Here is a 57,671-nt window from a genome sequence, read left to right on the forward strand (position 1 = left end):
CCGATGTTGATCCGGCCGGACTGCATCGCGCCCCGGAAGTAGTGGTACGCCCAGTCGGTGTTGAGGTATCCGATGTTCTGGTACGCCCCGTACACGCCGCCGGCGGCGAGTTCGGCGTCCTGCCCGTCGTCGTAGAGGGCGGCGTTCGGGCCGACGAAGTGGTTCCAGGCCCCGTGCAGGTCGTAGCTCATGATGTTGACGTAGTCCAGGTACTGCAACGTCTGGAACGACTCCATGCCGCGCAGCAGCCAGCCGGAGGCGGGCGCGGCGACGGTGACCATGTAGTACTTGCCGTCGGCCGCTGCGGCGGCGTCGAGCTTCTCGCGCAGGGTCCGCATGAGCACCTGGTAGGAGGCGTTCAGGCCGGCCCGTTTGGCGTCGGCCTGGGCGAAGTCCAGCGGGTGGCCGGCCTTGTTGTTCGACGTCGGGTACTCGTAGTCGATGTCCACGCCGTCGAGGCCGTACGTGCGCAGGAAGGTGACCACCGAGTCGGCGAACGTGTTGATGCCGGCGGTGTTGACGGTGTTGCTGCCGGTCGTGGTCATCCGGTAGAAGCCCCCGGAGTCGATCCGGGTGCCGTTGGCCTCGATGTAGCCGCCGGTCTCGGCCCAGCCGCCCACGCTGACCAGCGTCTTCACCTGCGGGTGCTGCTTCTTGAACTTGTTGAGCAGGTTGAAGTGGCCGGTGTAGGAGTACGCCGGATCCATCTCCGCGCCGGACACACCGGGCCAGGTCATGTTGGTGGCCGGGTTGTTGGGCGCGGTGGGCGAACCGATGGAGATCTTGTTCGCCGGGTCAACGTGGGCGAACGCGTAGTTGATGTGAGTGACCTTGTCCCACGGGATCTGGTTCGCCAGGTACGCCGGTGCGCCGTTCTTGCCAGTGCGCCAGCTGGTGAAGTAGCCGATGATCCGTCGCTTGTGGTCGGCACCCATGACCTCGCGGCCATCCGTGTCGTAGACGTCGCAGTAGGGCGTGGTGACGCCGGGCGTCTGGTAGAGCCCGTCCGGTCGGCACTGCGCGTGGTCCACCGCGGCGGAACTCGCCTGACCTGCCAGTGCCACGACCGCCGGCACCATCAGCAGGCTGGCGGCGGCCGTGGTGATGAGATGCGTTAGTCGCCTCCGTCGCATGGGGATGCCCCTCCAATATTCAGTAAAGAAAGTTAACAATAATGCAGCAGAATATATGCCGACATCGATGTCGGCGCAAGGGGTGGGTCTGTCGCGTTGGCCGAAAGCATGATCGAATTCAGATTGCCTGGTGTGGTCTGCTTGGCCGGTGTGGTCGTCGTCCCGTGCCCGGTCCTGGTCCCCGCCGACGTCGTCGGGCTCTACCGCGATCCGCCCGAACGGGCCGTAGTGCTCTGTGTGGACGAGAGGAGCCAGATCCAGGCGAATTTCCGGCGCAGGATACTAGCGCAGCGTGACGTAGAGGTCGCCGCGCCCGGGGTCGGTCGGCCTGATGTGCGGCACGCCCTGGCCCGGCACCCGGATCTTGGTGCCGGGGTGCGCGCGGGGGGGCACCAGAACCCGGAACGTCGCGCCGTCGAGCCCGACGATTGGCAGGATGCCGCCCGTTGCGAGGTCGACGGACGAGCCGTCTAGGGTGCAGTGCAGGTCGTCGCCGATACGAGTGAACCGATCGTGTGGCAGTTCGTGGATTTCGATGTACAGGTCGCCGCGGGTTCCCCCGTATCGTCCCACCTCGGCCTGTTGTACCAGCCGGATCCGCATCCCGTCCGCGACGCCAGGCGGGATCTTGACGGTCATCTTCCGGAGGGTCCTCAGCAGCCCGCTGCCGCCGCAGCCGCGGCAGTCGAGCAGCGCCGGGAGCTCTCCCTCGCAGGTGCTGCACGTGACAGTGGTGTCCATCGTGATCGGCGCTTCGACGCCGAACACGATTTCCTCAAGGTTGAGGTCGAACCGGAGGATCGCGTCCGCCCCGCGGCTCTGCTGCAGCGCGGTGGTGGCGCCCTGCTCCGCGGCAGTCCGCCGGTCCGGCGGCATCTGCTCACGCGTGGCGCGTTGTACCAGCGCATGCACGCGGACCTCGCTGGCGTCGTCCGTGAGCGACACCAGGCTTAGCCGCTGCAGGCAGTGCAGCGCGTCGCGGGCGTCGGCTGCACCGACCTGCGGTCGCACGTGCCGGGACCGTCGCAACGATGCCAGGAACCCGGTGGAGCGCGGGGGCGATCCCTGGCCTTCGTCCAGGTACCGCAGCGCCGCCAGAGTGATGAAAATGTTGGTCGGCACACCGTTGGCGTCCAGGTGGCTGGCCAGCTCCAGCAGCGGCCGGGCCAGTCCGGCCGGGGTCATCGCGTTGGCCAGTTCGATCGACAGCGACCAGGTCGCGGCGACCGTCGTGTGGTGCCCGTCGGGCAGTGCCTGCGGCTCCGGCATGAGTTCGGCCAGCCGCCGTCGCCGGTCGGCGAACCGCTTGCGGTACTCACCGCAGGTCAGTCCCCGGTCCATGAGATACGCGGAGGCCTGGGCGAGGGCCAGCGGCAGGTAGCCCAGGTCGGCGGCGAGCCCTTCCACGTCTTCGGCAAGGTCAGCCCGGCCGGCCAGCTTGCCACGCAGGTATTTCTCGGCCTCGGCCGGCGTGAAGATGCCCACCTCGACCGGGATGCGGCCGGAGCCCAGCAGCGCTGCGTCCCGACGGCGGGTGGTGACGACGGTCCGGCCGTTCGGCGTCGACGGCGGCCATAGCCCGGTGAGGTCGCCCGGTTCGGTGAGGTCGTCCAGGACCACCAGCCAGCGTCGCCCGGTGTTGGCGAGCCAGGCCAGGAACTCCTCGGCGGCCCGTAGCGGGTCCTGATGGTCGGTCCCGCCGAGGTGGTTGCCCACAAGGGCGTAGGACGACAGGATGCCCGCCCGCGACGTGGCGGTCGTCCAGACGAGCAGGTCCACCGCACCGTCGGCCAACTCCCGCCGGGCGAAGTGGGCGGCGAGTTGAGTCTTGCCGACGCCACCGAGGCCCGACAGCACCTGGCACACGACAGCGGTGCTGCCCGGCGCGGTCGCCGCGTCCAGTGCGGTCGCCGCGTCCCGCGGCTGGAAGTGGTCGGCGACCGGCGGAATCGACCCTGACTGGTATGGCCAGTCGACCTGGTAGCGGCCGCCGACCGTGACCGGGCCGTAGAAGGTCCCGACCGCGCCGTACACGTCGCGTAGACGTAGGCCAGGCGGATCAGTGGTGCCGGCAGCCGTCGCCTCTACCCGGCTGCCGGCGGTGCTGGGGGGAGCTGTGTCCTTTGGTCGAAACTAACCGGTGCATGGAAAGAGCCGACCGCACCGTTAACCGTGTCCACGGTGATGTTCAACTGTGCGGCGCGGGCGGGGTCGGCCAAGGCGAGTAGTTCCCGAGCGGCCGTCAGGATCTGCTGGTCGGCGACCGCGCCACTGTCGTGTAGGTCTTGGCCGATGCGGGCCTGCCAAACCCCAGGCTCGGTCTCGTCGGCCGCCAGTTGCTCCAGGGCAGTGGCCCGGCCGGTGAACCGGCGCTGCAGTGACGCCTTCAACAACTGGTAACTGTCCTTGACAGCCTCGGTGGCGGTGCCGGACAGCCCGGCGCTCGCGCCGGCCGCGAGCGCCCCCACGATCACGTTGATCTCGTCCACCGGCGGGACACCTCCATCAGATTGGTGGCTGAACGGGGTCGCGGTCAGGCTACGGAGGTGAGGTGCTGGTGGACGGTGCCGCAGCTGACTCCAGGGATGCGGACGACGCTGGCGTAGCCGATGGCAACCATGGGGCCACTCTACGGTTCTTGCCCTTTCCTACACCACCAGCGCGGACCTGACCGCAGGGGACTCGGCGATGCGGGGAGCTCGGTGGCCCTGGTGGTGGCGTTGGCCGGTGGCGCGGGTGGCGAGCTCGGCCGGCAGCTGTGGGCAGCTCTCGGTGCTCTGGTAAGGCGATCCTTCGGGGCTGCTACACCGTCGAGCGACGTGCCCGAGTTCGCCGAAATGATCGAGCCGGCCCGGGCCGCGTAACACCCGCTCGCCGCTCGACCGGCAACCGGTCATGACGTTGCGGGTGCCCTTACTCGCCGTCGAGATCAGCCGCGCTGGAACGTCACCCGCTCGGCGGTCTCGGTGAGCTGCAGGGCCAGCTCGCCCGCGTCGAGATCCGCCGCGTCGACGCCGAGCGCCTCGGCGACTGCCGAGGCCAACGCCGCCACCGGTACGGTGCGCAGCGTTCCCAAGGGCAGCGGGCCGACCGGCGGCGGCGTGGGCTTGGCGCCGCCGGGGGTGCGCAGCGTCTTGCCGATCACACCGTCGGCCGGCTCTTCGACGGCCAGGTGCTGCCCCTCCGGCGGCTGGTGCAGGTCCAGCCGGGCCAGGTCACCGGTGAAGAGGCAGAGCAGGATGTCGGGCGCCAGCCGGGCGGTCCGCCACGGCGCCAGCGCCCGGGTGCCGCCAATGTCGGCGTAGGCGTCGATCAGCAGGCCCGGGTAACCGGGGACGATCGCTGAGCGGATCAGGGCCCCGGTGACCGTCGGATAGTCCAGGGGCAGCGGATCCGCCGCGTCCCGGTCGGCGTCGGCTGGGCCGAGCCGCCCGATGCTGGTCGCGCCGTCGACCAGGTGCCGTACCCAGCGCTGGTCCAGGCCGACGAAGCGGATGCTCTCCACCGGCAGCAGCCGCTCGTCGGGTAGCAGGTAGCCGAAGGGCACGCCCTCCAACCGGGCCAGGTTCCGCAACCAGGTGAGCAGGTTATCCGGCATGGTGGTGTCGGTGGCCGGCACGGCGAGCGGGTAGCTCGCCGGCACGGTCTGCTTGGCGTCCAGGTCACGCCGCCGACGCCAGGTGTAGAGGCTGGTGCTGACGTCGGTGCTGCGCAGCGCGAGCAGGCGGCCCAGCTGCCAGGCCGCGGCGTGGCTGACGTCGAACATGCCGACCTCGGGGTGCAGCCGCAGCAGCGCGTCGGCGGTCCGCTCCGGGGCGACCGGGCCGCCGTCCGTCGCACCGGTGGTCAGCGGCCCCCGGTACCAGCCGATGCTCCGGCCGCCCTGGCGCAGCCGGTGCCGCAGCGGCACCAACCCCCGACTCAGGAAGCGGTCGCTGACCGGCTCGCCGACCTCGGGTAGCCGGAGCTCATCGTCGTCCGCCGCCAAGTCGCGGACCAGCGCGGGGAACGAGTGGTCCGCGCTGACGCAGGCGAACCGCCAGTTGGCCAGGCTGATCACCGGCACGGTCGGCACGCCGGTCGGGCCCCGCCCCGGATGCGGCAGGTCGAGTGCGGCGCCGGAGCCGTCGGCGCGGAACCGCTGCTCCAGCGAGACCAGGTGAACGGTGCTGCTCGCGCCGGCTGCCGGCAGTCGGTTGCCGACGACCACCGCCGCGTCGGCGTCCGCCGAGGCTCCGGTGCCGCCGCGTACGTGCGCGAGCAGGCGTAGTTCGGTGTACGACGGCAGCAGCTCGGTCAGCAGGGCGACTGGTACGTCGATGACGGTGACCGGGTCACCGGCCGAGTCGTGCCGCTCCCGGGCGGTCGCCGCTGCGGGCAGTGCGCCCTCGTCGGCGAGCGCGCCCAGCGTGGTGGTACGCGGCACCGGCTTCTCCGCCTCGTCGAAGAGGAGTAGGGCGAGCCACGGCGGTCGGTCCGCGCCACCACCGCCCGGATCGCGTTCCCAGGGCAGGGTCGGCCGGTCCAGCACGACGTGCGGCAGCACGTTGCCGTGGTCGCCGAGACTGCCGTCGGGCGGGAAGACCGCGCGGATCGCGGTCGGTGGCAGCGTGAACCGGTCACCGCCGACGCTGAACCGTCTGCTGCTGCGGAACGACTCGGTCGCCGCCCCGACGGTGACCTCCTGGGCCAGGGTGATCTGGTAGTCACCGGCCTCCAGCAGCGGTCGACGGTGCGCGGTGAACGTGACGGTCGAGTCAGACATGAGCGGCCACCCTGGGGATCTCGTGGTACTGGCTGGTGTCGAAGCCGGTCAGGTCGACCGTCGCGTCGGGCAGCAGGGCCGCCAGGACGCCCGCCCGGGCAGCGGCCACGGCCGGCGTACCCAGGCTGCCGGTGATCAGCTTCGCGCGTTCGGCGTCGGTGCCGGTCTCGTCGGGTACGTCTGCCGGTGGGGCGAGCCGGATCGCGTCGGTGATCTCGAACAGCGCGGTGTCGGCCTGGAGCGCGGCCCGGTCCAGCCAGGCCGGTGCGGGGCCGGCCGCCAGTCGCGGCGTGATGGTGTAACCGGTGAGCAGCCCCGGCAGCAGCGCCGGGTCGGTGGCCGACGGGGTGAGCCGCCCGCCCCAGAGCGCGGACGGCAGGCTCTTGACCACGGGTGCGTAGTCGAAACGGTCCTCCACGCCGCCGTTCTGGCCGTCCCGGGTGATGGTGATCCGGTGGATCGCGGCGGCCCCGCCGGTGGCCACGCCCATCGGCCCGACCCCGAACCGAGTGCTGGCCGGGCCGGTCTCCAGGGCACGCTCGGCCGACCCGCTGCCGCAGACCGACCGGCTGGCCGGCACGGTGCTGTCGGTGGTCAACACGAGCGTCGAGGCGTCGACCAGACCCAGGTCGTCGGCGGGCGCGTCCGGCGCGGCCCGGTGGCTGTCCGCCCGCAGCGCGACGCTCACCACCTCGTCCGCCGTGGGCAGCAGGGTGGCGCTGAAACTGCTCCAGGTCAACGGCTTCGGGCCGCCGCCCCGGCCGGCGCCGAACGAGACGCGGATCGACGTGACGTGCAGGTCGATCTTCGCGGTGCCGCCGAAGTCCGGGCCCCACAGCTCGACGTCGGTGCCGACGTGTACGTCGATGGTGTGCGTGCCGAAGAAGTGGTACGTGTACGACGCGCCGATGCCGACGTGCAGCGAGGCCTCGTAGTGGTAGGGCTGCCAGGAGATCAGGAAGTCCATCGAGGCGTCGAACCAGGCCCGCAGCGACCCGTCCTGCCAGACGGCGCTGAGCCCGCCGCCGGCCATCAGGGCGCCCGGGGTGAGCGCGTAGTACGCCGCCCCGGACATGCTGAACTGCGGCGACACCTGCCAGTTGAAGCCGATTCTCGGCACGCTCGGATAGTGCGCCGGAACCGGGAAGTGCGGATGGTAGCCGCCTGCGGTCAGCACGAAGTCGCCGTCGTGCTCGCCGGCGAACCAGGTCGAGAAGGCGATCCCGCCGGTCAGCTGGCAGTCCCGGGAGAGCAGGTACGAGTTCCGGGTCAACTGGGCGAGCACGGTCAGGTAGCCGTCGGAGGGTACGAGGCTGGCCCGCAGCGCCAACTGCACCTCGGCGATCGGGGTGACCGCCCCGGCGGTGACGTCGCGCGCCGGCAGGGTCAGCGTCGAGAGCCCGAGCACGTCGAGTTCGAAGCGGTGCCCGAACGTCGCCGCGACCAGCACAAACGAGTCGACCATCTCGAACGAGGTGAAGTGCACCCCGGCGGTGAGCAGGATGTCGCCGACCGACGGCGGCAGCCACTGGGCGAGCGCGCGCAACTCGTCGCCGAGCGTCGTGCCCGGCGTACGGGCCCCGGTGGCCTCGGCGACCAGCGGGAACGAGGCGACGTCGTCGACCGGGGGCAGGACCAGCCGCCGGTTGTAGCCGAATCCGGCGGCTATGCCGCGTACGTGGAAGAACGGCGGCCCGCCGATCGGGTAGTCCAGCCACGCGTAGACGAAGACCGACGGTCCCGCCGGCAGCTGCGCGTACGACCCGATCGCGGCGAGCGACAACGGACCGTTGCGCAGCTGGGCCATACCGCCGTACGCCGGATAGGTGACGCCCTCGTACACGATCTCGTTCTTGAGGAACGCGCCGGTGATGCTCACCGGCCCCTCGCTGTAGGAGAGGCCCATCCCGGCCAGGCCGAACGACGGCACCGCGACCGGGTCGGTCAGCGACACCCCAACCTCGAGGCCCTGCAGGGAGAGGGTGAGCCCGCCGACGCCGACCGACGCGTCGAGCAACAGGGCGAGGCGCGGATCCTCGCTGCCGTCGGAGCGGAACGCGAGCCCGACCCGGGCCAGTTGGACCGGGCCGAACGCGCGCTGCACCGGGAGCCAGGCGGTGTCGTCGCCGGTCGTGGTCTGGTTGGCCGGGGTGGGCACCGGCCCGGCCGGTGGCTTGGCCGTCCCGGGCGCGCCGGTGACCGGCAGCGCCACCGGCTGGGCGAGCGGCCCCAGGCGCAGGGTGCCGTCGACGGTGAACCCAGTCGGCAGCCCGGCGGCGGGCAGCGCGGGCACGGCCGCCGGCAGCAGCGCGTTCAACGCGGCGGTGTCGGTCGAGCCCAACGCCGCCGTCGCGGCGAGGATCCGCAGCAGGTCCAGACCGATCGTGGTGTCGCCGGAGAGGTGCTCGCCGACCACCGGCAGGTTGGCCAGATCGACCGTGAGCGTGAGATCCACCCCGAAGAGGTACGCCGTGCCGGTGCCGCCGACCGGTCGGATCAGCGCGAAGAGCAGGTGCCGGGGGTCGACGACGATCCCCTCCGGCAGGTACCCGGCCGCTGTCGGCGAGACGGCGCCGACCATGGCCCGCAGGTCCGGCACCGGATCGGTGTCGGCGTGCGCGTACGACGCGGCCAGCCGCTGGGCACTCGGATCGCTGGCGAGGTGCAGGTCGAGCTGCGGGTGGAATGTGCCACCGTCGACCGGTACGGCAAGCTCGATCAGCCCGTCGAAGGAGCGCTGCGCGGTGTCGACGGTGACGGTGATCGCCACGTCGGTGGTGTCGACCGGGAAGCGGGCCTGACCGGTGACGAAGAGCCGTCCGGCGCCGGTGGTGATGTCGACGCCGAGGTTCTGCACGGTCAGCCCGGCCAGCGGCGCCGGCAGGGCGAGGCCGCCGTACCGGCGGGCCAGCTCGTCGACCAGCCCGCCGATCGGGATGAGCTGCCCCGGGCCGGTCTGGCCGGAAAAACCCCACTGCCGCTGCGATGCGGAGTCGTACGTCGCCCGCACGGCGAGCGTGACCGTGTGGATGACGAGGGTGGCCTGGGCCTGGAAGGTCGTCTCGTCGGCCGTCCGCCGGACGGCGAAGAGGACGTCCACCAGGTCGATCCCGTCGGCGACCGGCCAGTCGCCGCCGAGCACGACCTCGCCGTCGAACGTCGTGCCCTGGCTGTCGGTCGGCAGCTCCGCGAAGGTGTGGAACTTGACCACGCTCAGATCCGGCAGGTGGGCTGGATCCGAGTGGGTGAAGTGCTGGTACACCTCGCGGATGCTCAGCGGCGGGTCGCCGTCGCGCAGCGAGCCGCCCAGCGTCCGGGTCGCCGGGTTGGCCACGAGTTCCAGCACACCGTGCTCGCCGATCCCGACCAGGCCGCTCAGCGTGACCGCCATCCGGGGGTCCGAGACAGGCGTGTCGACCCGCAGGTCCAGGTCGATCTGTTCCAGGGTGAGCAGGTCGTCGACGATGGTCCAGTCGGCCTCGGTCCAGACCGTCATGGTGATGTAGTCGATCTTTGCCGTACCGCCCGGGGTGAGGTGCAGGGTGACCGGGCCGAGGGTGATGTCCGGCCCGGCGTCGACGCCGAACGGCACCGGCACGTCCGACACCCCGGCGAGCCGGGCGATGTCGGCCAGTTCCAGCGGGCCGAGCGGGCTGAAGTCGGCGGTGAGACTGAGCGGGGCGCCCCACTGGCCGACCCGGGCCTCCACCAGCACCTGCCTGGTCCGGGCGGCGCCGTCCGGCCCGGTGGTGACCGGCAGCGCGCCGGTGACCAGCAGGTACGCCTCGACCTCGTGGTCGACCGTGTAGGTGTTCAGCCGGGGCTCGCCGATCACCTCGTACCGCAGGTCGGTCATGGTGACCAGGCCGAGGTCGAGGGTGTGCCCCTCGGCCCCGTACAGCAGGACCAGCGGCACCGTCGGCGTCTTCACATCGAGCGTGTCCGGCGCGAGTCGGACCATGGTGATCTCGCCGGTGACCGGGTGGCTCTGACCGGGGAAGAGGAGCGCGATCGCGGCCATCCCGGTGGTGACCCGCAGCGTTCCCTGGAACGTCATCGGCAGGTCCGCCGGCTCCGGTGCCGGGTCGGTCCCGACGGGGTCCAGACCAGCGGAGTCGAGCACCAGGCTGGGCGCGTCGAAGCGCAGGCCGCCGAGGAGTCCGTCGCGCAGCACCGGAAAGGCGTCGGCGAGGGACCAGGTCGGCCCGGCGGTCGCGGTGACGCTCACCCCGGTCACCGACTGCCCGGCCAGGGTGAAGCGCACGGTCACCGTCATCGTGCCGAACGGTGCTCCGTCTCCGGTGCCGGTGACGACGACCGCGCCGTCCCGGTCGGCCCGGGACGCTCCGGTGAGGGTCAGCCGACCGGTCGGCAGGAACCGACCGAGGTACGCCGCGACCCGTGGCGCGAGTTGGTCGACCGGTAGGTCGAGGCGACCGGCCGCGACGTCGGCGAGCAGCGTCTCCAATTCGTCCCTGGTCATGGCTTCTTCCAGACGATGTCGAGCTTCGACTCGTGCCACGGGTCGGAGGCCAGCGAGCCGGTGGTGTAGACCGGGGCGGTCAGCTTCTGCTTGGTCTGGGTGATCTCGTCCGCGCCGACGACCCAGTACCAGACCTCGTGTTCGGCGGCCGTGCCCGCGCCGAACTGGTCGGCGTACCCGTTCACGACCCGGCTGTCCGGCAGGTGGTGTTCCTTCACCCCGGTCTTCCCGGCGCTGATCACCGCCTGGCTGCGCGGCTTCACGAGGTCCATGAAGGCCTCGGACGACGAGGTGAGGTGGCTGCCGTGGTGGGCCACGTGCAGGACGTCGACGTTCGCCAGGTGCACCCTGTTCTTCGCGGCGTTGACGCTCTTGTCCATCAGGTACGTCTCGGTGGACTTGGTGGCGTCCCCGCAGAGCAGCAGCTTCTTGCCGAAGACCTCGACGAGGAGCACCACGCTGGCCCGGTTGGCCAGCTTCTCCGCGTCGTTGTCCTTGGTGTACTCCTTCTTCACCCCGCTCGCCAGGATGCTGATCTTGCAGCCGCTCTTCTCGTGGTGGATGACGAGCCGGCCCTCGCTGTCGAGATAGTTGAAGAGGTCCGCCGTCGCCACCTCGGTGGCCTCGGTGGCCGCGTCCTTCGTCGGCACCGGCACGTCGACGTACTTGGTCTCGTACTTGTTCCGCCTGGCCAGCGCGATGGCCCCGTCGATGACCGTGGCTCCGCCGGTCACCACCGTGTCCTTGTTGTAGGTCACCAGGTACTCGTAGCCGGTGTCGAGCTGCCACTTCTGCACCCAGGTCTGGGTGGATCGCCGGTACATGCCCAGGTCGGCGCTGTTGTAGATCCGGTCGACGTACGGCGACACCTTCTCCCGGGTCAGCACGTCGGCGAGCTTGTTGTTGTGGTCGTCGTCCGGATGGGTCAGCACGAGGATGTCGAGCTGCCGTTTCTTTCCGCCCGGAGCCGTCCCACCCAGGAACCGCTTGCCGAAGAGGCTGTACTGGGCGAACCTCTTCAACGTCGCGTCGGAGAGGCCGTCCGAGGCCAGTGACCCGCAGTCGACGAGGAGGGTCTTTCCGCCCGGCGTGGCCAGCGCGATGCAATCACCCTGGCCCATCTTCACCCAACGTGCATAGAAGTTGCCGTCACCGGGCTGCCCGGAGAGGTCGATCCCACCAGTCGCCGCCGTGGTGTACCGGGTGGTCAGCATGTCGATGTCCTCGACGACCGCGGTAGCGGCCGCGTCCAGCACGATCCTGGCTCTCTTCTTGGTCGAGCTGCGGTCCCCGGGAGCGGGCCCGGACGAGCTCCTGTCGCGTTTCGGCATCGAAATTCTTCTCCAGGCACGGGTGGGCGGGGTCGCGGACGGGCGACGGACGGGTCAGAAGGGGAAGCGCCGCGCGAGTTCGAGCAGTCGACGCAGCTCGGTCTCGCCGATGGCGGTCCCGCCGAGCCGCAGCGACGACAGCGAGGCGGTCCGGGCGAAGATGTCCCGGAGTTCATCGTTGCCGGTGTGCCCGTCCTTGAACATGAAGCCCTCGGGTCGGCCCTCGATCCGGTGCCAGAACTTGTTCGCGTGGTGAAACCGCAGGCTCGGGAAGGTCACCTGTCCCGCCGGCGTGTCCTGCTGGAACAGCTCCAGGTACACCTGCTTGCCGGTGGCCTGGTCCGGCCGCTCCAACCGGAGGTGCCCCTCCGCCCCGCTGGCCGCGACCCTGTCCACCTTCAGGGAGGTGAACGTCCCGAGCCGGGCGAAGATGTCGCTCAGGTCGTCGCGGTCCATCGGGCCCCACTTGAACATGAAGCCCTCGGGCCGGCCCTCGATCCGGTGCCAGAACTTGCTGGCGTGGTGGAACCGGATGCTCGGGTACGTGATCACGTTCTCCGCCGTCGGCGCCTGGTACAGCTCCAGGAAGACCTGCTTGCCGCCGGTGGAGTCCTCCCGGCGCAACTGCAGGTGCTCGGTGCTGGACTTCACCGTCAGCCGGAACGGTGCGGTCGTGGCACCGATCGCGACGTTGTTGCCGAGCGGGTTGATCGCCAGCGGAGACCCGCTGTGCGACTGGATCCACGAGTACGTCGAGTGGTAGCCGAGCCGCAGATTCGGCACGTTGGTCGGGCCGATGACCAGACTGCCACCGTTCGCGTCGGTGTACCGGTCGACGATCTGCAGCCGGGCCTCCGGCGTGCCGGTGCCGACGCCGACCCGGTTGCCGGTGAAGAGCAGCGGGGTGCGCTCCACGTCGACGCTGACGAAGCCGTCCTGGAAGCCCGGGATGTTGCGGTACGACAGCACCACCGGCGCGTGTCCGGGTGAGGCCAGCGCGTAGATCGGCCCGATGGCCAGCTCCAGCCAGCCCTCGGCGACGATCGAGGTGTCCGCCTTCGGGGTCAGCGTCCACATCGCCCGCTGGTCGTCGATGCTGCGTTCGACGTCCCAGCCGACGCCGGTCGCGCCGCTCAGCGTCACCTGGATCGAGTTGATCTGACCGGCGGTGGTCAGTGCCCAGTCCCGGGTCTCGTTCGCCAACTGCATGTCGAAGGAAAGGACCAGTGCCGACGCGCGCTCCTTGCCGATCGCGGCGGAGCCGGCAAGTGCGATCGGGACGGTACGGGAGACGTTGGCCACCCGCAGCCGCAGCGAACTCGTCCCGGCCCCGTCGCTGAGCACCCGGTCGCCGCCGACGAAGCCGATGTCGAGCGGGATGTCCGGCCGCCCCCGGTGGTTGACCACCTCCAGCGACTGCTGTCGGCTGCCGACGATCTCGCTGGTCTCGCCGGTATAGCCGAGCCGCTGGTAGGCCAGCTCGACCCGGGTGACCCGGGTGCCGTCGGCACCGTCGGCGCGCAGACCGGTCAGCGGCAGGTCGATCGAACTGCCGGCCGGGACGACCGCGTTCGCGGGGCCGAGCAGGTGCAGGACGGTACGGTCGCCGTTCGCGGCCAGCGTCCAACCCGCCGCGGCGACCGCGACCGGGCTGACCGTGGCGAGGGTACCGGCCCGCCAGGTCAGGGTCAGGTGCCGGTTGGTCACCGACACCGGGCCGTCGACCGGCCAGAGCGTGATGTCGTGGCGGGAGGAGTTGCTGATCCGCAGGGTGAGGGTCTGACTGGTGGCGGCGTCGTTGATGTAGAGCACCGGCTGCTCGTCGATGTTCGCCAGCTCGAAGTCGAGCGGGTGGCTGCGCACGAACGCGTTGACGGTCGACGCGTCGACGGCCATCAGGTCCCGTACGTCGGTGGGACTCAACGCGACGTCGTAGAGCCGGGCGGCGGCGATCGACATCGGCTGGTACTGGCTGGCGTTGTTCGGCACCCGGCCGATGACGAAGGTTCCGTCCGTCTGCTCCGGTGGCGGGACCGAGGCGTTCTCGTAGACGACCACGCCGTCCAGGTGGATCCGGAGCGTCGCGGTGTCCCGGGTCACCGCGAGGTGGTGCCAGGTGTCGAAGGTGAACACACCCTCGCTGGTGTTGTACCGCCGGCCGGTGCCGCCAGGCGTGTCGGTGATGATGTGGCCGAGGTAGTTCACGTGCAGCGCGCTGCCGCCGCGTCCCATGATGGTCGGCATTCCGGAGGCGGGCTTCGGCACGCGTACCCAGAGCGCCATCGTGTAGGTGGTGCAGCGGGGCAGCGTACCGGTGGAGACTGCCGCGTCGCCGACCCCGTCGAGGGCCACGACCGCCCCGAACTGGTCGTTCGGCGCGACCGTCGGGTTTCCCTCCACCCGGCCGTCGAACTGGTTGGGCGAGTAGTCGACGACGACCCCGCCTGGTGCGATGTCGTCGAGCTGCCAGAGGAGCAGCGGCTCCGGGCTCATGCCGACCGCGCCACGGAGAGCTCGGTGCGCTCGGCCCCGGCCGGGGCGGCCGGCGCCTGTACCTGCGGGCTGGCCTGCCGGCCGATCGTCTCGATCAGCTCGTAGACCCGGGCGTACGGCAACTGGCCGAGCGCCTCCAGGACGGTGTTGGTCTGGTTCAGGGAGAGGGTGAGGGTGATCTGGGGCATCGGATCGCTTTCTCGATGAGGGTGCGGCGAGGGTTGGTGCGGCTCGGGTCAGGCGGGCGACTGCTGGCGCAGGGTGAGCCAGCCCTCGCGGGCGGTCAGGCCGGTGGGGAAGGTGTCGGCGAGTTCGGGCGGCTCGGTGGTCTCCACCCAGCCGGCACCGTCTCGCTCCCGCCAGGACCAGACCCGGTCCGGGTCGGCGGCCGGGGTGACCAGGCCGAGCGTGTCGGCGCCGGTCAGCACCGGTGCGGCCAGGAAGCCGGTTTCGAGCCGGGCCAGGGCCTCGTGGTGGTGCGCGGGGTCCAGCCGGGAGGAGACGGTCGGCAGGACCCCGGTGGTGGCGTGGATCGCGCCGGCCGGCTCCAGCAACACGGTGAGGGTGCGGGCCGGCAGGTCGATGCCGACCGTGAGCGGCGGGTCGCCGTCGGCCTCGGCGAGGGTGACAACGTCGTGGTAACGGTCGCCGAGGGCGCCCCGGCCGTCCTCCAGCCAGTAGCCGAGCGTGCCATCGCCCAGCCGGCCCCGTTCGCCGAGCCGGACCGGGAAGCGGACGGACGGGTACTCGTTGGTCTCCCGGCCGGTGCGTCCCAGGTCCTGCCGGAAGACGTTCCAGTCCTGGTGGATCGCGGGCAGGCCGGAAGCGGTCAGGTCGAGGGCGAGTCGTACCACGGCCACCGGCCGGCCGATCAGCATCGCCCGCCCCTGGTGCTGCCCCGGGTCAGCCGGCTCCACCGCCTCCAACGCGTCGTCGAGTCCGGTCAGGAAGTCGGCCAGCCCCGAGGCGCCCAGCCCGCGCAGCCGTTCGACGACGGTACGCAGCCGCAGGTTGCCGATCAGCCCGACGTCGGTGACCGGCCCGTCCGGGGCGGCCTCCCACCGGGCCCGACCCGGCTGGGCCGGATCGGCCGCCAGGTAGAGCGTGCCCAGCCAGTCCCCGCCCGTCGCGTAGACCCGCAGCCCGTCGTCGAGCGGGTCAGGCAGCAGCCAGCCGCAGACCGGTGAGGAGTCCGGCAGCCCGCTGACCGGACGGTCGACGGCGTCGGCATCGGCGTCGAGCAGGTCCAGCCGTACCCGCGCCGGCACCGCGAGCCGGGGCGGCATCGCCACCCAGGTCGGACGGTTCGGCATGGTCAACCAACTGGTGGTGCGCGGCTGGTCGACATCGACGTCGTACCCGACGCCGAAGCTGTCCACGATCCGCAGCCGACGCAGCCGCAGCGCGCCCGCGCGGATCGGGTTGAAGTCGCTCAACGGGACCGGCGCGTGCCGTCCCTGGCCGGCGACCGCCTGGTCCACCAGGGCGGCCAGCGCCCGTCCGCTGGCAAAGCCCGTCGGGTCGATGATCGGCAGCTGGCGGACCAGGTGGCGCATGACCAGGGCGTCGTTGAAGCCGCCGAGGCTCTGCGCCAGGTTGCTCTCCTCGTGCTCGGCAAGGTGCCGGTACGCGGCGGCGAGCGTGCCCAGCCGGGGGTCACCGGTCTGCGCGGCGCACCAGCCCAGCAGCGGCGCCGGGTCGGCGTCGAGCTGGTCGGCGGTGATCGGCGGCAGGCCGGCGGCCTGCCGTTCGTCGTTCGCCCTGGCCAGTGGCGTGCCATGCAGGTAGCGCAGGATCCGGGTGGAGAGCACCGGCCGGGCGGCGGCGGAGAGCACGGTGCTGCCGGCGTAGACGTTCGCGCCGGTGTCCAGCACGTCGTTCTCCGGCCGGGGCCGCAGCTCCCGGTCGCCGTAGGGCAGGGTGTAGTTGGTGGTGACGAAGTCCGGGTCGAAGTCGCGCCCGGCCGGGTCGAGGTTGTTGCCGGCGCGGGCCGGAAAGAACTCCACCTCCCAGTGCAGGAGCACCGGATGCCAGGGCTGGTCGGTCCAGGAGCGAAGGCCCGGGTGATCGGGTTCCGCGGCGGCCAGCTTCGTGGCCAGTGCCCCGGTGAAGTCGGCGAGGCGGCCCACCCCGGCCGGGCCGCCCAGGTCGGCGCCGGCCAGCCCGGGTACGTCCAGCACCGCGCAGGGCAGCAGCCCGTCCGGCTGGTCGGCGCCGTCCTGCCCGTACCGGTCCGACGGGGTGGCCGCCGCGCCGGTGAGCAGCACCACCGGTTCGTTCGCAAGCTGGTACGGCGTGCCGGGCACCTGCTGCAACGCGAAGCGGCTGCGGGCGGTGCTCGCCGCGACGACGTTCACCGTATCGAGCGCCTGTTCGGCCGCCTGCCGTGCGGCCAGCAACCGGTGAACCAGGCCGGTACCGGTGCCGACCGGCGGCCAACTGCCGAGCGCGGCGAGCCGGCCGGCCAGGGCGCTCACCTCCCGGCGCAGGTACATGGCGACCAGATCCGGGTCCGGATAGTCGGACCGGCCCTGCTGCGGGTACGCACAGACCAGGTACCGGTGCCAGTCGGCGAAGATGCGCTGGCGCGCCCCTGTGACCTCGGCCGCTGCGGCGTCGTACCCGGACTGCGCCTCGTTCAACGCGACCAGCAGGTCACCGAAGCCGGCCGGAAGCGTCAACCGCTCGCGGGCCTGCCGCTGCTCCACGCTCACCGGTCCGAGCCCGGTCCCGTTGTCACCACCGGATCCGTCGCCGTTGCCGTCGAGTGGGTCGTCCCGGCGTCGGACCGTCCAGACGGTGCCGGCGGCGACCGTGCCGAACGACGACTCGTGCCGGGCCTGCGCGAGGCGGACCGGCAGGTCCAGCGTGCTGCTCTCCAGCTCGTCCGCGAAGGTCAGTGCTTCGAGCAACTCCTCCGTGTCGGTCTCGGTGACACCGGGCAGCACCGCGCCGAGGTGGGCCGCGAGCGCCTCGGAGGCGGTGTTCGCCACCCAGACCCCGCTCTCCTGCGCCGCGCCGGGACCGGTGGCCGGTGCCCGCTTCGCGCTGTTGGCGAACGTCAGCCGACCGAAGCAGACCATCCGCGCGGGCGGGGTACCGCCGTTCTCCGGCACCGACCAGCCCAGCTCGTCGGCGAGGGTGTCCGACCAGCTCCGGTCGCCGGCCGTGGACAGGGCGGCGAGCAGTTCGTCGTCGGCGGTCTCGACGTACCAGCCGACCACGTCGTAACGCAGCCCGTCCGGTGGCGCGACCGCGCCGTATTCCTCGTCGTGGTGGCCGAACACGCTCGACGAGTTCGGATAGAAGGCGGCGAAGGTGGGCTCGCCGTAGTCGAGTGCGGTGAGTGCGGCGAGCCGGTCGGTGGGGGTGCCCGGCCAGGCCGACAGGGGCAGGCGCCGGCCGAGGTAACGCCAGGGCCGGCCGGTCGAACCCCGGGGGTCGGCGTCGATTAGCGGGTGGACGACGCTGCCCCGGTCAATGTCGGTGAGCGCGTCGCTCTCCACCACCCACCGGTCCTGGACGCCGTCCGGCCTCGTCCGGGTGACGAGCCACCGGTTCGGGACCCGGGGCAGGTCGACGGCCGGTCGGGTGCCGCCGGTGGTGGCGACGTGGGTCAGTCGGGTGAGCGCGTCCGGCAGTGACCAGTGCAGGTGGATCCCGGCCGGCAGCAGCAGATCCTGCTGGAACGGCGCGGGCAGGATCGCGTCGCTGAGAAAGCGCTCGTCGGTGTTGGCGTCCCGGCCGGTGACCGCGTCGAGGTACGGAAGACGGGTGAAGTCGGCGGTGGGTCCGGTGACGGTGCGGTCGGTGGCGAGCCACAGGGCATCCACCCTGACGGGCACGGCGAGTAGACGCATATCAGTGCGATTCCCTAAATGGTCGCGGCGGCTCGGCTGCCGGGTCGCAGGGGGCCGGTTCACCGTAGGGCATTTCCGCCGGCATGCCGTTCGCAAAGTTGACAGCGTCGTCGCTGGTGCGTCAAACGGGCACGTGCTAATCCCGCCGACATTCGATTGATTTCCATGACCGGCGTGGTGGGCTCTCACCGGGTCCGGCGGGTTTCGGCCGGTGACCACGTTGACCTGGGCATCCGCGCCGGCAAATCGTCGAAGACGCCGGCCGGACGGCCGGTCGACAGTGGCTCGCCGCCACATTCTGCTCTCACCCGAACACGATCGTCGTTCCGGCTTATTGGTACCTGCGGTCCGACTGCGGCGACCGTTTGGTCACTCGTACGTCGGAGAACTGACACGGACGTATCAGGGTGCAATCGGTCGGCGCACGACGGACGGGCCGCCGGGTCGTAGTTGTCGCGCCCCGCCCCCGGGCGGCTGCTACGACAACCTGTGCGTCAGGGCACGGACCTTGTTCTTAAAGAACCGGCAGGCAATCAACGCACCCCGCCATTGGACGAAGAGGGCCTGGTAGATCGCCCCGTGGAAGATGCGCATCGAGGTATTCGTACGCCCTTCATCGGAGATCCGCTCTTCGCGCTGGCTCCGCTCGGTGCGCGCCCGACGGCTCCCCTCGCCGCCCGGCCGCGTCAGTGGCCCCGCGGACCGCCTCGACTGACAGCCACTACACACGAGCCCTTCTGCCTACGCTGGGAACTGCTTGCCGATCGCCGGTGGCGTCGTGGGCGGCCATGGTCTCCTGCCGGCGAGGTTCCTCGCGCAGGACGGCGCAGTGCAACCACGTGTCCGGGATGGCGAAGCCGTCCACGAGCGTCCGCATGTGTGGGCGCAGCTCCTTGAGTAAGCCGTTCACCACGCCGGTGATCGCCTTGGCGCGGGCCGGTGTGAGCCGGCCGTGCTCCAGGAACCAGCCCTTGTTGGCCTCGATGACGCTGAGCGCGTACAGGTCACAGACCCGGGAGAGCAGCGCCTGGACCGCCGGGTCCTTGGTGTCCTCGATGCCGGCGACGAACGCCTCCAGGGTGACTCGGTCGATGTGCGCGACGGCGACGGCGAGGACGTGGTCCTGGACGTCGTTGAAGATGTCGAAGGGACGGTCCTTCTTCGTGGCCGCGCCGTTGCGGAGGCGGCGGACCGCGCCGTCGAGCAGGTGTCTCTCGCGGTCCTCGAAAACCTTGAGCTGCCAGCCGCGGTCGGTAACGGCGACCTCCTCGTCGCGGCCGGGCACGGCACCGATCAGCCGCTCGATGAGTGACCGCGCGGCGGTACGCTCGAGCACCATCTCGCGCACCTGCTCGGCGACGAAGGAAGCGCGCCCCCAGCCGTCCAACGAGCCGAACTCGTCGCGGTAGCCGGTGAGCAGCCCCTTGGCGACCAGCTGCAGCAGCACCGTGTTGTCGCCCTCGAACGTGGTGAAGACGTCGGTGTCGGCCTTGAGACTGGGTAGCCGGTTCTCGGCGAGGTAGCCGGCGCCGCCGCACGCCTCGCGGCACATCTGGATGGTGCGGGTCGCGTGCCAGGTCTGCGCGGCCTTGAGACCGGCGGCCCGGGACTCCAACTCCCGTTGCCGGTGCTCGTCGACCGGCCCGTCGCCGCCCTGCACCTCACTCAGCGCGGTGACCAGCTCGGTCTGGGCGAAGTGCAGCGCGTACGTGGTGGCCAGCGCGGGCAGCAGCTTGCGCTGGTGGGCCAGGTAGTCGTTGAGCAGCACCTCCCGGTCCGCGTCGGGCGTGTCGAACTGGCGGCGGATGTCGCCGTAACGCACCGCGATGGTCAGCGCCGACTTGGTGGCCGCCGACGCGGCGCCGCCCACGCTCACCCGGCCGCGGACCAGGGTGCCGAGCATGGTGAAGAAACGCCGGGAGTCGTTCTCGATCGGGCTGGCGTACGTCCCGTCCTCCGCGACCTGACCGTACCGGTCCAGCAGCATGTCCCGCGGCACTTGCACGTGGTCGAAGCTGAGCCGCCCGTTGTCGACGCCGAGCAGGCCGGCCTTGGGTCCGGCGTCGCCGATGGTCACGCCGGGCAGCGGGTTGCCCTGCGCGTCGCGGATCGGAACCAGCCACGCGTGTACGCCGTGCCGCCGCCCGTTGGTGATCAGCTGCGCGAAGACCACCGCCATTCGCCCGTCCCGGGCCGCGTTGCCGATGTAGTCCTTGCGGGCCGCCTCGTACGGGGTGTGCAGGTCGAAGGTCTGCGTCTGTGGGTCGTACGTGCAGGTGGTGCGTAGCTGCTGGACGTCGGAGCCGTGGCCGGTCTCGGTCATCGCGAAGCAGCCGAAGATCTTGCCCGAGATGATGTCCCGTAGATAGGCGTCGTGGTGCCGCTGGGTGCCGAGGGCCCCGACTGCGCCGCCGAACAGGCCCCACTGCACGCCCGCCTTGACCATCAGCGACAGGTCGACCTGCGCCAGCATCTCGCTGGCGACGATCGAGCCGCCGACGTCTGATCTGCCGCCGTACTCGGTGGGGAAGGCCGAGGCGATACCCAGCTCGACGGGGAGTTCAGTGAGCAGCCGGCTGATCCGCTCACGTGCCTGGTCACCGGTCTCGCCGTACACCGGGAGGAAGCGTTCGTCGAGCTGGTTCCGGTGCGCGTTGCGAACCTCGGCCCACGGTCCGTCGAGCACTTCCTGCAGGCGTGCGAGGTCGATGCGGCCGGACGCGTGATCGGGCATGGTCACCCCTCGGGATGGCGGACATATGGGTACAGTCTGGTCCCGATCGAGAATACCGGCCCGCTCCAGTGGCAGCGGCACCGCGCTACCACCGACGGCGGCGCGAGGGCGGACGGGCTCGACCGGCGGCCCTGGCCCCGCCCGCACCGCAGCCCGCACGGCGATGTTCAACTGGATCGGGGGCTGGAATAACATCCGACGCCGGCACTCCACGCTCGGCTACCTCGCCCCGCCGCCTATGAATCCACCGCGTACACCGAGACACCAATCAGCAAGGTGGCGCAATCGACTTATCGACCCTGTCCGTCGAATCGGGTCAAGCCCAGTCGTTGTCACATGACGTGTCTGAAGGTCGCCCGGGCGTGCTGATCACCAGGCGCAGGGCGCGTAGTCCTTCAGGAAGCAGCCGTACAGGTCTTCGCCCTGTTCACCGCGGACGATCGGGTCGTAGACCCGCGCCGCGCCGTCGACCAGGTCCAGCGGGGCGTGGAAGCCTTCGTCGGCCAGCCGCATCTTCGTCGGGTGGGGCCGCTCGTCGGTGATCCAGCCGGTGTCGACGCTGGTCATGAGGATGCCGTCGGTCAGCATTTCCTGGGCACTGGTCCGGGTCAGCATGTTCAGCGCGGCCTTGGCCATGTTGGTGTGCGGGTGCCCCGGCCCCTTGTAGCCGCGGCCGAACTGCCCCTCCATCGCCGACACGTTCACCACGTACTTGCGGCGGGCCTTCGCTGCGGCCATCGCCGGTCGTAGCCGGCTGACCAGCACGAACGGCGCGGTCACGTTGCACAGCTGCACTTCGAGCAGCTCCACCGGGTCCACCTCGTGCACCCGCTGCACCCAGCTGTTGACCGGGTCGAGGTCCGGCACCAGACCGCCGGCGTCGATGGCGGTGGCTGCGGCGATCCGTTCCGGCGTGGCCGAGCCGGCGGTCAGCGCCAGCGCGGTGAGCGCCTGCGGGGTGATCGCGGCCGACTGCGGCGCGGCGGTCAGGCTGCCCGCCGGACCGCCTCGGCCGGCCGGTTTGGCGAAGGTGATGATCTCCGGCAGCGGGCCGTCCGGCAGGGCCGCCGCCTCCGCGGCGGCGAGTTGGGCGTACGCCCCGGCCGTGCGGCGGACCGTCTGCGCCGCGTTGTTGATCAGGATGTCGAGTGGTCCCTGGGCGCTGACCGAGTCGGCGAGCGCGATCACCTGGGCCGGGTCGCGCAGGTCGATCCCGACGATCCGCAGGCGGTGCAGCCAGTCCCCGCTGTCGGGCATCGCGGCGAACCGGCGGACGGCGTCGTGCGGAAACCGCGTGGTCACCGTGGTATGCGCCCCGTCGCGCAGCAGCCGCAGCGCGATGTACATGCCGATCTTCGCCCGGCCGCCGGTGAGCAGCGCGCGGCGGCCGGTCAGGTCGGTACGCGCGTCCCGGCGCTCCCGGTTGAGTGCGGCGCAGGACGGGCAGAGCTGGTGGTAGAACGCGTCCACCTCGCGGTAGCGCTGCTTGCAGACGTAGCAGCCGCGCGGATTCTGCAGGAGACCGGCCGTGGCGCCCATGGTGGGGGAGGCGAGTGGGATGCCCTGGGTCTCGTCGTCGATCCGGCCCGGGGCGCCGGTGGCGGTGGCCGCCGTCACCAAGCGGTCGGCCGCCGCGATGGCGTCCCGCCGCTCCTCACGCCGCCGCTGCTTGATCACCTTGTAGAGCCTCGCGGTGGCCCGCTGCACCCGCACCACATCGGGATGATCGGAAGGCAGATCCTCCAACGCCTCAAAGACGCTGAGACAGGTCTCCAGCTGGCTGCGGTCGATGCCGTTTTGACCGGTTTCCGTCATGTTGTACGCCGTCATGCCGTCGCTGTCTCATCCCGTTTCCTGCGCCGGATCTACCCGGCCCAACCCCAAGTCCGACCCGAAACTGTACGCACCGCACGGTCACCGACGCATCCCGCGTCAGTTCATCAGCCCAAAGACCTAGCCCCGACTCGGCCAACGGCGTCGGCCTGGCCAACGCCATGATCGATCTGCCTGAGCGAGAGGACGTCCTCTTACGGCCCCGCCGGTGCCCGGCGGCGTGGTCGCATCATCAGCCCGCCGAGCCACCAGCCCAGCGCCGCGCCGGTGACGCCGATTCCGATCGCAGCCACGACGTCGACCGGCCAGTGCACGTGCGCGAGCACCCGGGCCACGCCGATCATCGCGGCGGCCGCCATCAGCGCTGCTGCGACGGCCCGGCGGTACGGCCACAGCAGCGCTGCCATCATCGTGGTCGCGGTGGTGTGGTCGGACGGGAAACCGCTGTCGGGGTCGTGCGGGAACCATGGCTGCAGCTGGCCGTCGGCGAACGGCCGGGGATGGTGGTAGGCGAGCGCGGCGAGTCCGACCAGGGCGACGGTGGCAGCCGTGGCCACCAGCAACTGGACGGCGATGACGCGCCGGGAGGGCTTGGGCAGGCGCCAGCAGGACACGGCGAATGCGACGGTGACCAGATAGATGGCGTACTCGGCCACCGCCACCACGGCGGTACGCACCCGGTCACTCCGCGCCGGCGAGATTGAGGGTCGCCACGCCGGCGATGATCAGCGCGATACCGGCGATCTTCGCCGGCGTCAGCGCTTCGCCGAAGGCGATCCGGGCGACGATCGCTATCGCTGCGGTGCCGACTCCGGACCAGATCGCGTAGGCGACGCTCACCTGTAGGTGCCGGACCGCCAAGGCGAGCAGCGTGAAGGACAGCAGATACGCCACGCCGACAACGATCGTGGGCACGAGCTTGGTGAAGCCGGCGCTGTGTTTGAGCGCCGACGTGCCGGTCACTTCGAACGCGATGGCGCCGAGCAACAGGATCCAGGCCATGTCCGTCCTCCTCAGAAGTGCCGCCAGGGCCGGACGCCCTCCGCCTTGAGCCGTCGGCGTAGCAGCACGATGTAGATGATGTCGGCGATGAAGACCAGCAGATAGAGATAGTTGACCAGGGGCGTCAGCGGATAGTCCTGGTGCGTCACGCTGTCGGTGACGAAGGAGGCCGGGCTGTCCGGCCACTGCTGGGTGACGCTGGTCGTCACGGTGAGCGCGGTGGCGATCCAGGCGAACAGCGTGCCGAGGAACTTGGCGACCGCGATGTAGAGCGACTGGCCGCGGCTGCTGCCCCGGCGCACCAGCATCGTGATGAACAGGATCGACATCATCACGTTGATGCCGAAGCCGGTGTACTCGCCGTCCGGGTCGTTGAATTCGAAGAAGGCCAGATGCATCGCCGGGTACGCGGCCGCGATGGCGAGGAGCGCCACCGGCCGTGTGTAGCGGCGTACCGGCTCGTCGAACTCGGTGGGCCCGTACCGGTACACCTGCCAGAGGATCACCAGGTCGAAGAGGAACCAGACGATGCTCAGCGTGTGGATGTGGTCGGCGAAGGGGTTGATGAAGAATCCGTACGCGGCCTCCCAGCACAGGTTGGTGGCCAGCGCCGCGATCGGCATCCCGTAGGTGTGTTCTTTGAAGCCGCGGTAGATGATCCCCACGTAGGCGATCAGCCAGAAGATCACACAGATGACGCCGGTGACGACGACGGTGTCCGAGGTCATGGAGCCCTTTCGAGGATCGGCTGAGGAATCTGGGCGGTGCGCTGCCGGTAGCGGCGGGTGCCGAGCCCGGCCAGGCGGCCGCGCCGGGCTGCCGGGAAGCTGTCGAGACGTTCGTGGAAGAGCGCCTCGTACCGGTCGAGTTGGGCGCGCAGCCGCGCGGGCGCGGCGTCGCCGTGGAGGCGTACGAACGCGTCGTAGGTGTTGAACTGCCCGCTCGACACGTCCTGTGCGTAGTGCTCGAGGTCGTTGCCGATGTCGGCGAGCACCTCCACCGGCCACAGCAGGTCGAGGAGGTCCTGGTCGATCGGCCGGCGGAGGATTCCGAACGTCATGGCGTGCAGCAGCCGTACGTCGGAGGAGCGCAGCTCGGCGAGCCGGAGCACCTGCTGCTGGTCGGCGACGCCGTGCGTGGTCACCTTGTTCTCCAGGCGCACGTACTGCTCGCCGAGATCGAGCTGGCGGGCCACCGCGTCGTTGTGGGCGCGGGCCCGGCGAAGAAGTGCCTCGAACTTGTCCTTGTAGCGGACCAGCTTGTCGTAGTGCTGGTTGTCCGTCACGTCGAGGTCGAGGTCGCGGCTGTCCTCGGCGACGGCGTCGACCCGGTAGACCAGGTATTCCACGAGGAACGTCAGCGGAGTGCACCGGGCCCGCTGCCATCGGGTCAGCTCCTGCGCCGGGTAGTACAGCTCGGTCACGTACTCCCGGAAGATGCCGCGCGACTTGGACAACACCGCGTGCTCGGTGCGGAGCCGCTCCCGTACGCGTGCGGTCGTCGCCCGGTTCCCCATCAGGATGCCTCCCGGACCAGCCGCATCCGGAGGTTCTTCGGGTAGAGCGTTGTCGAGGCGGCCGGGGTGACGCGGGCCCCGGGGACGGGTTCGAGGGTCCAGCGGCGGGTGATCGTCGCCAGCGCGAGCGTGGCCTCGACGTAGCTGAACTGGTCACCGATGCACTTGCGGGCACCGCCGCCGAAGCTGACGAACGCGCTGCGCGGCGGCGCCGGGCAGCGCGTCGTGTCCCACCGGTCGGGCCGGAACCGGTCGGGCTCTTCGTACAGATCGGCCCGGCGCTGGAGCAGGTACGGGCTCCAGGCGACGAACGTGCCGGCCGGGATCGGGTGCCCGCCGAGTTCGGTGTCGGCGGTGACGGCCCGCGTGACGATCCAGGCCGGCGGGTAGAGCCGCAGCGACTCGGTGACGATCCGCGTGGTGAGCTCCAGTTTGGAGATGTCCTCGAACGTCGCCACATCGCCGGTGAGGACCTGCTCGACCTCGGCGCGCTGCCGGGCCCGCACGTCGGCGTCCTGCGAGAGCAGGTACAGCGACCAGGCGAGGGTGTTGGCGATCGTCTCGGATCCGGCGGCGAAGAACGTCATGACCTCGTCGACCGCCTCGTTCTCGGTCAGCGAGGACGGCGTGTCGCTCTGGTCGTCGCGGGCGGCGAGCAGGCTGGCCAGCAGGTCGTCGTGGTCGCCTGGGTGGGTTCGGCGCTCGGTGACGATGGCGCCGATCGTCTGCCGCAGGCGGGTGACGGCCCTCCGGTAGCGCTGGTTGACCGGCAGCGGCAGCCGGGTCAGCACGGGCGGCAGCAACATGGTGCGGTGGATGCCGCTGACGAGCGTCTGCAGGTCGTCGACCGCCTGCCGGAGGCGGTCGGCCGGCATCGACGACGAGAACATCGTCGCGACGGCGATCGACATCGACAGCGACGCCATCTCGGCCCGGACGTCCAGGACCTGGCCCGGCCGCCAGCCGGCGGTCGCCGTGTCGATGTGGCCCGTCATCAGCCGGGCGTATCCGGGGTAGCGGCTGTGGTGGAACGAGGGTTGCGCGAGGCGCCGCCGGCGACGGTGCCGGCTGTGCGGGCAGGAGGCGAGGCCGTCGCCGAACTCCTCGAGCCCGGAGTCGAAGGAGGGACCACCCTTGTCGTAGGTGCGGTCGTCGACGAGGACCCTGCGGGTGAGTTCCGGGTCGCAGACGACCACGAGCCGCACCGGTCCGAGCGTGAGGCGTAGCACGTCGCCGTGCGCCGGCAGGGTGGAGAGGTAGCCGAGCGGGTCGGTCAGCAGCGCCGCGGCATGCCCGATCACGGGGATCCGCCGCGGGGCGTCAGGTATCGCCATTCACTTCTCCACCGTCGGTGGCGCCCACGCGGGCGCGATGAATGCAAACGGACCTGTTCATCGTTGTCAAAGCAAATTAACATCAATGCGAAATCGCAGCCGCCCCTGGCGGTGTCCGTTCGGCGCTGGGCGGCGGCATGCCAAGATCGACACGGAAATGGCGGCGCCGCAGCACCGCCAAAGAGCCGACGCGGCAGCGTCGACTGCCGCAAATCCTTGCTGTTTTACCAGCTCAGCCCATTTGTTCTCGATGTCGAAGCCGAGCGATGGCGGCCGTTTTGATCATAACTTCACCCCCGTGGTTCAGCTCCGGCGCTACATTAACACCGTCGGCCGGCGCTGGGCAAAGTCAATGTATTGCAGATGAACATTGACTCTCTGCTACGGGAAGAGTACGGTTGCACCGGCTTTGCATCCATGGGGGAACGTCAATGTTGAAACAGATTGACTTGCCGTCACGCCTGCGCTCGCAGCGTGAGCTCATCAACCGGGAACTTGAGCGGGCCATCCAGATCGGCGGGCCCGACGAGCTGTACCGAACGATCAGATATTCGCTGCTGGCGGGCGGTAAACGGGTCCGGCCGATCCTGTGTCTCACCGCCTGTGCGGCCAGCGGCGGCAGCACCGAGGTGGCGATGCCGACCGCGGTTGCCCTGGAGATGCTGCACACCGCGACGCTGATCCACGACGATCTGCCGTCGATGGACAACGACGACTTCCGGCGCGGCCGCCCCACCAACCACAAGGTGTTCGGCGAAGGCATGGCTCTGCTCGCCGGCGACGCGCTGCTGTCGTACTCGCTGGAGCACGTGCTCCTGCACACCGACGCGCCGACGAGCCGAGTCCTGCGGGTGATCCACACCCTGCTGCACACCATCGGCATCCACGGCGCGATCGGCGGCCAGGTCATCGACGTCCAGATGGCCGACCGTGAGGACGTCGACCTGGCGACGCTGGAGAGCATGCACACCCGCAAGACCGGCGCGCTGCTCAGCGCCGCCGTGGTGACGGGCGCGGTTCTGGGCGGCGCGGACGAGGAGTTGGTCCGCCGCGCTGAGTCGTACGGGATGAAGATCGGTCTGGCCTTCCAGATCATCGACGACATCCTGGACGTCACGTCGAGCTTGGACGAGCTCGGCAAGACGCCACACAAGGACGAGAAGCAGCGCAAGGCGACGTTCCCCCGGCTGCTCGGCCTCGACCAGTCGCGCCGTCGCGCCACCGAGCTCGTCGCATCGGCGAAGCAGGACATCGAGTTGTTCGGCGCGGGTGCTCAGCCGCTGTGCGCCATCGCGGACTTCATCCTCACCCGCACCCACTGAACGGGATCGCGCAGATGACCAGAAGGCATACCGACCGGCTGGCCCTGCCCGCGCCGGCCGCCGATCCCGTTCCCGCGGACCTGGCGGCCAGCTGGTACGCGGGACTCTCCACCGCCCGCCTGCGCGATCGCCCGGTGGCCCTGCAGCTGTTCGGCCGTGATCTGGTGGCATGGCGGGAACGCTCGGGCCGGGCCGTCGTGGCTCCCCGCTACTGCCCCCACCAGGGCGTCAGTCTGGCGCTGGGCAAGGTGGACGACGTCGGCCTGCGTTGCCCGTTCCACGGCTGGAGATTCGACGGGTCCGGTGCCTGCGTGCGGATTCCCGGATCCGCACGCATCCCGGCCACCGCGAAGCTGACGCCCTATCCGACCGTGGAACGCTACGGCTACGTCTGGGTCTGGTACGGCACCGCCGAGCCCCTGTTCAGCCTGCCGGACTTTCCCGCGCTCGCGGGGAACCGGGATCGCTACGTCGGCTTCCGCTACACCGACCGCAGCACCGGCACGGCCCGGCAGCTGCTGGAGAACGCGTTCGACTACTACCACTTCCAGACGTTGCACGGCTTGTCACTGGACCACACCGAGTTCCGGATGCTGCGTGATCAGTCGGAAGCCGCCGACAACGGCTCGCCGATCGATTCCTTCGCCTGGCTCGGCGCCTGGTTCGAGGGCATCGCCACCCCCGGGCACCCGGTACGCGATCCCGCCCGCTGGGGGATGGCCAAAGCGGCGACGTTCGCGGCCGGTGACGCCTTTCAACTGTTGGTCGACGGTTGGCCCGGCGGCCAGCGCTTCACCGGCTACGTCGACGGCAAGGAGTTCTTCAAGGTGCTGCTGGCGATCACGCCGGTGTCCGAACGGGTCACCACCCAGGTCGGCTGGGCGGGCACGCCGCGCACCGGCCGGCTGCGGACGCTCTTCAACCTCGTCATGCTCTACGGGCAGAGCCGCGCCGGAACCCGGCAGGACATCCCGATCTACGACACAACCGAGGCAACCGCCGGAACACTGCGGACCCCGTACGACAACGGCGTTGCGCACTTCCGCCGGTACTACCAGTCGTGGGTCGGCAAGGTCGAGACGACGACCGCACCGGTCAGGAGCCGGCCGTGACCGCCACGAGCCCGACCTCGCACCAACCGCGCCGGGCGGCCCCGTCGCAGCCGGGCACCGACATGCGGCTCGCCGCGGGCTGGTACCTCGCCATGGCCTCTGCCGAGCTGCGCCGCGGGCCGCGCAAGCTCGATCTGTTCGGCCGCGAGCTGGTCGCCTGGCGCGACGGGACCGGCCGGGCGTCGATCATGCCGCGGCACTGTCCGCACTTTGGCGCCAGCCTCGCGGTCGGCAAGGTGGTCGACGGCAGCCTGCGTTGCGCGTTCCACCACTGGCGCTTCGACGCCACCGGGGCGTGCGCGTCGGTGCCCGGCATGCCGCGGCTCTCGCAGTCGATGAGACAGCCGCGGGCCTATCCCCTCGTCGAGCGGTACGGCTACGTCTGGATCTGGTACGGCGGCGGCGTTCCGGCCTACCCGCTGCCGGAGGTCCCGGCACTGACCGGGCACCGGAACGAATACCTCAGCTACCGCTTCTCGCACACGACCGCCGCGACGCCGCGCCGGGTCCTCGAGAACGCCTTCGACCATTACCACTTCATGGCCCTGCACGGCGTCGCGTGCGATCGTGCGCCGGAACTGGTCATGCTGCCGGAACCGGCCGCGGCCGCCGAGAACGGGCCGCCGATCCCCGAGGACGCCTGGACCGGAGCCCGGCTGGAGTTCCACGGCCTTCAGGTACCCGCCGCGATCCGCGCGCTCGGGCTGCGCAGCGAGAAGTTCGAACTCCTCGTCGACGGCTGGCCCGCGGGGCAGCGCCTCACCTTCCTGCTGGACGGTGAGGTGGTGGTGAAGGAGCTGCTCGGCGTCACGCCGGTCGGTCCGGGGCGTACCCACCTGCGCGGCTGGTCGCTGGTCCGCCGTACCGGCAACCCGGCCCGGGACCGGCTCGTGTACCTCGCCTACCGCGCCCACCACTGGTGGGGCACCCGCGAAGACCTCGCCATCTACCGCAACGCCGACGACACCGCGGCGCCCACCCCGACCCGGTACGACCACGCCCTCCTGCGTTTCCGCAAGCAGTATGCGACCTGGGTCGACCGCGCCGAAGAAGGAGCACTGTGAGCGACTCCTACCGCCCTGACCGCGAGAGCGTCGGGGAGATGTACGACAAGATCACCGTGCTGTCCGAGGACATGCTCGGCGACAGCCATCACTTCGGGTACTTCCCGGACGGCGTGCACGAGGACGTCGGCATGCGGGAAGCGGCCGACAACCTGACCGATCTGCTGATCGAACGGCTGGCGCTGCGACCCGGCCAGCGAGTGCTCGACCTCGGCTGCGGCACCGGCCGCCCCGCCGTCCGGCTCGCCGAGACCGTCCCGGTCGAGGTCGTCGGCATCACCATCAGCCACGCACAGGTCGACATCGCCACCGAGCGGGCGGCGGCCGCGGGGGTCGCCGATCGCGTACGGTTCGAGCTGGTCGACGCCACGTCCATGCCGTACGACAAGAACTCGTTCGACGCGGTCCTCGCCATCGAGTCGCTTGAGCACCTACCCGACCAGGCCGGCGTGCTCAACGCGATCGCCGGGATCCTGCGGCCGGGCGGCCGGCTGGTGGTCGCGCAACCGGTGCTCCAACGAGTGGACGATCAGGAGCGTGACGACTTCGTCAGGCAGCTCTACCAGAACTACCACCTCGCCCAGCCGCCGTACCTGGACGAGTATCCCCAACTCTTCGCTCGCGCCGGGCTGCGTACCCGGTACCTGGAGGACATCTACGAGCAGGTGATCCCGCCGACCCTCGCCGTGGTGGACGCATGGGTCCGGGCGAACTCCGAGCGGATCTCGGCGCTGGGCGACTACGAGCAGGAGGTGCTGGGGCTCATCGACGGCATGCGCACCTTCGCGGAGCTGCCCGGAGTGGGGTTCGCCGTCCTCGTCGCCGGCAAGGAGTGACGGCCGTGCTCCGCTGCCACACCGGGTATGACGCCGACGAGCGATTCCTGTTCCGTCACCCCGGTTCGGGGAATCTGTCACCTAGGCTTTCTCTCGGACCGGTCCCGAGGCCGAGCAGTGGAGAGGGTGTTCCGAATGACCGAAGCCGGCTGGCAGCCGAACGCAGCGGGTGTCATGCGACTGCCGTCCGGACGGCTGGTGCGCGGCCGCGGCCTGCGGCACCCGTTGCCGGACGGACCCGAGCCGCAGTTCGGGGTCTACCTGGTGGGCTCCCCGCCGAAGCCGGTGACGTGGGAGAGCCGCTGGGTCCGCTGGCGGGACTTCTGGCTGCCGGCCGACCGCCCGGAGTTCGTCGGCGTCCTGCGCGAGGTGCTGGACCGGGCCGGGACGCAACGGGTCGAGCTGGCCTGCGGAGGCGGCTTCGGGCGTACCGGGACGGCGCTGTCGTGTCTGGCGGTCCTCGACGGCGTGCCCCCCGCGGAGGCCGTTGCCTACGTCCGCGAGCACTACTTGCACCGGGCCGTCGAGACACCGTGGCAACGGCGATTCGTCGCTCGCTTCGACCAGACGGCGCACCACCGGCGCTGACCGGTTCGCGCCCCGTTCCCGCCGGATCGGTCGGCGGTGCGGGGCGATGACCGTGCAGAACCAGCCGGCCGGCACGCGTACGGACCGTGGCTTCAACCTCGCGGCGAGCTGGTACGTCGCGCTGCCGTCCAACCGGCTGAGGCGTACGCCGAAAGCGATCACGCTGTTCGGCCGACGCCTGGTGGCCTGGCGGGACGGCAGCGGTCGCCCCACGGTGATGGCGCGCGCCTGCCCGCATCTGGGCGCCAGCCTCGCCGACGGCAGGGTCGTCGACGGGACGCTGCGGTGCGCGTTCCACCACTGGCGGTTCACCGGTGACGGCGCCTGTGTCGCTGTTCCGGGCACCGACCGCATCCCGCGCGGCGCACGGGTCAGGGCGTACCCGACAGCGGAGCGTCACGGCTATGTCTGGGTGTGGTACGGCAGCGCCGAACCGATGTTCGCCCTGCCGGAGTTCCCCGCGCTGGACGGCGGGGCGGGGTTCGCCCGCGGGTTCCGGCTGGCCGATCTCACCGGAGCGACCGTCCGGCGGATCCTGGAGAACACGTACGACCCGGACCACCTCGTCGAGTTGCACGGCCTCGACGTCACTGACCAGCCGAGCCTGCGGATCCTCGACGGGCCGGACGAGCTGACCGGACACGGGCCGCCCATCCTCGGTGGCGCGTGGATGGGCGCGGAGCTGACCTGGCCGGCCTACACCGGCAGGCTCGGCGCCCTCGCCAACCTGCTGGGGATCAATGCCGAGCACTTCGTGCTGCGCGTCGACGGCTGGCCGGCCGGGCAGCGCATCACCTACTGGGCCGACGACGTGATCCAGTACCGGCTGCTGCTCGCCACCACGCCGGTCACCCCCAACCGGACGGTGCAGCACATCGCCGTCGCCCTCGAACCGAGCGGCCGGCGGCTACGCGACCTGCGGAACTACCTGGTGCACCGGCCGGAGATCACCGTCACGTCGAACCAGGATCTGCCGATCTTCAACACCCTCGAGACCGGCGACCGGCACGGCATCTACGTAGAAGGGGACAGCGGTATCCGCGCCTTCCGCAAGCACTACCAGCACTGGGTGCAACGGGTGGCCGACGATGCCTGACGTCATCGCGCTGTCGGCGGTCGGCCGGGACGACACGCCGACCGTGGGTGCCAAGGCCGCCAACCTGGGCGAGCTCATCGGCGTCGGCGTACCGGTGCCGCCGGGGTTCTGCCTACCCACCTCGGTCTACGAACGGTTCGCGCAGCCGGCCGTGGCGCCGCACCTGGCCCTGCTCGCCCGCGAGGACGAACAGGCCGCCGGAACGCTGCGCGCGGCGGTCGAGGCGATCGAGCTGCCGGCGACCCTGCTCACCGACCTGCAGGAGGCGTTCCGGACGGTGTGCCCGGCCGGCGGAGCCGTCGCGGTCCGGTCCTCCGGCACCTCGGAGGACACGGCGGACACCAGCTTCGCCGGCCAGTACCACACCGAGCTGGGGGTCCGGACGTTCGACCGGCTGGTGACCGCGCTGCTGCGCTGCTGGGCCTCGCTCTGGGACGTCCACGCCATCCACTACCGGGACCGGGTAGGACTGCCGCACGCCGAGGCACGCATGGCCGTCGTCGTGCAGGCCCTGGTGCCCGCCGACGCCGCCGGTGTCATGTTCGTGACCGCGCCGACCGTCGCGGTCACCGAACCAGTGGTCATCGAGTCTAGCTGGGGGCTCGGCGAGGCGGTGGTCAGCGGCGTCGTCACACCCGACCGCCACGTGGTGGACCGCGACAGCCATCGGCTGCTCAGCACGGAACACTCCCACAAACCCCTCATGGTCACGCCCACCGAGGACGGCGCCACCTTCGTCGACGTCCCACCCGAACTGCGCGACGCACCCTCGCTGACCGGGGGACAGGCCGTGGCGCTCGCCCGGCTGGGCATCGCGGTCCAGGAGCACTTCGGCGCCTCCCAGGACATCGAGTGGGCCATCAAGGACGGCCGGTTCGCGATCCTGCAGGCACGCCCGCTCACCCGGGACGTGGTGCTGCCCGAGGACGTCCGCTGGCGCAGCCCCATCGAGGGCGCCGAGTGGGCGCGGATCAGCATCTGCGACTCGTGGCTGCCGGAGCCCCTGTCCCCGCTCTTCGCGACGACGCTCTTCCCCCGCCTGGTGCGCAAGTGGAAGCAGAACTGGTCCGGTCGGGACCCGCGCATCGACCGCCTGCTGCCGGAGCCGATGTCGGGCACCATCAACGGGTACGCCTACATCCGGCTCGACACCCGACTCAAGCGGCACCCGGTCCAGACCGGCAAGCTCGTGGTCGCCTTCTTCCGCTTCCATCTCGCCCGGCTCGACCGCCAGTGGCGTACGACCCTGCTGCCGCACCACATCGAGCGGATCGAGGCGCTGCGCAGGATCACCCCCGCCAGGCTGACCACCCGCGACGTGCTCGCCGTCATCGACGAGGCCGAGGAACTCAGCGCGGTGTACTGGGCGCTGCTCGGCGGGCTCGCCTGGTACTGGAACGGCGGCGAGTGGCTGCTCGACCGCCTGTACCGCACTCTGGCCCCGCCGGAGGCGGCCGAGGACGGGTTCGCGGCGCTGTTGCAGGGATACCCGACCAAGACCTCCGAGATGGACGTCGCTCTCTTCGAGCTCGCCTCGGCCGACGGGCCCGGGGACGGGCCACCGGACGGCTTCGACCAGTTCCTGGAGCGGTACGCACATCAGGCGTACCAGCTGGACTTCGCCGAGCCGACGCCGGTCGAGGATCCGGCGGCGATCCTGACCACCCTCGAGGCGTACCGGGAGGGTCGTCTCCGCTCGCCGCACGACCGCCTGCGCGACCTGGCCCACCAGCGGGAAGAGTCCCGCACGACGTTGTTGCGCGGCTTGCGCCGCAAGCCGGTCCGACGCGCCGTGCTCCGGGCTCTGCTGCGCTGGACCCGCTACTACGCCCACGTCCGGGACGAGGCGCTGCACTACTTCACGATGGGCTGGCCGACCATCCGGCGTGGGTATCTCGACCTGGGACGGCGGCTGGCCGATGCGGGCGGACTGAGCGCCGCCGCCGACGTCTTCTTCCTCAGCGGCGACGAGCTGATCGAGCAGCTGCGCGTCCTGGGAGCCGGGGCCCGGCCGGCCGATCTCGCCGAAACCGTGCGACTGCGGCGGGAACTGCGGGAACAGCAGCGCCAGGTGTCACCGCCCGCCCAGGTGCCCCGAGGACTGCGGGTGGAGGTGGCGGGCGTGGACTTCCTACCGATCGCCTTCCTCGGCCGCAGCGAGGACCTCGACGAGTCGTCGGCCGATCTCAGGGGGTTCGCGGTCAGCCCCGGTCGGGTCACCGCGACCGCTCGGCACGTCAGTTCGGTACGGGACTTCAACGAGGTGAGAGCCGGTGACGTGTTGGTCGCCTCGTACGTCACGCCTGCCTGGTCCCCGCTGCTGGGCATCGCCGGCGGAATCATCACCGACAGTGGGGGAGCGCTGTCCCACGGTTCCATCGTCGCCCGCGAGTACGGCATCCCAGCCGTGATGGGCACCGGCAACGCCACCAAGGTCATTCAGAACGGCCAGATCGTCACCGTCGACGGCACCCGCGGACTCGTCTACCTGACAGAGGGGAGCACCTCGTGACAACTCCGCCAGCACTGTCGGACTGGGTGCCCGGTCTCGACGACTCCGCGACGCTCGCGGAGGCGCACGCCGGGATGCCCGGCGACGACCCCTCCGTCGTCCCGTGGTACGTCCGGCTCCTGGAGAATCCGGCGAGCCCGGTCGCCCTGCCCGGCAACGTCGATCTCTTCGGCCACGACAGCATCCACATCATCCTCGGCCGCGGCACCCTGCCGTCCGATGAGGCCTTCGTGCTCGGGGCCACGATGGGCTCCAGCGGACGACTCAGTCGGTGGCAGCAGAAGCTGTTCACCCTCGCGACCAGCAAGCTGTACCGCGGGCCGTGGCGGCTGGGCCGCGACGACCTGCTGCTGTTCGAGATGGCCGTACGCTTCGCGGCTCACCAGAGCATCCAGCCGCTCGGCGATGTGCCGTGGCGCGACCTGCTCTCCTGGCCGCTGGGCGAGATTCGGGCGAAGCTGGGCATCCACCCCCCTGACCTGCTCCGCTTCTACGCCACCGAGCGCGCGTTGTGGCCGCACAGTGCCGCTGCCCGGCGGCTGCCGACCTCCGTGGCCGCCGACCACGTCTGCCCTGATGAGTGAGACCCGGGCGGCGCCGAAGAAACGGTGGGATCTCGTCGTCCGGGTGGTGCTCATCGCGACAACCGTCATCTCGCTGTGGTGGTTCCTGCGCGGGCTCGACGCGCGCGCGTTCAGCGACACGCTGACCCGCGTGGATGTGCCGCTGCTGGTGGTCGCGGTGCTGCTCAACCTCGTCGCCCAGGTCGTCCGGGCCGGCAGTTGGGTGGTGATGCTGGGCCCCCGGCACCAGCCGCCGGCCGGCCGGCTCCTGCGATACGAGTTCGCCGCGCAGGCGGCGTCGTCGATCAGCCCGGCCCGCGCCGGTGAGCTGCTCCGCCTGTGGATGCTCAAGCATGAGGGCGTCCCGGTCGGGATCACCGGCGCGCTCATCGTGCTGAAGAAGACGATCGGGGCGGCCTGCATGGGTCTGCTGGCACTGGCCACGCCGTTCCTGGTCCCCGGGCTGCCCGGCTGGGTGACCGGCTTCGTCATCGGCGTGTCGGCCCTCATGCTCGTGCTGCTCGGTCTGCTCGTGGTGACCGCCTACCGTGCCCGGGCGAACCGGCTGCCGAAGATGCTGCACAGCATGGTCGACGGCATGTACTTCCTGAAGGACCGGTTGCGGTTCAGCTCGGCTTCCTGCCTCATTCTCGTCGGCGAGATGATCGACGTGGCCGCCGCCTACACAGTCATGCGGGCGCTGCACATCGGTCTGTCGGTGGCCGCCGTCGTTCTGGTGGTCTTCTTCATCGACTTCTCCAACGTCCTGCCCGGTGCACCCGCCAACCTGGGCACGTTCGAGGTCGGTGCCGTCTACTGCCTCAGCCTGCTGCACGTCGCGCCGGACGCCGCCCTCGGCTTTGCGCTGCTGTTCCACGCCCAGCAGGTCCTGCCCCAGGTCGTCGTCGGCCTGCCGCTCCAGCTGCACTTCCTCAGCGTGCGGAGAAAGCAGCCGGGCGCCAACGGCCCCGGAACCACCGGCGCGGTGACCACCGCGCCGCCGCTAGTACGGAGTGACCATGACTGATCAGCTGTGGGCCGTCTACGACACGGTCGCCGACGTGTACGACGAGATCGGTCCCGCCTTCTTCAAACCCGTCGGCAGCAGGCTCGTCGGCCACGCGGCGGTAGCGCCTGGTGAGTGCGTCCTGGACATCGGTACCGGCCGCGGCGCCGTCCTCTTCCCGGCCGCGGCCGCGACGGGCCCGGACGGTGCGGTCACCGGCATCGACCTGGCACCGCGGATGATCCAGTTCCTCCAGGAGGACATCGCCCGGCGCGGGATCGTCAACGCTCGGGCGGTCGTCATGGACGGCGCGGCACCAACCTTCGCTCCGGAAACGTTCGACCTGATCACCGCCAGCATGAGTCTCCCCCTTGTCCCGGATCACCCGGCCACCCTGGCCACCTACGCCCGGCTGTTGCGTCCCGGGGGGCGGATCGCCCTCGCCGTCCCCGGAGCCGTCACCGAAGGGGACGGGTCGCAGATCGCGCTGGAGTTCTTCCAACGAGCCATGCGTGACTTCGCCGCGACCGATGCCGCAGCCGGTACGGCTGACGCACTCGACGCCGCCGACGAGGTTGATGCCATAACCCGGCATCTGCGGGGCGCGGGCTTCGTCGAGCCGCGGGTCGTGGTCGAGGATGTGCCACTCGTCGCGGCGTCCGGGGAGGAGTTCGTCCGCTGGACGTACGCGCAGGGTCTACGCCTCTTCTGGGACATGATCCCGCAGGAACGCCGCCCTGACCTGGAACGTCAGCTCGCTGCGGAACTGGACACCCGGCGGGACGCCGACGGTTGTATCCGGCTCACGAACCCGGTCTGCTTCATCGTGGCTCGGGACCACCGGGCGGGTACTCGTTCGTAGCCCGTAGCCCCTTGCCGAGATCCATTCACGAGCGTAGGAAGGACACCACGCTTTACCCGCCACCGTCAGCCCCCGCAACGGGCCACCGTCCAGTGTCGAAGGAGATGCGCGTGACCACACTCAGACGGCTCCGTCTTGCCGTGTCCGTGCTGGTGACCGCAGGCGCCGTCCTGCTCGGCGCGGGCGCCGCCGCGGCGCCCGCGACTCCCGCACCGGCGGGGCACCGGGCGTGCGACCCGATCGACCCGACGGCCTGCCTGCTGCCGTTCCCGAACGACTACTTCACCGTGCCGGATCGGACCAGCCCCACCGGCAAGCGGGTGCGGCTCCCGGCCTCCGCGATGCCCGCCAACGCGCAGGGGACCCCGATCGACCCGACGGAATGGAACCGGCAGGACGGATTCAGTCCCGGCTCGCCGATCCTGGTGCGCGTGCCCGGCCTCGACGCCGCGACGACCGGAATCGCGCCGGTCACCGACGTCGGCCGCTCGCTGGCGCCGGACGCGCCGATCGTGCTGCTCGACGCCCGGACCGGCAAGCGTACGCCGTACTGGGCCGAGCTGGACGCGCACGCGGCCGGCCAGCCGGACCGGCAGCTGCTGATCATCCGGCCGGCGGTGGCGCTGACCGAGGGCACCAGGTACGTCGTCGGCCTGCGCGGCATGCGCGACGGCAACGAGGCGCTGATTCCGGCGCCGAAGGCGTTCAGGGCGTACGTGACCGGTGCCGGCCTCGGCCATCGGGACCCTCGCGTCCCGCAGATGAAGCGGATCCTCACCGACCTGACCAAGGCCGGCGTCAAGCGGCACAGCCTCTACCTGGCCTGGGACTTCACCGTGGCCAGCCGGCACGGTCTGACCGGGCGGATGCTGGCGATCCGGGATGGCGCGTTCGCCGCCCTCCGCCGGGCCGCACCGTCGTTCACCGTCACTGCGGTGACCGACTATTCACCGGAGCAGGAGCCGCTGATCGCCCGGCAGGTGACCGGCACCATCGGCGTACCGTCCTATCTGACCGGCGACGGTGGGCCCGGCTCCCGGCTGCACTACGGGGCGGCCGGCGGCGGCGGGACGCCACCGACGCCGAACGCCTTGCCCACGCCGTCCGGCGCGACGGTGGCGGCGGACTTCGTCTGCAACATCCCCCGCAGTGCCTCCGCCGCGAAGCCGGCACACCTCTCGCTCTACGGCCACGGCCTGCTCGGCAAGACGACCGAGATCAACGCGGGCAACGTCAAGACGATGTCGAACACGTACGACTTCACCTTCTGTGCGACCAGCTGGATCGGCATGGCCGCCGCCGACGTCCCCTACGTGGCCGGCGCCTTCACCGAGCTCAGTGGCTTTCCCGCAGTGGTGGACCGGTTGCAGCAGAGCTTCCTGAACTTCCTCTTCCTGGGCCGGGCGATGATCCACCCGGGCGGGTTCGCCGCCCACCCGGCGTTCCGGGACGCCGCCGCACGACCGCTGATCAACGTGGCCGGCGGGCTGCACTACGACGGCAACAGCCAGGGCGGCATCAACGGCGGCGCGCTCACCGCCATCGCCCAGGACTGGACCCGGTCGGTGCTCGGCGTGCCGGCGATGAACTACTCCACGCTGCTGCAACGCAGCGTGGCCTTCGCCCCGTTCCAGACGATCATGGACGGCTACTACCCGGACAAGGTCGACCAGCAGCTGGTTCTCGCGTTGCTGCAGATGTTGTGGGACCGGTCCGAGGCCAACGGGTACGCCCAGCACATGACCGACCGGCCGTTGCCGGGCACCCCGCCGCACCAGGTGCTGATGCACGTGGCCTTCGGCGACCAGCAGGTTTCCACCGCCGCGGCGGAGGTCCAGGCGCGCACCATCGGCGCCCGCCTGCACACCCCCGCGCTCGCCGACGGCTGGTCACCGGACGTGCGGCCCTACTGGGGCATCGCGCCGATCCGCAGGTATCCGTACACCGGCTCGGCGATCGTGATCTGGAACAGCGGCGCGGCGTACGCGCCACCGCCGACCAACCTCGCCCCGGCCGGGCCGGAGTACGGCGACGATTCGCATGAGTTCCCGCGCGCCCAGGCCGGAGCCCAGAAACAGAAGGCGGTGTTCCTACTAACCGGCAAGGTCATCGATGTCTGTGCGCGGACGCCCTGCCCGTGACGCGGTAACCGGTCGCGCCAACGGGCAGGCGTCGTAACTGAACCTTCGCCGGGTGGGCTCATAGGGGTCGGACCGGAGTTGCGGGGGTGCGGCGGTGCCGGGCCCAGAGGCCAGCTGGGCGTCGGATGACCCATTCGGCGACGGCCGCGTTGATGATCCAGCCGGCCCCTACGGAGAGGGCGGTGCTCAGGTCGCTCGTGCCGAACAGGGTCTCACCGATGGGTTGGGTGAATGCCTGGGTGCCGGCGCTGACGGCGAGGGCGTAGGCACGGATCATCCAGGCGCGGTGGGCGGCGACATGGCGACGGCGAATCGCGGTGAACCCCGCAACGATGCTGGCGGCCATTGCCGATCCGACCAGGAGCCGGATGCCCCACAGCAGGTCACCGCCCGGGGCGTCGGGGTAGAACAGTGTCATCCAGGTCCCGGAGGCGGCGACGATCAGGCCGGCCACGATCAGTATCCGGCCGGACCGTCGGTGCCAGCCTGGACGGCGACGACGCAGCCGGGCGGAGAACTGGAACGCGCCGAGGAAGGCGTAGAGGGCCGCGGCAAGCACGTGCACCACGACGGGCGCCGGGGAGCTATCGATGCGCGGGTTGGTGGGCAGCAGCTGCGGGCCGCCGGCGAGCTCGAGAAGCCGCAGTGACCCGGCGACGACCGGGATGAGGCCGAGGGCCACCAGCGCTACCGGGAGGTGCCAGCCCGACCCGTCCCGGTCACCCGACGGGCGCCGTGCTGCCGGTCGGGTGACCGGGGCGGTGTGCCGGGTCATCCGACACCCGCCGTGGTGGCCATGCGCGGACCGTCGAGCGAGGCCGTGGAGTCGGTGGGCGCGGTGCGTGGGAGTGGACGGGCGAGCATGATCATGGCGATGCCTTTCGGTAGGACCAGGAACGGGCAGAAGGCGTCTGGCGTCAGTCCGGGGGTCAGATGGTGATGACCACTTTCGCCCGCGCGTGTTCGCCTTCCACGTACCGGATGGCTTCGGGAACCTCGGGCAGCTGATACGTCCGGTCGATGACCGGGGTGAGGCGGCCGGCCTCGGCGTGGGTGCGGAGCGTGTCGAGGTGTTGCCGGCTGGGTGCGGTGGTGAGAATGGCGATGCGGTGCCGCACGAAGGGTGCCAGCAAGCGTCCGCGCGCGATGAGCCAGACCGGCCCGACGAGGCTGCCGCCGCGATAGACGCCGCCGCCGGAGAGCACGAGCGTCCCGGTCGGGGTCAACGCTCGCCGGAGCGCGGTGAGGGAACGGTTGCCGACCAGGTCGAACACGACGTCGTGGCGGCCGGCGTCGTGGGTGAAGTCGTCGCGGGTGTAGTCGACCACGTGATCGGCGCCGAGGGAGCGCACCAGGTCGACGTTGCGGGTGCTGCACACCCCCGTCACGGTCGCGCCGAGCGCCTTGGCCAGTTGGACGGCCAGGGTGCCGACGCCGCCGGACGCGCCGTTGACGAGAACGTGGTGGCCGGGCTCGACCTGCCCGACATCGCACAGCCCCATGAGTGCGGTGACGCCGGCCAGTGGCAGGGCGGCCGCCTGCTGCGGCGTCAGGTTCCCGGGCTTGCGCGCGACCAGGGTCTCGGGCACGCATGCGTACTCGGCGAACGCGCCGTTGGCGTCGCCCAGGTCGCCGAAGACGGCGTCGCCCGGTCGCACCTGCCGGACGTTGGGGCCGACGGCTTCGACCCGGCCGGCGAAGTCGCGGCCGCGGATTCGCGCCTGCGGCCCTGACCGGCCCATCGACAGGCGTGCCAGCCGTGGATCGCCGCGCATGACGTGCCAGTCGTACGCGTTGAGCGCGGCGGCCTCGACCCGCACGAGCACCTCGTCGGCCGCCGGCACCGGCGCGTCGACGTCAGCGAGGGTGAGCATCTCCGGCGGACCGTATCGATCCTGGACGATCGCTTTCACCTCTCTCCCTCCCAGGTGTACGGCGTACACCTTCTGGGAACAAGGGTAGGTGTACGCCGTACACCCGTCAAGGTGGCTAGGGTTCAACCGCCGGCAGAAAGTGGAGGACCGTGATGGCTGAGCAGGCTGAGACGCTGCGTCGGGCGCCGCTGAGCAGAGATCGCGTCCTGTGTGCCGCCGTCACGCTCGCCGACGAGGCGGGGATCGAGTCCCTCAGCATGCGCAACCTCGCCCAGGATCTGGGCGTCGTGCCGATGGCCCTCTACAAGCACGTGGCGAACAAGAATGAGCTGCTCGACGGCATGATCGACGTGGTCGTCGGCGAGATCGATCCTCCGGTGCTCGACACCGACTGGAAGCGCGTGATCCGCGAGCGCATCCTCTCGGCGCGGGAGGTGCTGCTGCGCCACCCCTGGGCGTCGATCGCGATCGAGTCTCGCAACGAGGCGACGCCGGCCATCCTCGGCTACCTCAACTCGATGGTCGGGACGCTCCGCAAGGGCGGGTTCTCCACGGACCTCGCCCACCACGTGATGCACGCGATGGGCAGTCGCATGCTGGGCTTCAGCCAGGAGTTGTTCGACGCTTCCCGGCGCGCCGGTCGGTCCGGCATGGCCGAGCCCGAACCTCCGGCGGCGTTTCCGGCGGAGGCCGCCGCCCAGTTCCCGCATCTCGCGGCGATCGCCACCGCGGCGTCACACGACGACACCTCGGTCGTCGGCCAGGGCTGTGACGACCAGTTCGAGTTCGAGTTCGCTCTGGACCTGTTGCTGGACGGCATCGAACGGCTGCACCAACAGGGCTGGACGTCGTCGCGTCCACCCGGCTGAGACGGTGGCCCTGGGCCGCCCGGTCGGGATCCAGCCCGGCCGGGCGGTGTGACGAAGCACCCGCCTTCGCGCCTTGCCTCGATGGTGCTATTGCCAAACACTGGCAATAGTGGCCAGACTGTCGATGACCTTGGAACGACCCCGTGCGTGGCCGCTGCCAGGCATTATTCGATGAGGGCAGGCAGATGGAAGTCACCTTCGCGCCGGTACGCCTCCGCGAAGGCGTACCGTCCGTGGTGGCCGACACCGTGGTAGATGTGCGTGGCCCGGTCGAGGACCTCGTGCAGGGTGCGCCCGCGCTCGTAGGCGTCCTCGATCTGGGCGTACCCGGGGACCAGCGCTTCGAGGTCGGCGGGGCGCAGTTCGTTCTCCCAGTGGGCCGCGGAGAACTCGAGCTGGCTGCGCAGGCTGTTCATCGCGGCGACCTTCAACGGCCAGTACGGGGCGATGTCGACCACGCAGTTGGCTCGCGAGGGCGTCATGTAGTAGATCGTCGGTACCGGGTGGGGAGCGAGACCGTCGTCGGCGGCGAACCCGCGACCGGCCAGGCCGAGCGCCTCGAAGACCAGGGTCATCGCCGGTCGCCGATCGGGGTCGAGATCGGTCAGGGAGTGCTCCGGGTCCTGGGTGATGACGATGGACGGGCGCACCGTGCGGATGACCTTGACCAGGGCACGCTTGTGGGCCTCGTCGACGGCGACGTGTCCCTGCCGGAAGCCGAGAAACTCCACCGGAACCCCGAGGACGTCGGCTGCCGCGCTCACGCCCGGACGCATCTCCTCGTCGCACACCATCAGCGCCGCGTGCGACTCGCCCCCGGCAGCGAGGTTCGCCGCGAGCGCGCCACCGCACTCGACGATCTCCATGCCGTAGACGCCGATCAGCAGGACCCGACTACCCATTAACCGCTCCTTCTTCGTGCCCACCGGATCGTGGGAGTGCCGACGATAGCTGGCTGGCCCCGTCAGGTGCCCGGCCCCGTACCAGGAGGTCAACCGTCCGTGTCACACCGCGCCCGTCGACGAGGCAGGCCCGCCTTGCGTGTCCTGGCCGCAGGGCTACTGCTCGCCATCGCCGGTTGCACCGGCGGCGGCGGGGGCGATTCGGCCACCAGGAATGAGCCGCAGACCGCCTCGGCGCTGACCATCGCGGTCGCCGGCGACGAGGGGACGCTGACCCCCTACACGTATACGACCGGCTATGCGGGCTACAGCCTGATGAGCCTGGTCTTCGACACGCTGCTGGTCCTGGACACCGGCAACCGGGCCACGCCCCTGCTGGCCACCGGGGTGAGCACGAGTCCGGACAGCACGGTGTTCACACTGCCGCTGCGCACCGGTGTCAACTGGCATGACGGCAAGCCGTTCACCGCCGACGACGTCGTGTTCACCATCGACTACTACCGGAAGCACGACACCGTCCGGTTCGCCACACCGCTGGCGACCGTCACGAACGTGAAGGCGCAGGACGGCGCGGTGGTCATCACCCTGAGCAGGCCGGACCCGGAGTTCCCGGTCCGGCTGCTCGCGGACATGCCGGTGCTGGCCCGGCACATCTGGTCGGGGGTGGCCGATCCGGAGAAGGCACCGCTGTCGGCCGCGGTCGGCACCGGTCCGTACCGGCTGACCGACTACCAACCGGACCGCCGGTACGAGTTGACGGCCAACACCACGTACCCGATCGGTAAGCCCCGGATCGACAAGCTCACCGTCTCGGTGATCCCGGAGCAGCAGACCGCCCTCGCCTCGCTGCGTACCGGCGAGGTGCACCTGGTCGCCGACGAGGTCCCACCCAACCTGAAGGACCAACTGGCCCAACAGCCGGGCATCAAGGTGGCCACCGGATCGAACTTCTCCAGCACGCTGCTGGCCTTCAACGACGGCAAGGCCCCGTTCAACCGGGTCGAGGTGCGCCGGGCCATCTCCGCGGCGATCGACACCACCGACCTGGTCGACACCGTCCTGCTCGGGGAGGGCGCCGTCGGCAGCCCCGGATTCTGGCATCCGGAGGCACCCGGCGCGGACGCCGGCCTGAAGCACACCCACGACCCGGCCGCGGCCGCCGCCGCCCTGGACGCCATCGGCGCCGCACCCGGTGCCGACGGGATACGCGTCCTGGACGGCAAGCCGCTCGCCTTCGAACTGCTCGTCTACGCCGACAGCCCGGACCGGGTACGCGCCGCCGAGCTCATCACCGAGATGCTCGGCAAGATCGGTGTCCGCACGACCGTACGGTCGATGGACGCCGACTCGGTCGACGCCAGGGTGTGGCCCGACTTCGACGTGACCAACGGCCGCGACTACGACCTTGCCATCTGGGGCTGGGCGGCGCCCACGATGATCGACTACGCCAAGCTCGCTGCGCTGGTGGCCACCGATGCGAAGCTGGGGCATCTCAACGTCACCGGCATCGCCGACACCGAACTCGACGCCGCGGCGAAGCAGCTGCTGGAAACGACCACGCCGACCGACCGTCAGGCAGCGGCGGGGCGGCTGCAGCAGCTTCTGGCGGCGAAGACGCCGTTCGTCACCCTGTACTACCCGGCCGGGGCGTACGCCTACCGCAGCGACGTCTTCGCTGGCTGGGTCTACCAGCAGGGCAGGGGACCGCTCAACAAGCACTCCCTCGTCGCCCTGCCCGGCTGAGATGACCGTCGCGTCGCGCCCGGCCCGGGCCCGGACCGGGCTCGCCCGTGCCGTGCTGGGCCGGGCCGGCGGCTACCTGGCGGTCCTCGCCGTCGCGGTGACCGTCACGTTCGCCCTGCCTCGCGCGCTGCCGGGCGGCCCGCTGCGGACCCTCGGCGGCACCGACGTCGGTCAACTGGACGCCACGACCCGGGCTCAGGTCGTCGCCGCGTACGGGCTGGACCAGCCGCTGCACGTGCAGTTCGCCAGCTACCTGCGCGACCTGGCCCGGCTGGACCTCGGCGAGTCGTTCAACGGTGGCCGGCCGGTCATCGAGGCGATCGGGGCGGCGTTGCCCTGGACGCTGCTGCTGGTGGGCGCCAGCGTGCTGCTCACCGCCGCCGTCGGCGTCCTGCTCGGCGTGCTGGCCGGCCTGCGGCGTGACCGAGGCAAGGGCAACCTGCTGCTGGCGGGGGTGCTGCTGTTGGACGCCGCGCCCGCGTTCTGGCTCGGCATGCTCTGCATCCTGTTCTTCGGCGTGCACCTCGGGGCACTGCCCACCTTCGGCGTCACCTCCCCGGGGCACACCGGGCTTGCCGCAGTCGGCGACGTCGCCACCCACCTCGTCCTACCCGTGGGTGTGCTCGTGGCCACCGGGATCGGGCAGTTCTTCCTGGTGACGCGCTTCTCGATAGCCTCGGCGCTGCACGCCCCGCACGTCGAACACGCCCACGCCCGGGGAATCCCGCAGCGACGGGTCGTCACCCGGCACCTGCTGCGACCGGCGCTGCTGCCGGTCCACACCCAGCTGATGATGGAACTCGGCTGGCTGGTCGGCGGCGCCCTCGTCGTCGAGACCGTCTTCGCCTACCCGGGCCTGGGCCGGCTCACCTTCGACGCCATCGGGGGGCGGGACTATCCGACGATGCAGGGCACCTTCCTCACGCTGACCGTCACCGTGCTCGTCATGAACGCGTTGGCCGATCTGACGTACCCGCTGCTCGACCCGCGAGTTCGCGGGCGGGGCCGGTCGTGAGGGCCGGCCGGGTGGCCGGCTGGACCGGGGGCGTCCTGCTGGCGACCCTCGCCACCACCGCCCTCGTCGGCCCGTGGCTGCTCGGCACCGACGGCCGACAGCGGGTCGCCACACCGTACGCGGCACCGTCGGCCCACCGCTGGCTCGGCGCCGACGACCTCGGCCGGGACCTGTTCGCGCAACTGGTGATCGGCGCCCGCGGCTCGCTCGGCATCGCCCTGCTCGTCGCGAGCATCGCCACCATCGCGGCGGCGCTGGTCGGCGGGGTCGCCGGCCTGGCACCCGGCTGGGCCGCCGCGATCCTGATGCGGACCGTCGACCTGGTCCTCGCCCTGCCGTTCCTGCCGCTGCTGATCGTCGCGGCCGCGTTTCTCGGCCAGAGCCTCGGCGTACGGGCGGCGGTGGTCGCCGCCCTGGTCTGGGCCGGACCCGCCCGGCTGGTCCGCGCCGGGGTGCTCGCCGCCTGGTCCCGCGGCCACCTGCAGGCCGCCCGGGCGATGGGCGCGTCCACCTGGTACCTGCTCGTGCGGCACGCCTCCCCGGTCGTGGCCCCGCTGCTCGTGCCGGTCTTCGTCCGGGCGGCGATGACGGCCATCGTCCTCGACGCGAGTCTGGCCTTCCTCGGACTGGGTGACCCGACCGCCCCGAGCTGGGGCACGATGATCCACTGGGCGTCGGTCCGGGGCGCCATGCTGACCGACGCGTGGCTGTGGTGGGCGCTGCCACCCGGCGCCGCGATCGTGGCCACCGTCACCGCCCTCGCCCTGGTGGGCGTGGCCACCGAGGACCGGCTCGACCCCACCTCCCGGCAGGCCCGCTGATGCTGACGATCACGGATCTGACGATCCAGTACCCGAACGGCCACCCCGCCAGCCGCGACGTCAACCTCGTCGTCGACGCCGGCGAGATCGTGGCGCTGGCCGGCGAGACCGGCTCCGGCAAGTCCACCATCGCCAAGGCCCTGCTCGGCCTGCTGCCGCCCGGCTCGACCGTCACCGGCAGCGCCCGGCTCGGCGACCTGCGACTCACCGACCTCACCGGCCCCGACTGGTACGGCGTGCGCGGCCGACGGATCGCCATCGTGCCGCAGGGAGCGATGACCGGACTCAACCCGGTCCGCCGCATCGGCGACCAACTCGTCGAATCCGTGCGAGTACACACCCGGGCCTCCCGTCCGGCGGCCACCGCCCGTGCGGTCGACCTGCTCCAGCAGGTCCGGCTAGCCACGAACACGGCCGGCGCCTACCCGCACCAACTCTCCGGCGGGCAACGCCAACGGGTGGCGATCGCCCTCGCGCTGGCCGGCGAGCCGCAGCTCCTCATCGCCGACGAGCCCACCACGGGGCTGGACCTGGTCACCCAGAACCACATCCTGGACCTGCTCGCGAACCTGCGTGCCAACCACGAGGTCGGCCTCCTGCTGATCTCCCACGACCTGCCGGCCCTGCGCGGAATCGCCGACCGGATGGCCGTCATGTACGCCGGCACCCTCGTCGAAACCGGACCGGCGAACGGCCACGCCCACCACCCGTACACCCGAGGACTGCTCGCCGCGACGCCGTCACTCGACCCGACCGCACCCTGGACCAGCATCCCCGGGACCGCACCGGCCCAGCCCGACCGCGTTGCCGGCTGCCCCTTCGTGGAGCGCTGCCCCTGGGCCAGCGAGCCGTGCCACACCGAACCACCCCTCCCGGCGGCGCTCGGGGACGCGGTGGTCGCCTGTCACCAGCTGGGCGAGGACCGGCCGCTGCTGTTCCCGACCGCGTCCCCACCGCCCGCATCCACCAAGCCGGCCACATCAGGGCCGGGCAGGACCGTCGGCTCCGGGACGGCGGCCGAACCGGTGGTCAGTCTGACGGGCGTCGGTCACGTCTACCGGACCCGGCACCGGCAGACCACCGCGCTCTGCGGTGTCGACCTGCAGCTCCGGGCGGGGGAGATCGTCGCCATCGTGGGCGAGAGCGGCAGCGGCAAGAGCACCCTGGCGCAGATCCTGCTCGGCCTGCTACGGCCCACCACCGGCCAGGTCCACGTGGCCGGCAAGGATCTGCGGCTGCTGCGCGGGCGCCGGCTGCGGGCCGTCCGGCACCGGCTCGGCTTCGTGGCCCAGGATCCGTACGCCGCCCTGCACCCGGCGATGACCGTCGCGCAACTCGTCGCCGAACCCCTACGGATCGCCGGTACGCCCCGCCACCTGCACGCCGACCGGGTTACCCAGGCCCTCGAACGGGCCGGCCTACCCGGTACCGAACTACTCACCAGCCGACCCGATCAGCTGTCCGGCGGGCAACGTCAACGCATCGCCATTGCCCGCGCACTCGTCGGTCAACCGGTGCTGCTGATCGCCGACGAGGCGACCTCCATGCTCGACGTGTCCACCCGGGCCGGCATCGCCGCCACCCTGCGCCACCTCGCCGACAGCACCGGCCTGGCCGTCCTGTCCATCACCCATGATCTCGGCGAGGCAGTACAGAGCTGCGACCGGATCGTCGTGCTGCACCAAGGCGTACCCGTCCAACAGGGCCGCCCCCGCGACATCATCGACAGAGCGAACGCCGGATACCCGGCCGACCTGGTCGCCGCCGCCCGCCGGTACTCCGGCACCACGTCGCCGCCGCCCGCTGAGCCCCGGCCGGCAACCTGAGCGACCGCAACCCGCTGGCATGATGGGTGCGATGCGCACCGCCCGACGTCTCCGCCACGATCTCATGTCGACCTCGCTCGCCGCCCGCGATGACGACGACCTGGCGGCGTTCCTCCACGCCACGCCCACCAGCGCTGTGGGTGTGGGCGGCGACTCCTCGGTGCTCGACGTCGACGGCGTGCCGGTGTTCGCCAAGCGGATCCCGATCACCGACCGGGAGCTGGCCCATCCGCACAGCACAGCGAACCTGTTCGACCTGCCGCCCTTCTGCCAGTACGGCATGTACCGCCTCGCCGGCCCGGGCTTCGGCGCTTGGCGCGAGCTGGCCGCGAACATGATCGTCACCGAGGCGGTCCTCGCCGGTGAGGCGGAGTCCTTCCCGTTGCTGCACCACTGGCGGGTGCTACCCGGCCGCCCGCCTGTCGCGTCCGAGCACCGTGACATCGACGCCGTTGTCGCCCAGTTCGGCGGCGACCCGGCGGTGCGCGTCCGCTTCGAGGAACTGGCCGGCGCGGCCTCCAGCCTCGTGCTGTTTTTCGAGTACGTCCCCTATCCGTTGCTCGATTGGCTGGACGACCCGGTCGGCAGGGCCGAGACGTTCGAGCGGCAGATGTTCGAGGTCGTGGCGTTCCTGCGCAGCCGCGAGCTGCTGCACATGGACGGACACTTCCGCAACCTGCGGGCCGACGGTGAACGGATCTACCTCGTCGATTTCGGGCTGGCCACCTCGCCCCGGTTCGACCTGTCGAACGCCGAGCGCGACTTTGTCGCGCACCACGTCGGCCACGATGCCGACTACGCGGCGATGCGGCTGGTGAACTGGCTGGTCACCGCGGTGTGCGGGGTGCCGGCGCCGGTCAGCGGCGGTCCTTCTGCCCGCGACAGGTACGTGCGCCGGTGCGCGAGCGGCGACATTCCGCAGGACGTGCCGGCGGCCGTGGCGGGCATCCTTGCCCGGCACGCCCCCGCTGCGGCGCGGATGACCGACTTCTGCTGGCGGCTGTTCGACGGCGACATCCACGCCGAGTACCCCGGCCACTGGCGATAGCCAAAAACCGCCGAACAGCCCCACAAGCGACACACCGGAACAACCTGGCAAAGCGCTACCCGGCCTCGGGGCCGTCGAGCTGACTCAGCCGAGTGGCGGGGTTGGCGACCACCTGCTCCAACCGGTGTAACAGGCCCACCGCGAGGTGTGTCACGGTCTCCCGGCGGAACCGGTCGACGCGGTACACCAGGGCGCCGCATACCCCCTGCGGCTGGCCGTCGGCGTCGCGCCGCTTCTCGAACCGGTACGACAGGTCGAACGCCGCGGTGTCGTCGCCGATCGGCTCCACCGCCACGCCGAGCCCGGGCAGGGCGAAGTCGGGCGCGACCGTGGGCCGGGCGCCCACCATGACCTGGGCCAGCGGGTGCCGGCTGGTCGAGCGCACCGGATCGAGTCGCTCGGCCAGCCGTGCGAAGGGCAGATCCTGGTGCGCGTACGCGGCCAGGTCCGCGGTGCGTACCCGGACCAGCAGCTCCGCGAAGGTCGGATCCCCGGCGGTGTCGACCCGCGTCACCAGCGTGTTGCCGAGGAGCCCGACGAGCCGTTCCAGGGCGGCCTCGGTCCGTCCGGGGACCGGGACGGCGAGCGGCAGGTCGGTGCCCGCGCCGTGCCCGGTGAGCAGCGCGGCCAGTGCCGCCTTCAGCACCATGTCGACGGTCGTGCCGCTCGCGTCGGCCAGCCTGGCGAGCCCGACATGCAGGTCGGCATCGATGTCGACCGGGACCAGGTCGACGCGGGACCGCGGGTCGGTCGGTCGCGGCCGGTCGGCCGGCAGCGCGAGTTCGGCCGGTATGCCGCTCAGGTACCCCTTCCAGAAGGCCAGCTGCCGCCCCGCGACGCTGTCCGGATCGTCGGCGTCGCCCAGCAGGTCCCGCTGCCACACGACGTGGTCGGCGTACTGCACCGGCATCGGCTGCCAGCGCGGCTGGCGACCGGCGAGCCGGGCACCGTACGCCTCGGCCAGATCGCGCAGCAGGGGAGGCAGCGACCACTCGTCCGCGGCGAGGGGATGCAGCACCAGCACCAGCACCGACCGGTTCTCGTCCACGAGGAACAGCCTGGCCCGTACGGCCGGGTCCTGCCGGAGGTCGAAGGGCTCCCGGGTGACGGCCGCGACGGACTCGGCCAGCTTCTCCGCGTCCATCGGCTCGACGACCAGCGGCGGCCGGATCGCCTCAGGGCCGACGATCCGCTGGACGGGTGTCCCGTGGTGTTCCGTGAACTGGGTGCGGAGCACGGCGTGCCGGCGCACGACATCCGTGAGTGCGGCGTCGAGCGCGGCCACGGCGACCCCGCCGGCCAGGTGGAGCGCGGACGACACCTGACCGGCCGGGGTGGCTCCGGCTTCCTGGTGCAGCGACCAGCGATGCCGCTGCGCGGGCGACAGGGGCACGTCGTCACCGTGGGCACACCGGGTCAACGGGGGGCGGTCGGTCGTGGCGGTGATCCTCGGGGTGAGCGCGGCGACGGTGGGCGACTCGAACAGCTCCTGGATGCTCACCTCCAGGCCGAGGACCGCCCTGATCCGGCTGGTCAGGCGGACGGCGGACAGCGAGTGCCCGCCCAGCACGAAGAAGTTGTCGTCCGGGGCCACCGTCGGACGGCCGAGGGCCTGGGCGAAGAGCTGACAGAGCAGTTCCTCCGGCAGCGACCGTGGAGCGCGGCCGCCGTCGGCGGCGAGGACCGGATCGGGCAGCATCGCCCGGTCGAGCTTTCCGTTGCCGGTGAGGGGCAGCGCGTCCAGCACCACGAAGGCCACCGGCACCATGTGCCCGGGTAGGACGAACGACAGATCGTCGCGGAGCCGGCGCTGGTCCGGCACGCCGTCTTCGGTGGGCACGACGTATCCGACGAGGGCCTCGTCCCCGGTCGGGAGGGTCCGGACGGCCACCGCGGCGGCGCGGACCGCCGGCTGTCGGACCAGTGCCGCCTCGACCTCGCCGAGTTCGATCCGGAACCCGCGGATCTTGACCTGGCTGTCGGCTCGGCCCAGGTACTCGAGGTCGCCGTCCGGTCGGAGCCGGGCGAGGTCACCGGACCGGTAGCCGCGGACCGACTGCCCGTCGTCGTCGGTCAGGTCGAGGAACCGCTGCCGGGTCAGGTCGGGCCGGGCATGGTAGCCGAGCCCGACCCCCGGCCCGGCGACGACGATCTCACCCACGTGCCCCGGTCGCACCGGATCGAGCTGGTCGTCGACCAGCCGGATGAGGGAGTTCGGCAGCGGGACGCCGATGAGACTCGCGCTCTGGCGCAGGTCGGCTTCGCGGATCCGGCGGTAGGAGGCGTGGACGGTCGTCTCGGTGATGCCGTACATGTTGATCAGCTCGACCGCCTCGTCGCCGTACTTGGCGATCCACGGTGCCAGGGTGGCGAAGCGCAGCGCCTCGCCGCCGAACACGACCCGACGTACCGACAGCCGGTCGTCGTGCCTCTGCTCCTCGGTGACAAGCTGGTAAAAGGCGGTCGGCGTCTGGCTCAACACGGTCACCCGCCGGTCCCGCAACAGGCGCCGGAAGGCGGCCGGGTCCTGGACGACACGCTCCGGTACGACGACCACGCACCCGCCGTGGAGCAACGCCCCCCACATCTCCCAGACGGCGAAGTCGAACGCGAAGGAGTGGAACATCGACCACACGTCGTGCTCGTCGAACGCGAAGAGGGAATCCGTCGACCGGAACAGGTGCAGTGCGTTGCCGTGCGATATGCGTACGCCTTTGGGCTGACCGGTCGTTCCGGAGGTGAAGATGATGTACGCGCAGGCGGAGACGTCCACCGACGGGACCGAGTAGGGCAGGCCCGGTGGCGGGGTGTGGTGCAGCCGGAGCACCGCGGTATCCGGTGGCAGGCCGTCCGCCAGGTCGCCGGTGGTGATGACCAGGGCGGGTTCGGCCACCTCGAGGATGCGCTCCAGCCGGGCCCGGGGGTCGCCCGGATCGAGCGGGACGTACGAGTGGCCCGCCTTGATCACGGCGAGAGCCGCCAGCACCAGATCGGCGGAACGGGGCAGGAAGATGCCGATACGGGCACCGGGTTCGCCGGTCCGGGCCTGGATCTCGGCGGCGACGGCCTCGGCGAGTTCGTCCAGCTCGGCGTACGTGAGCACCCGCTCGTCCGAGACGACGGCCATCCGGTCGGGATGACGACGCACGGAGTGGGCGAAGCCGGCCAGTAGGGTGTCGGCGCCGCCGCCGACACCACGGCTCGATTCGGTCGGTGTCATGCCCATTTCCTCACTCGCGGCGACGGAAGCACCTGCTCGGCAGGGTCGATGCGGCCCGGCGCAGCCGCGTACCGGTCAACCGCGGCCAGGCGAGTTCCCCAGATCATGTCGTTGATGGGGCGGCCCTGTCTTCAACCGATGGTGGAACGCGGGCACTCGGCCTCCACCAAAGGCGGACGGTCCCACGGCGCCGAAAGGACCGGGCCGTAGCCGGGTGCCCGGCTACCGGCCCCACCTTCCACGCCGGTTCCACAGTGGTTCCACAGTCGGGTGCTTCACTGGGCCGAGACCCATTGAGGAAAGTGGGTGTGCCGATGGCGCTGGAGCCGATGACGCGAGGGCTGTGGCGGTACCGCCACGGTGCGGGCCGGCCCGGCGGCCGGGCCACGCGGACCATCGTGGTGGCCCCGTACGGCGGCGGCAGCGCGTACTCCGTGTACGACCTGCTGCGGCACGTGGCGGTGGCCGCCGACGAGACCCTCGTCCTGCAGTATCCGGGGCGGGGGCCCCGGATCGGTGAGCCGGCCACGGCCAGCCTGCACGACCTGGCCGACCAGATGGCGGCGGAGATCGACCGGCACGCCACCGGCAACCTGGTGCTGCTCGGGCACAGCCTGGGCGGACTGCTCTGCTTCGAGCTGGCGCACCGGCTCACGCGCTCCGGCCGCCACGTCGAGCTCGTGGTGATCTCGTCGGCCCAGCCGACGGGGGTCACGACGCTGCGCGCCGACGAGATCGAGGCGCGTGACGTCGGGCAGTGGGTCGCCCTGCTCCGCCAGGAGAACGTCATGACCGACGAGCTGCTCGACAGCCCGGAGATGCTGCGTCTCGCGATCCAGGCGATCCGCTCCGACACGCTGCTGGCCGCACGGCACGTCGGGTCGCCACAGCCGCTCCGCTGCCCGATGTTGGTCGTCGGTGGCGACGCCGACCCGGACATCACACCCGAGCACCTGCGCGGCTGGGCGGACCTGACCGTCGGGCCGGCGACGATCGCGCTGCTGCCCGGCGACCACTTCTACTACCGCGACAGGGCCGCGGAACTCGGCGAACTCGTCCGGCGGCAGTTGCCCCTGCTGCGCCGGAACGGTTCGGCACCGATACGCGCGATGCAGGGAGAAGAAGAATGACGGATCCGTTCGACCGGCCGGACGGCCGGGGCCACGTCGAGGCGAACCGGGCCGACCCGCAGCCGGCCGGCCCGGCACGGGAGTCCGGGTCGTGAAGCGCCACCGCTGGCTGCTGCGCGACCCGTCCGACGAGTCCGTCGGCCGCATCTTCTGCTTCCCGTACTCGGGTATGGGTGCGTCGATGTTCAACCGGTGGCCCCGTTGGATCGACGGGATCGAAGTGTGCCTGGTGCAGTTGCCCGGTCGGGAGAACCGCATCCGGGAGCCGCACTACCGGAGCTACCCGCAGCTGGCGGACGTGTTGGCCGAGCAACTGCTGCCGCTGCTGGACCGGCCGTTCGTCTTCTTCGGACACTGCGCCGGTGCACTGCCGGCGTACGAGACGGCTCGCCGCCTGCCCGCCGACCGGCTGGCGTTGCCGGCCGGGCTCGTGGTCTCGGCCCAGGTCGCCCCCCACCACTGTCCGCACGACCGGTTCCTGGCCCTTACCGACGAGGAACTCCTCGACGAACTGGCCGGCCTCGCGGTGCGGCGCGGCGGACAGCCGGATCCCGCGATGTTGGCCCTCAGCCTGGCGGTACTGCGCGAGGACCTCGAGGCCAACCGCCACTACCGGCTCGACGAGCCGGCACCGGTCCCGATGCCCGTCACGGTGCTGCGCTGGGCCGACGACCCGGAGGTGACCGAGGCCGAACTACGCGGCTGGGAGCACTACGGCGACGACGTGCGGTTCGACGTCCTCGCGGGGGGCCACTACGAGTTCCTGACCGCACCCGAGCCGCTGCTCGCCCTGCTGTCCGCGCAACTACAGGAGCGTGCCCCGCGATGATGGACGAGTTGTTCCGGCAGATCGCCGCACGGCACCCCGCCCGGACGGCGGTGCGGGCCTGGGACGGTGAGCTGACCTACGCCGAGCTGCACCGGCGCGTCGACCGGCTCGCCCGCCGGCTGCGGCAGGCGGGCGCGGTACCGGGGACGGTGGTGGGAGTGCACCTGCCCCGGTCCGCCGCGACCGTGGTCGGCCTGCTGGCGATCCTCCGCTGCGGTGCCGCGTACGTCGCGCTCGACGACCGCTACCCGCCGGAGCGCCGTGACGCCATCCTCCGGGACGCGGCCGTCGAACTGGTCCTCACCACGTCGTCCGGGTTGTCGGACCTGCCGACCGGGTGCCGGGCCCTGCCGGTCGAGGACACCGGGGACGACGGGCCGGCCGGGTTCGCCGCCGGCCAGTCCGGTCCCGCCCACCTCGCCTACCTCGCCTACACCTCGGGGTCCACCGGCCTGCCCAAGGGGGTGTGCGTACCGCACCGTGCCGTCGTCCGGCTGGTGGTGGACAGCGACTTCCTGCCCGTACGCCCCGACGACGTGTTCGTCCAGTACGCGCCGCTGGCGTTCGACGCCTCCACGCTGGAGGTGTGGGCCCCGCTGCTCAACGGGGCCTGCCTCGTCGTCCCGCCGCCGGTGGACCTCTCGCCGGAGGAGCTGTGCGCCTTCGTCGCGGAGCACGGCGCCACGGTGCTGTGGCTCACCGCCGGCCTGTTCCACCGGGTGGTCGAGGTCGGCCTCGACCACCTGCGCGGACTGCGGCACCTGCTCGCCGGTGGGGACGTGCTCTCCGTAGCGCACGTGAACCGCGCCGTGACCGCGCTGCCCGACACCGTCCTGATCAACGGGTACGGGCCGACGGAGAACACCACCTTCAGTACCTGCCACCGGATGAGCTCCCTGGTCACCGGCAGCACCGTCCCGATCGGGCGGCCGATCCGCGGCACCACCGCGTACGTCCTGGACGACCGGCTCGGGCCGGTGCACGACGGTCAGGTCGGGGAGCTGTACGTCGGCGGGTCGGGGATCGCCCACGGCTACCTCGGTGACCCGGCCCTCACCGCGGCCCGCTTCTTCGCCGACCCCTTCGCCGCCACCCCCGGTGCGCGCATGTACCGCACCGGCGACCTGGTCCGGCGTGCCGGGGAGCACCTGGAGTTCGTCGGCCGGCGGGACCGGCAGGTCAAGATCCGGGGCTTCCGGGTCGAGCCGGCCGAGGTCGAGGCGGTGGCGGTCGGTGTGCCGGGCGTGACGGGTGCGGCGGTCGTGGTGCAGGACGACGCCCGCGGGGGTCGACGCCTCGCGGCCTTCCTCACCGGGACCGCATCCGTGCTGGACCTGCGCCGACGGCTGACCGCGGTACTGCCGTCGTACGCCGTCCCCGCCCGGGTGACCAGGTTGGACGCGCTGCCGTTGACGGCGAACGGCAAGGTCGACCGCACCGAGCTGGCCAGCCGGGAGTCCCACAGCCGGCCCGAGCTGAGCGCCGACCACCGCAAACCGGGCACGGAACTGGAGCTGACCATCACCCAGCTCTGGGAGGACCTGATGGGCCTGGACGGCATCGGCGCCGACGACGACTTCTTCGAACTCGGCGGCCACTCGCTGCTCGGGGTGCAGATCCTCACGGAACTCCGGCAGGCGCACGGTGTCGAGGTGTCCCCGCTGGCCTTCTACACCGACCCGACGCCGGCCGGACTGGCCCGCACCCTGCAGGCGGCCCACCGGGAACTCCGGTGAGGATCCCCAGCGCCGTGGCAGCCCTGACCGTGCCGGTGGGGGACGTCGACCTGTTCGCCCCCGACTTCTACGCGACCGGTGACCCGCACCCGGTGTGGGCCGAGCTGCGGGCCCGGCATCCGCTGCACCGGCAGACCCTGCCGGACGGCCGAACCTTCCTGTCGGTCACCAGGTACCGGGACGCCTGCCGGGTGCTGGGCGACCACCGCGGGTTCACCTCGGAGCGGGGCAGCCTCCTGCAGCAGCTGGGCCACGGCGACGCGGCGGCCGGACTGATGCTGGTGTCGACGGACCCGCCCCGGCACACCGAGCTGCGTACCCCGCTCAACCGGGTGCTGAGTGCGCGGGCGGTACGGGACCTCGAACCAGGCGTCGTACGGGCGGTCCGCCGGGTTCTGCGCCCCGTGCTCGACCGTACGGAGTGGGACCTCGCCGAGTGCGTCGCGCAGTTGCCGATGGCGGTCGCCGGCATGCTCATGGGAATCCCCGAACCGGACTGGGCCGAGCTGACCCGGTGGACGGCGATGGCCGCCGCACCGGAGGACCCCGGGCTGAGGGTGCGGCACCCGGCCGCCACCCTGGCCATCGCCCACCACGGCCTGTTCGACTACTTCGCCGGTCAGTTGCGCGACGACCGGTGCCAGCGGCGGGACGATCTGATCGGGCACCTGACCAGCATGCTGGCCGGTGGCCGGCGGCTGACCACCGAAGAGGTCATCTACAACTGCTACAGCCTGCTGCTCGGCGCGAACGCCACCACCCCGCACGCCGTCACCGGAACCGTCCTCGCGTTGATCGAACATCCGGCGCAGTCGGTCGCCGCGCCCGAGGCGGTGACCGGCCTGGTGGAGGAAGGCCTGCGGTGGACGTCGCCGGCCAACAGCTTCCTGCGGCACGCCCAGCAGGACGTGGAACTCAGCGGCGGCCTGGTACGCCGGGGCGAGGCGGTCGCGGTCTGGATCGGGTCGGCGAACCGGGACGCGGAGGCCTTCACCGATCCCTACCGGTTCGACATCACCCGCCCGGACAACCGGCACATCGCCTTCGGGTTCGGCCCGCACTACTGCCTCGG

The 57,671-nt window shown here is 71.1% G+C and carries 41 protein-coding genes (2 of these 41 cut by a window edge); 21 read left to right on the forward strand and 20 right to left on the reverse strand.

The annotated features are described in order from the left end of the window. From ACQPZO_RS11910 to ACQPZO_RS11985, 16 genes are all read right to left on the reverse strand, one after another. A protein-coding gene (locus ACQPZO_RS11910) for a chitinase C-terminal domain-containing protein (protein ID WP_433349682.1) crosses the window boundary here: on the reverse strand, window positions 1-1,133 show its beginning. It extends 1,213 nt beyond the left edge of the window; 1,133 of the gene's 2,346 nt are visible here — the first part of the coding sequence; its start codon is at window positions 1,131-1,133; the stop codon falls past the left edge of the window. A gap of 282 nt (window positions 1,134-1,415) precedes the next feature. Next, window positions 1,416-3,167: a DnaJ C-terminal domain-containing protein gene (locus ACQPZO_RS11915; protein ID WP_433349684.1), complete on the reverse strand. Its 1,752-nt coding sequence runs from the start codon at window positions 3,165-3,167 to the stop codon at window positions 1,416-1,418. Window positions 3,168-3,217: 50 nt separating this feature from the next. Beyond that, window positions 3,218-3,622 carry a hypothetical protein gene (locus tag ACQPZO_RS11920; RefSeq protein ID WP_433349686.1) on the reverse strand — a complete coding sequence of 135 codons (405 nt, stop codon included), beginning with the start codon at window positions 3,620-3,622 and terminating at the stop codon, window positions 3,218-3,220. Window positions 3,623-4,062: 440 nt separating this feature from the next. Next, window positions 4,063-5,898, reverse strand: a complete 1,836-nt coding sequence (locus tag ACQPZO_RS11925) for a hypothetical protein (protein ID WP_433349687.1) — start codon at window positions 5,896-5,898, stop codon at window positions 4,063-4,065. After that, window positions 5,891-10,381: a DUF6603 domain-containing protein gene (locus ACQPZO_RS11930; RefSeq protein ID WP_433349689.1), complete on the reverse strand. Its 4,491-nt coding sequence runs from the start codon at window positions 10,379-10,381 to the stop codon at window positions 5,891-5,893. The genes ACQPZO_RS11925 and ACQPZO_RS11930 overlap by 8 nt, the downstream gene beginning before the upstream one ends. Beyond that, window positions 10,378-11,712, reverse strand: coding sequence for a ComEC/Rec2 family competence protein (locus ACQPZO_RS11935; protein WP_433349691.1), 1,335 nt, complete (start codon window positions 11,710-11,712; stop codon window positions 10,378-10,380). The genes ACQPZO_RS11930 and ACQPZO_RS11935 overlap by 4 nt, the downstream gene beginning before the upstream one ends. Before the next feature lie 54 nt (window positions 11,713-11,766). Then, the gene (locus ACQPZO_RS11940) at window positions 11,767-14,205 is read right to left on the reverse strand and encodes a LamG domain-containing protein (RefSeq protein WP_433349693.1); all 2,439 of its coding nucleotides are present in this window, start codon (window positions 14,203-14,205) and stop codon (window positions 11,767-11,769) included. Then, a complete protein-coding gene (locus ACQPZO_RS11945; protein WP_433349695.1) occupies window positions 14,202-14,393 on the reverse strand; it encodes a hypothetical protein in 192 nt (63 codons plus the stop codon). The genes ACQPZO_RS11940 and ACQPZO_RS11945 overlap by 4 nt, the downstream gene beginning before the upstream one ends. A 48-nt stretch (window positions 14,394-14,441) precedes the next feature. After that, on the reverse strand, window positions 14,442-18,065 hold the full coding sequence (locus ACQPZO_RS11950) for a hypothetical protein (protein ID WP_433349697.1): 3,624 nt from the start codon (window positions 18,063-18,065) through the stop codon (window positions 14,442-14,444). 721 nt (window positions 18,066-18,786) lie between these two features. Next, a complete protein-coding gene (locus ACQPZO_RS11955; RefSeq protein ID WP_433349699.1) occupies window positions 18,787-20,799 on the reverse strand; it encodes an acyl-CoA dehydrogenase family protein in 2,013 nt (670 codons plus the stop codon). 369 nt (window positions 20,800-21,168) lie between these two features. Beyond that, entirely contained in the window at window positions 21,169-22,629 is a 1,461-nt protein-coding gene (locus tag ACQPZO_RS11960) for an SDR family NAD(P)-dependent oxidoreductase (protein ID WP_433349701.1), read from the reverse strand. A gap of 197 nt (window positions 22,630-22,826) precedes the next feature. Then, on the reverse strand, window positions 22,827-23,309 hold the full coding sequence (locus tag ACQPZO_RS11965) for a phosphatase PAP2 family protein (RefSeq protein ID WP_433349703.1): 483 nt from the start codon (window positions 23,307-23,309) through the stop codon (window positions 22,827-22,829). Between the two features lie 4 nt (window positions 23,310-23,313). Next, entirely contained in the window at window positions 23,314-23,634 is a 321-nt protein-coding gene (locus ACQPZO_RS11970) for a DMT family transporter (RefSeq protein ID WP_433349705.1), read from the reverse strand. 11 nt (window positions 23,635-23,645) lie between these two features. Beyond that, the gene (locus tag ACQPZO_RS11975; protein ID WP_433349707.1) at window positions 23,646-24,362 is read right to left on the reverse strand and encodes a hypothetical protein; all 717 of its coding nucleotides are present in this window, start codon (window positions 24,360-24,362) and stop codon (window positions 23,646-23,648) included. Next, window positions 24,359-25,150: a hypothetical protein gene (locus tag ACQPZO_RS11980; RefSeq protein ID WP_433349708.1), complete on the reverse strand. Its 792-nt coding sequence runs from the start codon at window positions 25,148-25,150 to the stop codon at window positions 24,359-24,361. The genes ACQPZO_RS11975 and ACQPZO_RS11980 overlap by 4 nt, the downstream gene beginning before the upstream one ends. Then, window positions 25,150-26,484, reverse strand: a complete 1,335-nt coding sequence (locus ACQPZO_RS11985) for a cytochrome P450 (RefSeq protein ID WP_433349710.1) — start codon at window positions 26,482-26,484, stop codon at window positions 25,150-25,152. The genes ACQPZO_RS11980 and ACQPZO_RS11985 overlap by 1 nt, the downstream gene beginning before the upstream one ends. Before the next feature lie 431 nt (window positions 26,485-26,915). Here ACQPZO_RS11985 and ACQPZO_RS11990 point away from each other — a divergent pair, with 431 nt between their 5' ends. The 11 genes from ACQPZO_RS11990 (at window position 26,916) to ACQPZO_RS12040 (ending at window position 39,586) form a co-directional block, all read left to right on the forward strand. Beyond that, window positions 26,916-27,806 (forward strand): polyprenyl synthetase family protein, encoded by an 891-nt coding sequence (locus ACQPZO_RS11990; RefSeq protein ID WP_433349711.1) that lies wholly within the window; start codon window positions 26,916-26,918, stop codon window positions 27,804-27,806. A gap of 14 nt (window positions 27,807-27,820) precedes the next feature. Then, a complete protein-coding gene (locus ACQPZO_RS11995) occupies window positions 27,821-28,918 on the forward strand; it encodes a Rieske 2Fe-2S domain-containing protein (protein WP_433349713.1) in 1,098 nt (365 codons plus the stop codon). Next, the gene (locus tag ACQPZO_RS12000) at window positions 28,915-29,982 is read left to right on the forward strand and encodes an aromatic ring-hydroxylating dioxygenase subunit alpha (protein WP_433349715.1); all 1,068 of its coding nucleotides are present in this window, start codon (window positions 28,915-28,917) and stop codon (window positions 29,980-29,982) included. Before ACQPZO_RS11995 ends, ACQPZO_RS12000 begins: the two co-directional genes overlap by 4 nt. Beyond that, complete coding sequence (locus tag ACQPZO_RS12005; RefSeq protein WP_433349716.1) at window positions 29,979-30,818, forward strand: SAM-dependent methyltransferase; 840 nt, start codon at window positions 29,979-29,981, stop codon at window positions 30,816-30,818. The genes ACQPZO_RS12000 and ACQPZO_RS12005 overlap by 4 nt, the downstream gene beginning before the upstream one ends. A gap of 135 nt (window positions 30,819-30,953) precedes the next feature. Then, window positions 30,954-31,406, forward strand: coding sequence for a protein-tyrosine phosphatase family protein (locus ACQPZO_RS12010; protein WP_433349717.1), 453 nt, complete (start codon window positions 30,954-30,956; stop codon window positions 31,404-31,406). Between the two features lie 46 nt (window positions 31,407-31,452). Next, window positions 31,453-32,502 (forward strand): Rieske 2Fe-2S domain-containing protein, encoded by a 1,050-nt coding sequence (locus tag ACQPZO_RS12015; protein ID WP_433349719.1) that lies wholly within the window; start codon window positions 31,453-31,455, stop codon window positions 32,500-32,502. Next, window positions 32,495-35,014, forward strand: coding sequence for a PEP/pyruvate-binding domain-containing protein (locus ACQPZO_RS12020; protein WP_433349721.1), 2,520 nt, complete (start codon window positions 32,495-32,497; stop codon window positions 35,012-35,014). The genes ACQPZO_RS12015 and ACQPZO_RS12020 overlap by 8 nt, the downstream gene beginning before the upstream one ends. Then, on the forward strand, window positions 35,011-35,598 hold the full coding sequence (locus tag ACQPZO_RS12025; RefSeq protein ID WP_433349723.1) for a hypothetical protein: 588 nt from the start codon (window positions 35,011-35,013) through the stop codon (window positions 35,596-35,598). Before ACQPZO_RS12020 ends, ACQPZO_RS12025 begins: the two co-directional genes overlap by 4 nt. Beyond that, entirely contained in the window at window positions 35,591-36,604 is a 1,014-nt protein-coding gene (locus ACQPZO_RS12030; RefSeq protein WP_433349725.1) for a lysylphosphatidylglycerol synthase transmembrane domain-containing protein, read from the forward strand. The genes ACQPZO_RS12025 and ACQPZO_RS12030 overlap by 8 nt, the downstream gene beginning before the upstream one ends. After that, window positions 36,597-37,445, forward strand: a complete 849-nt coding sequence (locus tag ACQPZO_RS12035; protein ID WP_433349727.1) for a class I SAM-dependent methyltransferase — start codon at window positions 36,597-36,599, stop codon at window positions 37,443-37,445. The genes ACQPZO_RS12030 and ACQPZO_RS12035 overlap by 8 nt, the downstream gene beginning before the upstream one ends. A gap of 104 nt (window positions 37,446-37,549) precedes the next feature. Next, window positions 37,550-39,586, forward strand: a complete 2,037-nt coding sequence (locus ACQPZO_RS12040; RefSeq protein ID WP_433349729.1) for a hypothetical protein — start codon at window positions 37,550-37,552, stop codon at window positions 39,584-39,586. A gap of 58 nt (window positions 39,587-39,644) precedes the next feature. Here the strand turns inward: ACQPZO_RS12040 and ACQPZO_RS12045 are convergent, their stop codons facing one another. Beyond that, entirely contained in the window at window positions 39,645-40,361 is a 717-nt protein-coding gene (locus tag ACQPZO_RS12045) for a DUF2306 domain-containing protein (protein ID WP_433349731.1), read from the reverse strand. 154 nt (window positions 40,362-40,515) lie between these two features. Then, window positions 40,516-41,499 carry an NAD(P)-dependent alcohol dehydrogenase gene (locus ACQPZO_RS12050; protein WP_433349733.1) on the reverse strand — a complete coding sequence of 328 codons (984 nt, stop codon included), beginning with the start codon at window positions 41,497-41,499 and terminating at the stop codon, window positions 40,516-40,518. Window positions 41,500-41,612: 113 nt separating this feature from the next. Between ACQPZO_RS12050 and ACQPZO_RS12055 the strand changes: the two genes are divergently transcribed. Next, entirely contained in the window at window positions 41,613-42,329 is a 717-nt protein-coding gene (locus ACQPZO_RS12055; RefSeq protein ID WP_433349735.1) for a TetR/AcrR family transcriptional regulator, read from the forward strand. Between the two features lie 164 nt (window positions 42,330-42,493). On the opposite strand, the gene ACQPZO_RS12060 is transcribed toward ACQPZO_RS12055, so the two are convergent. Continuing rightward, window positions 42,494-43,231 carry a PIG-L deacetylase family protein gene (locus ACQPZO_RS12060; RefSeq protein ID WP_433349737.1) on the reverse strand — a complete coding sequence of 246 codons (738 nt, stop codon included), beginning with the start codon at window positions 43,229-43,231 and terminating at the stop codon, window positions 42,494-42,496. Between the two features lie 135 nt (window positions 43,232-43,366). Between ACQPZO_RS12060 and ACQPZO_RS12065 the strand changes: the two genes are divergently transcribed. From ACQPZO_RS12065 to ACQPZO_RS12085, 5 genes are read left to right on the forward strand one after another with little or no spacing between them, the layout of a single operon-like run. Beyond that, entirely contained in the window at window positions 43,367-44,974 is a 1,608-nt protein-coding gene (locus ACQPZO_RS12065; RefSeq protein WP_433349739.1) for an ABC transporter substrate-binding protein, read from the forward strand. Between the two features lies 1 nt (window position 44,975). Then, a complete protein-coding gene (locus ACQPZO_RS12070) occupies window positions 44,976-45,989 on the forward strand; it encodes an ABC transporter permease (protein WP_433349741.1) in 1,014 nt (337 codons plus the stop codon). Continuing rightward, a complete protein-coding gene (locus ACQPZO_RS12075) occupies window positions 45,986-46,810 on the forward strand; it encodes an ABC transporter permease (protein WP_433349743.1) in 825 nt (274 codons plus the stop codon). The genes ACQPZO_RS12070 and ACQPZO_RS12075 overlap by 4 nt, the downstream gene beginning before the upstream one ends. After that, on the forward strand, window positions 46,810-48,636 hold the full coding sequence (locus ACQPZO_RS12080) for an ABC transporter ATP-binding protein (protein WP_433349745.1): 1,827 nt from the start codon (window positions 46,810-46,812) through the stop codon (window positions 48,634-48,636). The genes ACQPZO_RS12075 and ACQPZO_RS12080 overlap by 1 nt, the downstream gene beginning before the upstream one ends. Window positions 48,637-48,667: 31 nt before the next feature. Beyond that, window positions 48,668-49,684 carry a serine/threonine protein phosphatase gene (locus ACQPZO_RS12085; RefSeq protein WP_433349747.1) on the forward strand — a complete coding sequence of 339 codons (1,017 nt, stop codon included), beginning with the start codon at window positions 48,668-48,670 and terminating at the stop codon, window positions 49,682-49,684. A 55-nt stretch (window positions 49,685-49,739) separates the two neighbouring features. On the opposite strand, the gene ACQPZO_RS12090 is transcribed toward ACQPZO_RS12085, so the two are convergent. After that, window positions 49,740-52,904: an amino acid adenylation domain-containing protein gene (locus ACQPZO_RS12090; protein WP_433349749.1), complete on the reverse strand. Its 3,165-nt coding sequence runs from the start codon at window positions 52,902-52,904 to the stop codon at window positions 49,740-49,742. Between the two features lie 314 nt (window positions 52,905-53,218). Between ACQPZO_RS12090 and ACQPZO_RS12095 the strand changes: the two genes are divergently transcribed. The 4 genes from ACQPZO_RS12095 to ACQPZO_RS12110 all read left to right on the forward strand — a co-directional run. Further along, window positions 53,219-54,034: a thioesterase II family protein gene (locus tag ACQPZO_RS12095; RefSeq protein WP_433349751.1), complete on the forward strand. Its 816-nt coding sequence runs from the start codon at window positions 53,219-53,221 to the stop codon at window positions 54,032-54,034. A gap of 91 nt (window positions 54,035-54,125) precedes the next feature. Further along, on the forward strand, window positions 54,126-54,863 hold the full coding sequence (locus tag ACQPZO_RS12100; RefSeq protein ID WP_433349753.1) for a thioesterase II family protein: 738 nt from the start codon (window positions 54,126-54,128) through the stop codon (window positions 54,861-54,863). Continuing rightward, window positions 54,860-56,599: a non-ribosomal peptide synthetase gene (locus ACQPZO_RS12105; protein ID WP_433349754.1), complete on the forward strand. Its 1,740-nt coding sequence runs from the start codon at window positions 54,860-54,862 to the stop codon at window positions 56,597-56,599. Before ACQPZO_RS12100 ends, ACQPZO_RS12105 begins: the two co-directional genes overlap by 4 nt. A gap of 14 nt (window positions 56,600-56,613) precedes the next feature. After that, a protein-coding gene (locus ACQPZO_RS12110; protein WP_433349756.1) for a cytochrome P450 crosses the window boundary here: on the forward strand, window positions 56,614-57,671 show its 5' portion. It continues 178 nt past the right edge of the window; only the first 1,058 of its 1,236 coding nucleotides appear in the window; the start codon lies at window positions 56,614-56,616; its stop codon lies off the right edge, out of view.

The sequence above is a fragment of the Micromonospora sp. CA-111912 genome (assembly GCF_050948415.1).
GTDB lineage: Bacteria > Actinomycetota > Actinomycetes > Mycobacteriales > Micromonosporaceae > Micromonospora.

Coding starts and splice junctions, on each gene's coding strand:
- ACQPZO_RS11925 (WP_433349687.1), bottom strand. CDS start 5,898: ATGTCTGACTCGACCGTCACGTTCACCGCGCACCGTCGACCGCTGCTG.
- ACQPZO_RS11930 (WP_433349689.1), bottom strand. CDS start 10,381: ATGACCAGGGACGAATTGGAGACGCTGCTCGCCGACGTCGCGGCCGGT.
- ACQPZO_RS11935 (WP_433349691.1), bottom strand. CDS start 11,712: ATGCCGAAACGCGACAGGAGCTCGTCCGGGCCCGCTCCCGGGGACCGC.
- ACQPZO_RS11940 (WP_433349693.1), bottom strand. CDS start 14,205: ATGAGCCCGGAGCCGCTGCTCCTCTGGCAGCTCGACGACATCGCACCA.
- ACQPZO_RS11945 (WP_433349695.1), bottom strand. CDS start 14,393: ATGCCCCAGATCACCCTCACCCTCTCCCTGAACCAGACCAACACCGTC.
- ACQPZO_RS11950 (WP_433349697.1), bottom strand. CDS start 18,065: ATGCGTCTACTCGCCGTGCCCGTCAGGGTGGATGCCCTGTGGCTCGCC.
- ACQPZO_RS11955 (WP_433349699.1), bottom strand. CDS start 20,799: ATGCCCGATCACGCGTCCGGCCGCATCGACCTCGCACGCCTGCAGGAA.
- ACQPZO_RS11960 (WP_433349701.1), bottom strand. CDS start 22,629: ATGACGGCGTACAACATGACGGAAACCGGTCAAAACGGCATCGACCGC.
- ACQPZO_RS11970 (WP_433349705.1), bottom strand. CDS start 23,634: ATGGCCTGGATCCTGTTGCTCGGCGCCATCGCGTTCGAAGTGACCGGC.
- ACQPZO_RS11975 (WP_433349707.1), bottom strand. CDS start 24,362: ATGACCTCGGACACCGTCGTCGTCACCGGCGTCATCTGTGTGATCTTC.
- ACQPZO_RS11980 (WP_433349708.1), bottom strand. CDS start 25,150: ATGGGGAACCGGGCGACGACCGCACGCGTACGGGAGCGGCTCCGCACC.
- ACQPZO_RS11985 (WP_433349710.1), bottom strand. CDS start 26,484: ATGGCGATACCTGACGCCCCGCGGCGGATCCCCGTGATCGGGCATGCC.
- ACQPZO_RS11990 (WP_433349711.1), top strand. CDS start 26,916: ATGTTGAAACAGATTGACTTGCCGTCACGCCTGCGCTCGCAGCGTGAG.
- ACQPZO_RS11995 (WP_433349713.1), top strand. CDS start 27,821: ATGACCAGAAGGCATACCGACCGGCTGGCCCTGCCCGCGCCGGCCGCC.
- ACQPZO_RS12010 (WP_433349717.1), top strand. CDS start 30,954: ATGACCGAAGCCGGCTGGCAGCCGAACGCAGCGGGTGTCATGCGACTG.
- ACQPZO_RS12015 (WP_433349719.1), top strand. CDS start 31,453: ATGACCGTGCAGAACCAGCCGGCCGGCACGCGTACGGACCGTGGCTTC.
- ACQPZO_RS12020 (WP_433349721.1), top strand. CDS start 32,495: ATGCCTGACGTCATCGCGCTGTCGGCGGTCGGCCGGGACGACACGCCG.
- ACQPZO_RS12030 (WP_433349725.1), top strand. CDS start 35,591: ATGAGTGAGACCCGGGCGGCGCCGAAGAAACGGTGGGATCTCGTCGTC.
- ACQPZO_RS12035 (WP_433349727.1), top strand. CDS start 36,597: ATGACTGATCAGCTGTGGGCCGTCTACGACACGGTCGCCGACGTGTAC.
- ACQPZO_RS12040 (WP_433349729.1), top strand. CDS start 37,550: ATGCGCGTGACCACACTCAGACGGCTCCGTCTTGCCGTGTCCGTGCTG.
- ACQPZO_RS12045 (WP_433349731.1), bottom strand. CDS start 40,361: ATGACCCGGCACACCGCCCCGGTCACCCGACCGGCAGCACGGCGCCCG.
- ACQPZO_RS12055 (WP_433349735.1), top strand. CDS start 41,613: ATGGCTGAGCAGGCTGAGACGCTGCGTCGGGCGCCGCTGAGCAGAGAT.
- ACQPZO_RS12060 (WP_433349737.1), bottom strand. CDS start 43,231: ATGGGTAGTCGGGTCCTGCTGATCGGCGTCTACGGCATGGAGATCGTC.
- ACQPZO_RS12070 (WP_433349741.1), top strand. CDS start 44,976: ATGACCGTCGCGTCGCGCCCGGCCCGGGCCCGGACCGGGCTCGCCCGT.
- ACQPZO_RS12080 (WP_433349745.1), top strand. CDS start 46,810: ATGCTGACGATCACGGATCTGACGATCCAGTACCCGAACGGCCACCCC.
- ACQPZO_RS12085 (WP_433349747.1), top strand. CDS start 48,668: ATGCGCACCGCCCGACGTCTCCGCCACGATCTCATGTCGACCTCGCTC.
- ACQPZO_RS12090 (WP_433349749.1), bottom strand. CDS start 52,904: ATGACACCGACCGAATCGAGCCGTGGTGTCGGCGGCGGCGCCGACACC.
- ACQPZO_RS12095 (WP_433349751.1), top strand. CDS start 53,219: ATGGCGCTGGAGCCGATGACGCGAGGGCTGTGGCGGTACCGCCACGGT.
- ACQPZO_RS12105 (WP_433349754.1), top strand. CDS start 54,860: ATGATGGACGAGTTGTTCCGGCAGATCGCCGCACGGCACCCCGCCCGG.